General features: G+C 67.8%; 54 protein-coding genes (2 of these 54 running past the window's edge). 26 read left to right on the top strand and 28 right to left on the bottom strand.

What is annotated here, in order from left to right; translation table 11 throughout:
* The 4 genes from IPV08_RS11220 to IPV08_RS11205 all read right to left on the bottom strand — a co-directional run.
* Positions 1-573: the start of a PepSY domain-containing protein gene (locus tag IPV08_RS11220; protein ID WP_207411946.1), read on the bottom strand. The gene continues 816 nt to the left of window position 1, outside the view; only the first 573 of its 1389 coding nucleotides appear in the window; the start codon lies at positions 571-573; its stop codon lies beyond the left edge, outside the window.
* A 42-nt stretch (positions 574-615) separates the two neighbouring features.
* Entirely contained in the window at positions 616-978 is a 363-nt protein-coding gene (locus IPV08_RS11215) for a hypothetical protein (protein WP_207411945.1), read from the bottom strand.
* A 152-nt stretch (positions 979-1130) separates the two neighbouring features.
* A complete protein-coding gene (locus IPV08_RS11210) occupies positions 1131-2120 on the bottom strand; it encodes a S41 family peptidase (RefSeq protein ID WP_207411944.1) in 990 nt (329 codons plus the stop codon).
* A gap of 168 nt (positions 2121-2288) precedes the next feature.
* Positions 2289-2957: a GntR family transcriptional regulator gene (locus IPV08_RS11205; RefSeq protein ID WP_207411974.1), complete on the bottom strand. Its 669-nt coding sequence runs from the start codon at positions 2955-2957 to the stop codon at positions 2289-2291.
* A 299-nt stretch (positions 2958-3256) separates the two neighbouring features.
* Between IPV08_RS11205 and mdcA the strand changes: the two genes are divergently transcribed.
* The 9 genes from mdcA to IPV08_RS11160 all read left to right on the top strand — a co-directional run bounded on the left by mdcA (position 3257) and on the right by IPV08_RS11160 (position 10747).
* Positions 3257-4903, top strand: coding sequence for a malonate decarboxylase subunit alpha (gene mdcA / locus IPV08_RS11200; protein ID WP_207411943.1), 1647 nt, complete (start codon positions 3257-3259; stop codon positions 4901-4903).
* 12 nt (positions 4904-4915) lie between these two features.
* Positions 4916-5227: a malonate decarboxylase acyl carrier protein gene (mdcC, locus tag IPV08_RS11195; RefSeq protein WP_207411942.1), complete on the top strand. Its 312-nt coding sequence runs from the start codon at positions 4916-4918 to the stop codon at positions 5225-5227.
* On the top strand, positions 5227-6159 hold the full coding sequence (locus IPV08_RS11190) for a biotin-independent malonate decarboxylase subunit beta (protein ID WP_207411941.1): 933 nt from the start codon (positions 5227-5229) through the stop codon (positions 6157-6159). Before mdcC ends, IPV08_RS11190 begins: the two co-directional genes overlap by 1 nt.
* Positions 6146-6877, top strand: a complete 732-nt coding sequence (mdcE, locus tag IPV08_RS11185; protein WP_207411940.1) for a biotin-independent malonate decarboxylase subunit gamma — start codon at positions 6146-6148, stop codon at positions 6875-6877. The genes IPV08_RS11190 and mdcE overlap by 14 nt, the downstream gene beginning before the upstream one ends.
* Positions 6870-7541: a malonate decarboxylase holo-[acyl-carrier-protein] synthase gene (gene mdcG, locus IPV08_RS11180; protein WP_348646108.1), complete on the top strand. Its 672-nt coding sequence runs from the start codon at positions 6870-6872 to the stop codon at positions 7539-7541. The genes mdcE and mdcG overlap by 8 nt, the downstream gene beginning before the upstream one ends.
* Entirely contained in the window at positions 7538-8401 is an 864-nt protein-coding gene (gene mdcB, locus IPV08_RS11175; protein WP_207411938.1) for a triphosphoribosyl-dephospho-CoA synthase MdcB, read from the top strand. Before mdcG ends, mdcB begins: the two co-directional genes overlap by 4 nt.
* Entirely contained in the window at positions 8398-9345 is a 948-nt protein-coding gene (locus tag IPV08_RS11170) for a malonate decarboxylase subunit epsilon (RefSeq protein WP_207411937.1), read from the top strand. The genes mdcB and IPV08_RS11170 overlap by 4 nt, the downstream gene beginning before the upstream one ends.
* Positions 9346-9924: 579 nt before the next feature.
* Positions 9925-10374 (top strand): GNAT family N-acetyltransferase, encoded by a 450-nt coding sequence (locus IPV08_RS11165; protein ID WP_207411936.1) that lies wholly within the window; start codon positions 9925-9927, stop codon positions 10372-10374.
* A 79-nt stretch (positions 10375-10453) separates the two neighbouring features.
* Positions 10454-10747 carry a hypothetical protein gene (locus tag IPV08_RS11160; RefSeq protein WP_056427179.1) on the top strand — a complete coding sequence of 98 codons (294 nt, stop codon included), beginning with the start codon at positions 10454-10456 and terminating at the stop codon, positions 10745-10747.
* 21 nt (positions 10748-10768) lie between these two features.
* Here IPV08_RS11160 and IPV08_RS11155 read toward each other — a convergent pair whose 3' ends face one another.
* Together IPV08_RS11155 and IPV08_RS11150 are read right to left on the bottom strand one after the other, a co-directional pair.
* A complete protein-coding gene (locus tag IPV08_RS11155; RefSeq protein WP_207411935.1) occupies positions 10769-11965 on the bottom strand; it encodes a phosphatase domain-containing protein in 1197 nt (398 codons plus the stop codon).
* An 87-nt stretch (positions 11966-12052) separates the two neighbouring features.
* A complete protein-coding gene (locus IPV08_RS11150; protein WP_207411934.1) occupies positions 12053-13042 on the bottom strand; it encodes an Ldh family oxidoreductase in 990 nt (329 codons plus the stop codon).
* A gap of 259 nt (positions 13043-13301) precedes the next feature.
* On the opposite strand from IPV08_RS11150, the gene IPV08_RS11145 reads away from it, so the two are divergent.
* Together IPV08_RS11145 and IPV08_RS11140 are read left to right on the top strand one after the other, a co-directional pair.
* Positions 13302-13601 (top strand): hypothetical protein, encoded by a 300-nt coding sequence (locus tag IPV08_RS11145; protein ID WP_207411933.1) that lies wholly within the window; start codon positions 13302-13304, stop codon positions 13599-13601.
* Between the two features lie 325 nt (positions 13602-13926).
* Positions 13927-15015: a DUF2778 domain-containing protein gene (locus IPV08_RS11140; RefSeq protein WP_207411932.1), complete on the top strand. Its 1089-nt coding sequence runs from the start codon at positions 13927-13929 to the stop codon at positions 15013-15015.
* A gap of 17 nt (positions 15016-15032) precedes the next feature.
* On the opposite strand, the gene IPV08_RS11135 is transcribed toward IPV08_RS11140, so the two are convergent.
* Positions 15033-15359 (bottom strand): four-helix bundle copper-binding protein, encoded by a 327-nt coding sequence (locus tag IPV08_RS11135; RefSeq protein WP_207411931.1) that lies wholly within the window; start codon positions 15357-15359, stop codon positions 15033-15035.
* Positions 15360-15798: 439 nt separating this feature from the next.
* Here IPV08_RS11135 and IPV08_RS11130 point away from each other — a divergent pair, with 439 nt between their 5' ends.
* Entirely contained in the window at positions 15799-16971 is a 1173-nt protein-coding gene (locus IPV08_RS11130; RefSeq protein WP_207411930.1) for a zinc-dependent alcohol dehydrogenase, read from the top strand.
* Positions 16972-17035: 64 nt separating this feature from the next.
* On the opposite strand, the gene IPV08_RS11125 is transcribed toward IPV08_RS11130, so the two are convergent.
* Entirely contained in the window at positions 17036-18316 is a 1281-nt protein-coding gene (locus tag IPV08_RS11125) for a D-serine ammonia-lyase (RefSeq protein ID WP_207411929.1), read from the bottom strand.
* Positions 18317-18437: 121 nt separating this feature from the next.
* A complete protein-coding gene (locus tag IPV08_RS11120; RefSeq protein ID WP_056146793.1) occupies positions 18438-18902 on the bottom strand; it encodes an Lrp/AsnC ligand binding domain-containing protein in 465 nt (154 codons plus the stop codon).
* Positions 18903-19062: 160 nt separating this feature from the next.
* Here IPV08_RS11120 and IPV08_RS11115 point away from each other — a divergent pair, with 160 nt between their 5' ends.
* Complete coding sequence (locus IPV08_RS11115) at positions 19063-20073, top strand: 1-aminocyclopropane-1-carboxylate deaminase (RefSeq protein WP_207411928.1); 1011 nt, start codon at positions 19063-19065, stop codon at positions 20071-20073.
* A gap of 10 nt (positions 20074-20083) precedes the next feature.
* Here the strand turns inward: IPV08_RS11115 and IPV08_RS11110 are convergent, their stop codons facing one another.
* Positions 20084-20992, bottom strand: a complete 909-nt coding sequence (locus IPV08_RS11110) for a LysR family transcriptional regulator (protein WP_207411927.1) — start codon at positions 20990-20992, stop codon at positions 20084-20086.
* A gap of 143 nt (positions 20993-21135) precedes the next feature.
* Between IPV08_RS11110 and IPV08_RS11105 the strand changes: the two genes are divergently transcribed.
* The 5 genes from IPV08_RS11105 (at position 21136) to IPV08_RS11085 (ending at position 27924) form a co-directional block, all read left to right on the top strand.
* Positions 21136-22671: an ABC transporter substrate-binding protein gene (locus IPV08_RS11105; protein WP_207411926.1), complete on the top strand. Its 1536-nt coding sequence runs from the start codon at positions 21136-21138 to the stop codon at positions 22669-22671.
* Positions 22672-22968: 297 nt separating this feature from the next.
* Entirely contained in the window at positions 22969-23883 is a 915-nt protein-coding gene (locus IPV08_RS11100) for an ABC transporter permease (protein WP_207411925.1), read from the top strand.
* Positions 23880-24845, top strand: a complete 966-nt coding sequence (locus tag IPV08_RS11095; protein ID WP_207411924.1) for an ABC transporter permease — start codon at positions 23880-23882, stop codon at positions 24843-24845. Before IPV08_RS11100 ends, IPV08_RS11095 begins: the two co-directional genes overlap by 4 nt.
* Positions 24846-24889: 44 nt before the next feature.
* A complete protein-coding gene (locus IPV08_RS11090) occupies positions 24890-26311 on the top strand; it encodes a M20 family metallopeptidase (protein ID WP_207411923.1) in 1422 nt (473 codons plus the stop codon).
* 2 nt (positions 26312-26313) lie between these two features.
* Entirely contained in the window at positions 26314-27924 is a 1611-nt protein-coding gene (locus tag IPV08_RS11085) for an ABC transporter ATP-binding protein (RefSeq protein WP_207411922.1), read from the top strand.
* A 13-nt stretch (positions 27925-27937) separates the two neighbouring features.
* Here the strand turns inward: IPV08_RS11085 and IPV08_RS11080 are convergent, their stop codons facing one another.
* Positions 27938-28312, bottom strand: coding sequence for a hypothetical protein (locus IPV08_RS11080; protein ID WP_207411921.1), 375 nt, complete (start codon positions 28310-28312; stop codon positions 27938-27940).
* A gap of 58 nt (positions 28313-28370) precedes the next feature.
* The gene (locus tag IPV08_RS11075) at positions 28371-28550 is read right to left on the bottom strand and encodes a hypothetical protein (RefSeq protein ID WP_056427336.1); all 180 of its coding nucleotides are present in this window, start codon (positions 28548-28550) and stop codon (positions 28371-28373) included.
* Between the two features lie 274 nt (positions 28551-28824).
* Between IPV08_RS11075 and IPV08_RS11070 the strand changes: the two genes are divergently transcribed.
* Positions 28825-29130 (top strand): hypothetical protein, encoded by a 306-nt coding sequence (locus tag IPV08_RS11070; RefSeq protein ID WP_207411920.1) that lies wholly within the window; start codon positions 28825-28827, stop codon positions 29128-29130.
* 34 nt (positions 29131-29164) lie between these two features.
* On the opposite strand, the gene IPV08_RS11065 is transcribed toward IPV08_RS11070, so the two are convergent.
* The 8 genes from IPV08_RS11065 to IPV08_RS11030 all read right to left on the bottom strand — a co-directional run bounded on the left by IPV08_RS11065 (position 29165) and on the right by IPV08_RS11030 (position 38167).
* Entirely contained in the window at positions 29165-29806 is a 642-nt protein-coding gene (locus tag IPV08_RS11065) for a biliverdin-producing heme oxygenase (protein WP_207411919.1), read from the bottom strand.
* Positions 29803-32001, bottom strand: a complete 2199-nt coding sequence (locus IPV08_RS11060) for a histidine kinase dimerization/phosphoacceptor domain -containing protein (protein ID WP_207411918.1) — start codon at positions 31999-32001, stop codon at positions 29803-29805. Before IPV08_RS11060 ends, IPV08_RS11065 begins: the two co-directional genes overlap by 4 nt.
* A gap of 402 nt (positions 32002-32403) precedes the next feature.
* The gene (locus IPV08_RS11055) at positions 32404-33330 is read right to left on the bottom strand and encodes a histone deacetylase family protein (RefSeq protein ID WP_207411917.1); all 927 of its coding nucleotides are present in this window, start codon (positions 33328-33330) and stop codon (positions 32404-32406) included.
* 67 nt (positions 33331-33397) lie between these two features.
* Positions 33398-34198 (bottom strand): histidinol-phosphatase, encoded by an 801-nt coding sequence (hisN, locus tag IPV08_RS11050; RefSeq protein WP_207411916.1) that lies wholly within the window; start codon positions 34196-34198, stop codon positions 33398-33400.
* Positions 34198-35136 (bottom strand): choline kinase family protein, encoded by a 939-nt coding sequence (locus IPV08_RS11045; RefSeq protein WP_207411915.1) that lies wholly within the window; start codon positions 35134-35136, stop codon positions 34198-34200. The genes hisN and IPV08_RS11045 overlap by 1 nt, the downstream gene beginning before the upstream one ends.
* A 34-nt stretch (positions 35137-35170) precedes the next feature.
* The gene (locus tag IPV08_RS11040; protein WP_207411914.1) at positions 35171-36121 is read right to left on the bottom strand and encodes a phosphotransferase; all 951 of its coding nucleotides are present in this window, start codon (positions 36119-36121) and stop codon (positions 35171-35173) included.
* Entirely contained in the window at positions 36118-37440 is a 1323-nt protein-coding gene (locus IPV08_RS11035) for a Zn-dependent hydrolase (protein ID WP_207411913.1), read from the bottom strand. The genes IPV08_RS11040 and IPV08_RS11035 overlap by 4 nt, the downstream gene beginning before the upstream one ends.
* On the bottom strand, positions 37415-38167 hold the full coding sequence (locus tag IPV08_RS11030) for a DeoR/GlpR family DNA-binding transcription regulator (RefSeq protein ID WP_207411912.1): 753 nt from the start codon (positions 38165-38167) through the stop codon (positions 37415-37417). The genes IPV08_RS11035 and IPV08_RS11030 overlap by 26 nt, the downstream gene beginning before the upstream one ends.
* A gap of 711 nt (positions 38168-38878) precedes the next feature.
* Between IPV08_RS11030 and IPV08_RS11025 the strand changes: the two genes are divergently transcribed.
* Together IPV08_RS11025 and IPV08_RS11020 are read left to right on the top strand one after the other, a co-directional pair.
* Positions 38879-40354: a carbohydrate porin gene (locus IPV08_RS11025; RefSeq protein WP_207411911.1), complete on the top strand. Its 1476-nt coding sequence runs from the start codon at positions 38879-38881 to the stop codon at positions 40352-40354.
* Between the two features lie 176 nt (positions 40355-40530).
* Positions 40531-41304: an MOSC domain-containing protein gene (locus tag IPV08_RS11020; protein WP_207411910.1), complete on the top strand. Its 774-nt coding sequence runs from the start codon at positions 40531-40533 to the stop codon at positions 41302-41304.
* 426 nt (positions 41305-41730) lie between these two features.
* Here IPV08_RS11020 and IPV08_RS11015 read toward each other — a convergent pair whose 3' ends face one another.
* The 8 genes from IPV08_RS11015 to IPV08_RS10980 form a co-directional block, all read right to left on the bottom strand.
* The gene (locus IPV08_RS11015) at positions 41731-43287 is read right to left on the bottom strand and encodes an amidase (RefSeq protein ID WP_207411909.1); all 1557 of its coding nucleotides are present in this window, start codon (positions 43285-43287) and stop codon (positions 41731-41733) included.
* Positions 43288-43343: 56 nt separating this feature from the next.
* Positions 43344-44108: an ABC transporter ATP-binding protein gene (locus IPV08_RS11010; RefSeq protein ID WP_207411908.1), complete on the bottom strand. Its 765-nt coding sequence runs from the start codon at positions 44106-44108 to the stop codon at positions 43344-43346.
* A gap of 8 nt (positions 44109-44116) precedes the next feature.
* Entirely contained in the window at positions 44117-44884 is a 768-nt protein-coding gene (locus IPV08_RS11005) for an ATP-binding cassette domain-containing protein (RefSeq protein ID WP_207411907.1), read from the bottom strand.
* The gene (locus tag IPV08_RS11000; RefSeq protein ID WP_207411906.1) at positions 44881-45969 is read right to left on the bottom strand and encodes a branched-chain amino acid ABC transporter permease; all 1089 of its coding nucleotides are present in this window, start codon (positions 45967-45969) and stop codon (positions 44881-44883) included. Before IPV08_RS11000 ends, IPV08_RS11005 begins: the two co-directional genes overlap by 4 nt.
* Positions 45966-46832 (bottom strand): branched-chain amino acid ABC transporter permease, encoded by an 867-nt coding sequence (locus IPV08_RS10995; RefSeq protein ID WP_207411905.1) that lies wholly within the window; start codon positions 46830-46832, stop codon positions 45966-45968. Before IPV08_RS10995 ends, IPV08_RS11000 begins: the two co-directional genes overlap by 4 nt.
* Positions 46833-46843: 11 nt before the next feature.
* Positions 46844-48109 carry an ABC transporter substrate-binding protein gene (locus IPV08_RS10990; RefSeq protein ID WP_246747902.1) on the bottom strand — a complete coding sequence of 422 codons (1266 nt, stop codon included), beginning with the start codon at positions 48107-48109 and terminating at the stop codon, positions 46844-46846.
* 228 nt (positions 48110-48337) lie between these two features.
* A complete protein-coding gene (locus tag IPV08_RS10985; protein ID WP_207411903.1) occupies positions 48338-50023 on the bottom strand; it encodes a methyl-accepting chemotaxis protein in 1686 nt (561 codons plus the stop codon).
* Between the two features lie 259 nt (positions 50024-50282).
* The gene (locus IPV08_RS10980; RefSeq protein ID WP_348271038.1) at positions 50283-50531 is read right to left on the bottom strand and encodes a DUF2934 domain-containing protein; all 249 of its coding nucleotides are present in this window, start codon (positions 50529-50531) and stop codon (positions 50283-50285) included.
* Positions 50532-50985: 454 nt separating this feature from the next.
* Between IPV08_RS10980 and IPV08_RS10975 the strand changes: the two genes are divergently transcribed.
* The 5 genes from IPV08_RS10975 to IPV08_RS10955 all read left to right on the top strand — a co-directional run.
* A complete protein-coding gene (locus IPV08_RS10975; RefSeq protein ID WP_082470202.1) occupies positions 50986-51585 on the top strand; it encodes a TVP38/TMEM64 family protein in 600 nt (199 codons plus the stop codon).
* A gap of 66 nt (positions 51586-51651) precedes the next feature.
* The gene (locus IPV08_RS10970) at positions 51652-53283 is read left to right on the top strand and encodes a phospholipase D-like domain-containing protein (RefSeq protein WP_246747901.1); all 1632 of its coding nucleotides are present in this window, start codon (positions 51652-51654) and stop codon (positions 53281-53283) included.
* A 177-nt stretch (positions 53284-53460) separates the two neighbouring features.
* Positions 53461-54585: a metallophosphoesterase gene (locus IPV08_RS10965; RefSeq protein WP_207411902.1), complete on the top strand. Its 1125-nt coding sequence runs from the start codon at positions 53461-53463 to the stop codon at positions 54583-54585.
* Positions 54586-55105: 520 nt separating this feature from the next.
* Positions 55106-55573 carry a hypothetical protein gene (locus IPV08_RS10960; protein ID WP_207411901.1) on the top strand — a complete coding sequence of 156 codons (468 nt, stop codon included), beginning with the start codon at positions 55106-55108 and terminating at the stop codon, positions 55571-55573.
* A 3-nt stretch (positions 55574-55576) separates the two neighbouring features.
* A protein-coding gene (locus tag IPV08_RS10955; RefSeq protein ID WP_207411900.1) for an HlyD family secretion protein crosses the window boundary here: on the top strand, positions 55577-56241 show its 5' portion. 571 nt of this gene lie beyond the right edge of the window; only the first 665 of its 1236 coding nucleotides appear in the window; it begins with the start codon at positions 55577-55579; the stop codon falls past the right edge of the window.

The following is a 56241-nucleotide window of genomic DNA, read 5'->3' as shown; positions in this document are numbered from 1 at the left end:
CACGACACCACCCCCCTGCCCGCGCGGCCACCACAGATAGGTGCCGGTGACGACGAGGATGATCGCGAAGCCTGCCACTACCTCCACGATCCCGTTGGCGACCGTGCCGAAATAGCTGAGGCTGTGCAGGCGCCTCACCACCATCATCGGGTCGTTCTCGGTGTTCACGACGTCGAGGACGTCGGCGTTGTAGGGGTCGAGGTAGACCTGAATCCGGCTGCCGCCCTCCCTCATGGTCACGAGGGTGGAGGCGGTCGCGGAGGCCGGGCCGGTGAAGGAGACTGGCACACCGCCCGGAACCGCTTCGGAGGCGGTGTAGACGAGGCGGCTCGCGCTCACGGGCGCCCGGTTCTGCGCCGTCACCTCGGTCCGGTGGGCGAAGAGCGTGGCGTTGATCTCGTCCTTGAACAGGTAGATCGCGCCGGTCGTCGAGAGCAGGACGAGGAAGGGCAGGCACAGCAGGCCGGCGTAGAAGTGCCAGCGCCAGACGGCGCGATAGATGCTGTCGCGGGATACGCGCATGGCGTCGGCCCCGCGAAATGCGTGGGCGCCGCCCTGGGACGATGGGGTCATCGGGAACAATCCGGGTCTGAGCGATCGAAACGGTCTGATCTCTCAGGCGGAAGGCGGACCTCGCGATCCGATGGATTGGTCGGGCGGTGCCCGCGCGGCGGGGACCACCACGTCCGGACGTGGCGGAAGCGGGGCGGGGCGAGCCTGCCAGACCACCGTCGCGAAGGCCGTGTCCTGTCCCGGAGCCTGCGGTCCCGCATGGGCCGCCGTGCAGCACGCATGCGCGCAGGCCGGGCTCGCATCGGCGGGATCGTCCGGAGCGTCATGCCCGCAAAGGGCGCCTTCCCATCCCGCAGGGGCCGGTGGCGCCATCGTGCCGAGGAAGGCCTGGAGGCACAGGCCGTAGAGCGCGATCATGGCGATGATCGCGCGCAGGCCGGCCGTCCCTGGCGAGAGCTTCCGCATGATGAGGCCTTACGGCACGGGTTCGCGCGCCGTCAACGTGGCGAGCGGATCGGTGGTGTCTCGGTGTGCGGTATGGCTGTGGGCGACGGAGCGGGTGATGTCTTTCCTTTCCGCTTTCCCGAAAGGACGAGCTGAAAGTGCACGTGCCGGCCCTACAACTTGCTGTCGCGCGTCGCCAAAGCCAGCGCCGCTTCTTGCATGACCTTGGAGGTGGCCGCCACATTCGGGCTCACGCCGACACCGCCCCAGTTGCCGCCCGTTATCGGATTCGCTGCCCTGCCGGTCGGCACGACGACGAAGAAATCCGAGCCGAGCTCGTTGAGGCCACCCGGATTGGCGCCCCCGCGCGTTTTCTCACCGACGATGGTCGCGCGTTTCAGGGCCTGTAGATCGTAGGCGAACTCCTCGCCTGCCGAATATGTCTTGGGACCGACCAACACGTAGACCGGCTTGCCGAGGTAGCTCACGTGGGTGGGCGAACTCCAGAACGACTCCGTTCGGAAACTCGTCGTCCCGCGATTGCGCCAGATCAGATCATTGATGTGAACGCGCTGGCTTGGATCGAGAAAGAAGCTGACGAGGTAGGCGACGGAAGCCGGATGGCCGCCGCCATTGTCGCGCATGTCGACGATGAGCGCAGCGGTGTCCGATAGGTCCTGCATCGCCTTGTCGGCGGCCGGCTTGAAATCCCCGGGTGGAACGAAGCTGGCGAGGTGGATGTATCCGACGTTGCCTTCCAACCGCTTCACCTGAAAGCCGGCCCCTCGCATGTCCAAAGGCTTGGGCCGGTTCGCGAAGGGATCGCCATGGATCACCCTCACGTGGTTGTCGCTGGTCAGCGACCGCAGGCGTTCGGTGAGTTGCGTGGCGAACTCGCCGGGATCGCTCGCCTTCGCATAGGCATGGGCATCCAGATCACGTTGGATTGCATCCGCGGCCTGCTTTCCCAGATCGGGGAATACGTATCCCTCCCTCAGCTCGGTGGCGATGCCGCTCACGACCTTCCTGACCGTATCCGGGGCGAGGGGTACAGGCTTCAAGCTTTTCGACGAAACATCAGCCTTGGAAACGGAAGGGGTCGCCGCGATCACAAGTATAGTTGTGCAAAATACTGCTGCGACAACGGATCGACGACGGCGCATGGCTAAACCTCCAACTACTCCCGGCAACCATATTGTCCGCCATGGGCAAGGGCCAGCGGGGTCGCCCAACTTTTCGCAAGGCTCGAACGCCGCCGCTGGCCCGGAGCAAATTCCAAACCAAAGTACGACTGGCGGAACCCATCCTGTCCGCCGTCGCGATTGATCGCTTCACGCGCCGGCATGCTCGGCGATGTAATGGCCGATGGCGCTGGCGGCGTTGAGCATGTGGGCGCGCATCCGCCTCGCAGCGGCGTCGCCGTCGCCCTCGGCGATGGCCGCCAGGATCTCGCCGTGCTCGGCGCGGGAGGTCCGGATCCGCTCGCCATGGCGCAGCTGCGTGCGGCGAAACCCCGAGAGCCGCGTGCGCAAGGCGAGCGCCTGTTCCAGCAGGAAGCCGTTATGGGTGGCGCCGTAGAGGGCCTCGTGGAAGCCGCGGTTCAGCGTGTCGTAGGCGTCCACATCGCCCGCCTCCACCATCGCTTCCGATTGGGCATGCAGGTCCATGAGGTGGCTGCGCTCGAGCGGTGTCATCCGGTAGGTGGCGAGGCGCACGCACATCGCCTCGAACTCGGCGGTGGCCTCGAACATGTCCATGATCCGCTCCGGCGTCATCCGGGTGACGACGACGCCCCGGCGCGGGCGCAACTCCACGAGCCCGTTGAAGGCGAGCTGGCGCAACGCCTCCCGCACCGGCGTCCGGGAGGCGCCGAAGCGGTCGGCGAGGTCCTGTTCGTCGAGGGCCGTGCCCGCGCTCAGGGTGCCGGCGGCGATCTCGTCGGTCAGGGCGTTGCGGATCAGGTCGGAGAGAAGCCCCCGCTCCTCGGCGATGCCGTCCATGATCGTCGTCCCCTCCCCGCTTGTATTGCCGGACCGCCTTACGATGTCCCTCATCCCAGATGGGGCGGATCGTCAAGCGGGAGAGGGAGGATCCTAGCACGCCCGGAATGCCGAGGCCTCGTCTTATTGCCATCTCGTATTCTTTACCTCGCCGATAACCCATATCGGTATACCCAGAATTGACTTGGTCGCCAGACGGGGTACGCATGGCGCGATACGAGACGGTCCGCGACCTGTCGCTGGCCGCGCGTTCCCACGGTCGCCGCCGATGCGGGGCCGGATGACGAGAGGCGGATCGGATGGCCGATTGGCGGGTGCAGCGGAATGCCAGGGACGCGCGGATCGAGCGCGGCCGCGCCCATGCCGAGGGCAAAGTCGTGTCCGCTTCGGCGGTGGTCGACCTGCTGGAAGCGGTGCTGTTGCCGGGCGACCGGGTCTGCCTCGAAGGCGATAACCAGAAACAGGCGGATTGCCTCGCGAGGGGCTTGAGCGCCTGCGACCCGGCGCGGGTCCACGACCTGCACATGGTTCAGTCCGGGATCGTGCTGCCCGAGCATCTCGATATTTTCGAGCAGGGCATCGCCCGGCGCCTGGACTATTCCTATTCCGGGCCGCAGGGCGCTCGCATCGCCCGGATGCTCTATGGCGGGCAGATCGCGCTCGGCGCGGTGCACACCTATCTCGAACTCTTCGCGCGCTACTTCATCGATCTCACACCCAACGTCGCCCTCATCGCGGGCGTCTCGGCGGATCGTGACGGCAACCTCTATACCGGCCCCAACACCGAGGACACGCCGACGGTGGTGGAGGCGACCGCCTTCAAGAACGGCGTCGTGATCGCGCAGGTGAACGCAATCGTCGACCGGGTCCCCCGTGTCGACATCCCCGGCGACCGGGTGGATTTCGTAGTCGAGGCCGACAGGCCGTTCTACGTGGAGCCGCTCTTCACCCGCGATCCGGCGGCGGTCACCGAGACGCAGATCCTGATGGCCATGATGGCGATCAAGGGGATCTACGCCGAATACGGCATCCGCCGCCTCAACCACGGCATCGGCTTCGGCACCGCCGCCATCGAATTGCTGCTGCCGACCTTCGCCGAGCGGCTCGGTCTCAAGGGCAAGATCGCCACCCACTGGGCACTCAACCCGCATCCGAGCCTGATCCCGGCCATCGAATCGGGCTGGGTCGAGCAGATTCACTGTTTCGGCTCGGAAGTCGGGATGGACCGCTACATCCGCGAGCGGCCGGACGTGTTCTTCACCGGCTCCGACGGAAGCCTGCGCTCCAACCGCGCCTTCTGCCAGACGGCGGGGCTCTATGCCTGCGATCTCTTCATCGGTTCGACCCTGCAGATCGATCTCCAGGGTAATTCCTCCACCGTCACCACCAACCGGGTGGCGGGGTTCGGCGGCGCGCCGAACATGGGCTCCGATCCCCATGGCAGGCGCCACCCCTCGGACCCCTGGATGAAGGCCGGCGAGGAGGCCGGCGGCACCGGCGATCCGGCGCTACGCCGGGGCCGCAAGCTCGTGGTGCAGCTGGTCGAGACCTTCGGCGACAAGCTGGTCCCCGCCTTCGTGGAGCGGCTCGACGCCCTCGAACTGGCGCGCAAGCTCGATCTCGAACTCGCCCCCGTCATGGTCTACGCCGACGACGTGACCCACATCGTCACGGAAGAGGGTATCGCCAACCTGCTCCTATGCCGGACGCTCGACGAGCGCGAGCAGGCGATCCGCGGGGTCGCCGGCTACACCGATGTCGGGCGCGGGCGCGACCAAGCCATGGTCGAGGCGCTGCGGGCGCGCGGCATCATTCGCCGGCCGGAGGATCTCGGCATCGATCCCCTGGATGCCGACCGCTCGCTCCTGGCGGCGCGGTCGATCAAGGATCTCGTGCACTGGTCGGGCGGCCTCTACGAGCCGCCGGCCAAGTTCCGGAACTGGTGAGGGAGCGCCCCCATGGAAAAGCTGACCTTCCGGCATCGGACGGCAAAGCCCCTGCCCGGCACCAAGGCCCAGGCGATCACCGGCGTGGTCGCCTCCGGCAATCTCGAAGTGCTGATGGAGCGGAGCCTCGCACCCGACGAATGCACCGTCGACATCGATACCGCGATCAACGGATACGGATCGGTCTGGGAGGCGGTGGTCTCCGATTTCGTGGCGCGCCGGCAGCCCGGCGGCCTGCGAATCACCATCAACGATGGCGGGGCACGGCCCGACACCGTGACCCTGCGCCTGCTCCAGGGTGCCCGGCTGATGGAGGCCGTGTGATGGCGATGAGCCCCGTCTCCCTCTCCGCCGATCCCCTCGACCAGAGCTGGTACGAGGCCAGCGCCCGCGCCCGCCTCGACGCCCTCGTCGATCCCGGTTCGTTCGAGGAATTCCTCGGCCCCGAACAGCGGGTGATGAGTCCGCACCTGCCCGCTTTCGACCTGCCGCGCGCCTTCGACGACGGCATCGTGGTGGGACGCGGGCGCCTCGACGGTTCGCTCGTCCTCCTGGCCGCGCAGGAGGGCCGGTTCATGGGCGGGGCCTTCGGCGAGGTCCATGGCGCGAAGCTCGTCGGCCTGATGCGGGCCGCGCTCGCGGTGAAGCCGGCGGCGGTGCTGATCCTGTTCGATACCGGCGGCGTCCGGCTACAGGAGGCCAATGCCGGCGAGACCGCCATCGCCGAGATCATGCGCGCCCTCGCCGATCTGCGCCGGGCCGGCGTGCCGGTGATCGGGCTGATCGGCGGGCGCGCCGGCTGCTACGGCGGCGGCGGCCTCATCGCCGGCACCTGCTCGCGCCTCGTGGTCTCGGAGGGCGGACGCATCAGCGTCTCCGGCCCGGAGGTGATCGAGACCAACAGGGGAGCCGAGGAGTTCGATTCCCGCGACCGGGCGCTGGTCTGGCGCACCATGGGCGGAAAGCACCGCCGCCTCATCGGCGGAGCGGACGCTTTCGCGGACGATACGATTCGCGCGTTTCGCGATGCGGCCCGCGAACAGATCGGCAAGGCGCCGGCCTTCGATCTCGCCACCCTGGAGGCCGAACAGGCCCGCCTCGAAGCCCGCCTCGACCGGTTCGGCGATGCCCGCGACGCCACCGAGATCTGGAGCCGCCTCGGGGTGAACGATCCCGCCGCCGTGCCGGGCCTGGACACGGACCGGTTCGACGCCCTTCTCGCCCGACTGCCGGAGGCGCCCCATGACGCTCGCTGAAATCCTGGCCTCGCTGTTTCCCGAGGGGCACTGCGTCGAGGTCGAGGACGGCCTCATCGGCGGCGAAGGGCCTTTCGGGGCGGGCCGTCTCGCGGTGGTCGGGATCGACGGCAACACCCCGCTCGGGATCGAGGGTGCCTGCATCCTCGCCGGGCGCGTCCTCGACGTGGTGCGCCGGGGCGGCGGGACGCCGATCCTCGTCGCCGTGGATTCCGACAGCCAGCGCATGAGTCGCCGTGACGAGCTGCTCGGCCTCAACGAATATCTCGCCCATCTCGCCAAGGCGCTGCTCCTCGCCGATGCCAGCGGCCACCCCACGATCGGCCTCGTCTACGGGCACACGGCGGCCGGTGCCTTCATCGCCACCGCCCTGGCGACACGGGTGCTCGCCGCCCTGCCCGGCGCCCATCCGAGCGTGATGGATCTGCCCTCCGTGGCGCGGGTCACGAAGCTCCCCCTCGAACGGCTGGAAGAGATGGCGACATCCACCTCCGTCTTCGCGCCCGGCCTCGACAACATGGTGAAGGCCGGGGCGGTCCATGCCGTGCTCGACCCCACGGCACCGCTCGGTCCCCAGATCGAAGCCCTCATCGCCGGGAGTTCCACAACGGATGGCCGCGACGTCCTCGGCCAGGAGCGCGGCGGGCGGCTCATGGCGCAGGACATCGCCAGGCGGGTTGTGCGGGCGGCGACGGGCGACGTGGCACGCCGTGACTGAGGACGAGGCGTCGGGTCTGGCCCGCCACGACCTCCTGCGCGTCGACCCGGCATCCTGGGAGCGCCTCGTCGCCGGCCGCCAGGATCTCGATGGCGTTCCCCATCTCGCCGAATGGGCCCGTCGCGGCTGGCCGGTCATCACCCGACGCCGCGATCCTGGCGAGCCTGCGGACCACATCCCCGCCGGCCTGCCGCTGCCGCCTTCCGCCGGCAAGCGCCGGATCGGCCTCGCCTTGCCGATTGCCGCCGCGAGCCGGCTTGCACCGGTCACCCTGGAGAGCGCGCGGGAGACCGCACCGCCGGCCTGGAGATCAGTCATCGACGATCTGGCCAACCTCGCCCGTGGATACGGCCTCGTGCCGACCGTGTTCGGAAGCCTGTCGTGGCAGGTGCTGACCGGTCTTCCCTATCTCGGGTCGGGCTCCGATCTCGACCTACTCTGGCCGGTCTCTGGCCGGGTCGATCCTCGCTTTCTGCAGGGCCTCGCACGGATCGAGGCGGGCGCGCCGATGCGTCTCGATGGCGAGATCGTCCTGCCCGACCGGGCCGGCATCAACTGGCGCGAACTGCTCGATGCTCCCATCGGCGGAACCGTCCTGTGCAAGGGGCGGGAGAGCCTGGCCCTGCGCCCCGCCGCGTCGTTCCTCCGGGAGGCGGCGTCATGATCGCCCGCGCCCGCTCTCCGGTCAGGGGCGCCCGGATTCCGCTCAGCCCCGGCGACATCGCGGAATGCGCGGTCGAGTCCCTGCGCCTCGAAGTCGAGACCTATCCGAAGCCCGGCCTCGTCAGCCATGTGGATCGCGGCAGCCATGCCGACATGGATGCCGGCACCTTTCGCGCCAGTGCCACGGCCCTCCTGCCCTACTTCGCCGAGTTGGCGGATGCCGGAGCCGTAGGGGCCGGCATGCCCACCCTGCGCCGGATCGGCATCGAGGCCGAAACCGCCATGCGGGAGGCGACGGGCGGGGTGAATACCCATCGCGGCGCCATCTTCGGCCTCGGCCTGCTTACCGCTGCCGCGGGCGCCCTCGCCCACACGGCCTGCCGCTTGCCGCCGGGAGCGCTCGGGCGCCACGTGAGCGAGCATTTCGGCGAGGCGATCCTGGCCGGACCCGTCCTGCTCCATGCGCCGGGAGCGGCGGCGCGGCGGCGCTACGGAATCGGCGGCGCGCCCGCCGAAGCTGCGGCCGGATTTCCGACCCTCTACACGGTTGGGCTGCCCGCCCTGCGCCGGGCGCGGCATCTCCGCCCGGGCGACGAGGAGGCGGCTCGCGTCGAGACCTGCTTCGCCCTGATCGCCCATCTCGAGGATACCAACCTGCTCCATCGCGGCGGCGAGGCGGGCTATGCCTTCGCCCGCGCCACGGCCACCGCCTTCCTCGCCGGGGGAGGCGTCGCGCGGGACGATTGGCGGGCACAAGCGGAGGCCGTCCACCGGGCCTTCGTCGCCCGAAACCTAAGCCCCGGCGGCAGCGCCGACCTCCTCGCCATGACCCTGTTCGTCGATGGACTGGAGGCGGCATGAGTCTCGCGGTCCTGCTCTCGGGCCAGGGTGGGCAGAATCCCGCCATGTTCGATCTCGTGGACGATCATCCCGCCGCTCAGGACATCTTCGCGGCGGCGACGCCCCTCCTCGGCGCCGACCCGCGCGACTTCGCCCGGACGGGCGGCCCGGCCCTGCACGGGAACCGCACCGGTCAGATCCTGTGCTGCGTCGCCGGCCTCACCGCATGGAGCGTCCTACGGGAGAGGTATCCCGGTCGTGTGGTCCTCGCCGGCTACAGCATCGGTGATCTCGCCGCTTGGGGCTGCGCGGGGCGGTTCTCCCCCGCCTCGATCCTGCATCTGGCCGCCGCGCGAGCCGAGGCGATGGATGAGGCCAGCGGGCCGGGCTACGGGCTCGCGGGCCTTCGCGGCCTGTCGCGCGCGCGGGTCACGGCCCTGGTCGAGGAGCACGGCTGCCATCTCGCCATCCTCAACGCCGCCGACAGCGTGGTCGCCGGCGGGGCGGTGGCCGATCTCGAATCGCTCTGTGCTCGGGCGCTCGCCTCGGGGGCGGCGCGGGCCGTGGTTCTGCCGGTCCATACACCCTCGCACACGCCGCTCCTGGCGGCGGCCAGCGCGCGGTTTCGCGCGGAGCTGGCGCGGGCCGAGATCCTGCCGCCGTCTCGCCTCGGCCCGTCGCCGCCGCCTCGCCTCCTCAGCGGTCTCGATGGTGCCCCGGTCTTCGACGCCGCCAAAGGGCTCGACAAACTGGCCGAAGCGATCTCGCAGACCATCGATTGGGCGGCCTGTCTCGATGGCATCCGCGAGGCCGGGGCGCGGGCCGTGCTCGAACTCGGCCCCGGCCATGCCCTGGCGACCATGGCGCGGGACGCCGTGCCGGACGCGGCCGTCCATGCCGTCGCCAATTTCCGCTCCCTGTCCGGGCTCATGGACTGGCTCGCGGCGAATGCCGGCACGGGCTGACCCGCCCGGCTCTCTTCTGCATCGTTGCGCCATCATCCGTATGAACCCCAAGCCCTGCCGCTGCGTTGACGGTGGTCGGGGAGGCTTGACCATGTCGAGATGGATCTACGGGGCCGGTATCCTGGGTGCCGCGCTCGCATCGGCGGGCCCCTGTGCCGCTCAGAACATGGCGCTCACACCGCCCGCGCCGCCGGCGAATGCCAGCTCAAGTGAGCCCGTCCGACGTCCCGAGCCTCCTGCGCGACCGCAACTCCATGCTTTCAGCGGCGAGCTTCCGAACCAGAGGACCGGTCCGATGCGCAGCCGTGTGGTCCGCGACATCTGCATCGGCTGCGGCCGCTGAATCGGCGGGTCGGGCGAGGGCCGGACATCATCCAGAAACAGAGCGGCGCGAAACGGATCCGCTGCGCTCCGACTGCCCCCAAGCGAGGCGTGGCGGATGGACGGAGCGGTGCGCCGATGGTGCGCCGCTCCGTCCGTCTTCATGACCGCGCGGACGGGTCGCGCGACGAGACGGGATGTCCCGAGTTTTCCGCCGGTGGTCTATGGATGTCCGAGTGACATCCACCGGAGATGCGTTTGGCTAGCCGCTATGGGCTCGAGATCCGGGCTGCGACCGCTGCCGACGCGGCTGGCCTTGCCGCCCTGTTCCAGGCATCGGGACAGTCCATTGCCGCGAGCGATCTGGCCGAGCGGCTGGATTCCCTGCGCCTCGGGAGCGGGACCGCCCTCATCGCCGTCGAATGGGGGCCGCCGAGCGGTCTCGTCGTCCTGCACTGGTATCGCTCGCTGACGGCGGCTCAGCCCGTCGCCCAGATCACTGACCTCCTGGTCGGACCGGACGAGCGCCGCCGCGGGATCGGCCGTCTCCTGCTGAAGGCCGCGTCGCAGGCCGCCCGGATGGCGGGATGCGCGACCCTCGAACTCACCGCCTCGCCCGATGAGGAAAGCCTGCGGGCATTCTGCGCCAGGACGGGGTTCGAGCCGGCCGGGTCGCTTTTCACCCGACCGCTGCGCAAGAAGAGCTGATGCCGGTTACTCCGGGAACCGTGGAATTCACCGCGTCGTTGCTTCCAGTGATCACTTTGACCCGATCAAGGAGACCGGCATGACTCGGACTCTCATTCGCGCGGCGCTCGCCTCGGCATTGATCCTCGGCCTCACCGATGCCGCCCTGGCGCGCGGCGGCACCGGCGGTGGTGGCGATGGGCTCTCGCCTTATTCGGCATTGAGCGGCAACGACCGCTCGGCTGGCGTGAACAACGGCAATTACCGCGATCCCCGGCTCGATCCCTATCTGCAGACCTACGGCCGGCGCTACGTCGCCCCCCGTCCCTATGGCGGCGCGGGCGAATACGGCTATCGCCCGTCGCGCCGGGGCTATGACGGATACGGGTACTGACGGGGCGACGCAGCCCCGCTCTCAGGCCGGAGCCTTATGGGCGGTGGCTTTGTCGTCGCCCGGCTCGATGACGATCGGCTCCACGGTCTCCGGCATGACCTGTGACCGGCATTCCGCCAGGATCGCGTCCGCTCCTTCCTTGCCGATCAGGCCGAGCGAAAGGGCATGCTCGGCCATGATCGTGGTGTCCCCGGCCAGCACCAGGCTGCTGCCGGCCTCGAGGATCGCCTGCGACAGGCGCTCGATCTGCTCGGCCCGGGACGGATCGCGCGAGACGTTGCGGATGTAGACGGCGAGCACGCGACCGGGATTCTCCGAGACGATCTTGGCATAGACTTCCGGGTCGTGCTGGCCACTATCGCCGATGAGGACGAAGGGCAGGTCGCCGTAGAGCGCCAGCATGTGGCGGATCAGGTCGCGCTTGTGGTCCTCGGCGCGGCGCGGCAGCGGATGGCGCCAGGACAGGCCCCATTCCCGCAGGAACAGCACCGGCCCCGCCGGAATCCCGTGTTGGCGGAAGAACTCGCTCAGCATGTCGTAGATGCCCCAGGGGGCGCGAGAGACGTAGAGCATCGGGTTCGACTGGTCGCCGGTGGCGCCCGCATGCAGCGCCCGGCTCAGGGACGCCGCACCCGGGAAGGCGACGCGGTCCTCCGCATCGGCCACGAACAGCCGCCACAGCATCTTCAGCTTGTTGGCCACGCCCGTATGCATGATCGTGTCGTCGATATCGCTGATGACGACGAAGCGGCACTTCTCCGGCGGAATGAACACCCGCCCCTGCGCCCGCACCGGCGGATCGGCTGCGAGTTCGAGATCCACGACGTGCCAATAGTCCTCGACGGTGGGCACGTTCGGGGGTTTGAGGCTTACCCGGAAATAGCCGTCGCGGTCGGTCACGGCGGTCGTCTCGGCTCCGCCGAAACGCGCGACGACGGACGCATCGGCGACCTTGCGCCTGCGGATGCGCCGGGCGATGTCACGCAGGTCGGCGGCGATATCGTCGGCCTTGAGGTCCGGGTCGCGGCGCGCCTGCCGGAAGACCCGGCCGATCAGGAAGATCTCTCGGGTCGAGCCGTAGCCCCGATAGGCCTCGATCACTGTCCCGCCCGTCCCCTGCGCCCGGCGTACCGGGCGGGCGACGAGGGCCAGCAGGCGACCGCCCGCCTTGCGCCAGCGCGGCGTCGCCCGTTCGGGGGTCGGAGGAGGTGAGGTCATGAGTCGGCCTGACGCGATACGATCGTGATCGCGGTCAAGCCGTCGTCAGGGCCGAAGGTTGCGCGGGACGGGCCGGATCGAGGGGCGTCACAGCCGCTCGATCTCCGCCAGCAACGTGTCGGAGAGGGTGATCCCCTCCTCGGCGGCGCGGGCGCGGGCGGCGAAGCGGCGGGTTCCGGGCAGCCGTGCGCCGTCCTGTTCCGCCACCGAGCGGGCCATCACGGCGAAGCGTTCCAGCGCGTTGCCGGCAAAGGCCGTGGCATCGATGGCGAGGATGAGCTGGCCGGTGGCGGGAGGCTCGCCCTCGGCATCGAGGAAGGACGTGGCTTCCCTGGCGAACCGCGCTCCGGTGAGGCCGGCGGCGAGCAGTTCCACCATCAGGGCGAGGGCCGTGCCCTTGGCGTCGCCCAACGGCACCATGGTGCCGGCGAGCGCCGCGACGGGGTCCGTGGTCGGGTTGCCCGCGGCATCGAGGGCCCAGCCCTCGGGGATCGTCTCGCCGCGCTGCTTGGCGGTGATGATGTTGCCCCGCGCCACCTTCGACAGGGAGAGATCGACGATGATCGGCTCTGCCCCCGGCAACGGGCAGGCGAAGGCGATCGGGTTGGTGCCGAAGACCGGCCGGGTTCCGCCCCAGGGCGCCATGGAGGCGGGGGCGTTGGCGAACAGGATGGCGACGAGGCCCTGCTCGGCCAGGGCCTCCACCGGCCGGCCCGCGGCCCCGCAATGATGCGAGCGTCGGATGGCGGCGGCGGCGATCCCCTGTTCGCGGGCAATCTCGGGCAGGAGCGCGATGGCTGTATCGAGGGCCGGATAGGCGAAGCCGTGGGCGGCATCGATGGCGAGCAGTCCCGGCTTCGGCCGCGCGGTGGTGACGACGGCATCGCCGACGACTTTGCCCGCCCGCACCTGTTCGCCATAGGCGAGGAGCCGCATGAGACCGTGGGTTTTCAGCCCGTCGGCCTCCGCGCCCACCAGGGCCCTGGCGACGCTCTCCGCCTGGATGGGCGCGGTTCCGCAGCGGACCAGGGTGTCCGTGGCGAGGCGATGGGCGGCGTCGAGGCGAAGGATCGGCATGGCGTGGCCTTAAGCCAGCTCTCCGTCACCTGTCGAGAGCGAAGTCCCCTCGCCGCGGGGCATGGCCAAGCCGTAATGGTTTGGATGGCGCAAGGACCATCGGACAAAGACGAGCGATCGCACGTACAAGCTGAGCCGTGGCTCTCGGCTCGCGGGAATCTTGTATTTATCCTCGATCAACGGCGAATGATTATTTTGTGAACCATGCTTGGCGTGGGACGTTGTTGAGCCAAGTCCGTACGACATGAGGAAATATACTATGCAGATCAAGACATTCGCAGTCGCGGCCGCCCTTACTGTTTCTCTGAGCGGCGCAGCCTTCGCCCAGACTGCTGCTGGTGGTGCCAGCGCCGAGGGCAACATGAACAACCCCGGCAGCGTGAAGAGCAACAGCGAGAAGGGCATGGAGCGCATGGGTGGTGGCGCCAGCACCACCGGTTCCACGGCCGCACCCGGCATGACGCGCGACGTGCCCTCCAATGCGACGCCGGGTGCGCCGGCCGGCTCGAATGGCGGTAACGCCGCCACCGGCAGCGGAGCTGCTCCCAGCGGCAAGTAAAGCCCGGGGGTAAGGTTTCGCGGCGTGGGCCTCCGAAACTGGATAGTCTGATTAGTGGAAGTCGCCCCGTCCGCCGAAAGGCAGGCGGGGCGATCTCATGTGGGGTGACCGGGAATGACCCGGGCGGCCAGTACATCCCTTCAAAAAATATGCGCGCGATTTATCGGTGATTAACCAACTTCGCGCTGAATGGGAGGCATCGAGGTTGATGGTTCCCTAAAACGACATGGCCGGTCGACGTGACCTTTGCGGGGCTCTTGCATGAGCTTGGTGAGGTCCTTCGAGGGGCGTGCGGGCAGGGTACGCGTATCCGAGTACAGCCCGCATGATCGACGACGCGTCCACCTATCGCCGCCGTCCCCGCCGTTCCCGGCCGCGCAGCCGTGTCCTTTTGAAGACGGCCGTCGTCGCGCTGTTCGTCGCGACGTTTCCCCGGCTGACCGGGTTGGACGCGCCTGTTCCCGCTGCGACGGCACCGCTCGCGAGCCGCCAGATTGTCCCCGGGGCACAGCCCGCCGCTGTCGCCCGCAGTTTCGCGTGGATGCTCGACCCCTCCCCCGCCCTGGGTGTCCGGACGCCGGACTGGCGCGCCTCGGAGCCGATGCAGGTGGCCGGGTTCGAGACGCCGAAGGCCTCCGCCGTCGAGATCGCGCCCGGGATCGCGCTTGCCGCCGCGGCGCCGGCCTCCGCGGCACGGCCGCTCCAGCAGACCGCTCGCCTCGTCCAGCCGATGCCCGCGCCGGTTCCGCGCCCCATCGACCTGAAGCCCCTTTCCCGCGAGCCGCGCCTCGCCACGCGCCGTCCGTCCTCGCGGAGTGTCGTCGCGGCCCGGCAGGATGTGGAAGCCGAGCGGTCGTTCTTCGAAACGGTGTTCGGCCGGCGTGATCCCGAGCGCAGCCCCGCTCCCGCCCTCGCCTATGCCTCCGCCGATACGGGTGCCATCGATCTGAGCCAGCGCCGGGCCCTGGACCGCGTGCCCGCGACGGCGGGCGGCGGGACCGCGATCTACGACATCAGCACCAGCACGGTGACCCTGCCGAGCGGGGAGCAGCTGGAAGCCCATTCGGGCCTCGGCCAGCACATGGACAACCCGCGTCTCGTCCATGTCCGCATGCGTGGGGCGACGCCGCCCGGCACCTACGATCTGACCGAGCGCGAGGCCCTGTTCCACGGGGTGCGCGCCATCCGCCTCAACCCCGTGGGCGGCAGCGCCGCCATCCACGGCCGCGACGGCATCCTCGCCCATACCTACATGCTCGGCCCGAGCGGCGCGTCCAATGGCTGCGTGGTGTTCAAGGATTACAACCGCTTCCTTCAGGCCTATCTCCGGGGCGACATCCGTCGCCTCGTGGTGGTGGCCGGCTATAAGGGCGATGCACCGGCCTCGCTCACGGCGAAGCTGTTCGGCCGCTGAAGCCTTCGCGGCTCCGGTCAGGCCGCCATCGCCCGGCAGGATTCGGCGCAGCGGCGGCATTCGGCGACACAGGTGTCCATGTCGCCGACCGCCTCGCAACTCGCCGCGCAGGCCTCGCAGATCTCGGCGCAGGCCCGACACGTCTGACGGTGCTCCGCGACCCCGAGGAGCATCATGTGCGCGGACGTCCGGCATAGTTCCGCGCAGGCCAGCATGAGGCGGACATGCTCCGGCTCGACATGCTTGCCGCCGGCCGGAAGGCAATGCTCCGACACCATGCCGAGGCAAGTCCGGTAGCAGGTCAGGCATTCGTCGATACAGGCCTTCATGTCGTGGGACGTCATCGAGAGCGTCCTCCGTTGAGGTCATGCAAGACAGTGCATCCGGCCGAGGTACCGTCGGGCGATCGTGCCACCGCTGTTCCTGGCCCAACCCGGATGATCGGAATGCCGATCCGACGTTGTCGATCCGGCGCGGCCTGGACATCAACGACGACAACGCATTCTCCGGCGCATGGGTTCTGGCTTTGAAGGCCGGATTTAGGGATAACTTATGTTCGTCGCTCGCGTTCGCCGATGTTAATAGCCTGATTTAACCGGCGGCGTTCGCTGAAGTGTAAGCTCAAGCTTGATTGTGCTTGAGATGACGCGCTCGGAACTCTGGAACTCACAGACTCGGGGAGTGTTTCCGATCGGAGCCCTCGCTTCGGGGTTCGACCCCGCTGCCCTGCTGCGCCACGCGCGTCCGGGGCTCGTCCTGACATTCCGGTTTCGAAAGAGCGCAATGAAAGCACTGTGTTGGCACGGCAAGGGTGACATCCGCTGCGATACGGTGCCCGATCCCCGGATCGAGGATTCGCGCGACGTCATCATCAAGGTGACGTCCTGCGCCATCTGCGGCTCGGACCTCCACCTGATGGACGGCCAGATGCCGACCATGGAAAGCGGCGACGTCCTCGGCCATGAATTCATGGGCGAGGTGGTCGAGGTCGGCCAGGGCTTCACCAAGTTCAAGAAGGGCGACCGCATCGTCGTGCCCTTCAACATCAATTGCGGCGAGTGCCGCCAGTGCAAGCTCGGCAACTGGTCGGTCTGTCAGCGCTCGAACCGCAACGCCGAGATGGCGGCCGCGCAGTTCGGCTACACCACCGCCGGCCTGTTCGGCTATTCGCACCTCACCGGAGGCTATGCCGGCGGCCAGGCGGAATATGTGCGCGTGCCCATGGCCGATGTGGGGCCGATGCTGGCACCGGAAGGCGTCGACGACGAGTCGCTGCTGTTCCTCACCGATATCCTGCCCACCGGATGGCAGGGTGCCGAGCATTGCGAGATCAAGGGCGGTGAGATCATCGCGATCTGGGGCGCCGGCCCGGTGGGGTTGTTCGCGATCCAATCCGCCAAGATCATGGGCGCGGAGCGCATCATCGCCATCGAGACGGTGCCGGAGCGGATCGAACTCGCCCGGAAATACGGCGCCACCGACATCATCGATTTCATGAAAGAGGATGTGTTCGAGCGGATCAAGGAGATCAGCAAGGGTGAGGGCGCCGACGGCGTGATCGACTGCGTCGGCATGGAGGCCACCGCCGGCCACGGCGTCGCGGGGATTATCAGCACCCTGCAGGAGAAACTGACCTCGACCGAGCGCCCCTACGTCCTCATGGAGGCGATCAAGGCCGTGCGCCCCTGCGGGATCGTCTCGATCCCCGGTGTCTATGGTGGCCCGCTTCCCATCAATATGGGCTCGATCGTGCAGAAGGGCCTGACCCTGAAGAGCGGCCAGACCCATGTGAAACGCTACCTGGAGACGCTGACGAAGCTGATCCAGGAGGGGAAGATCGACATGACTTCGATGATCACCCACCGTTCCACCAATCTCGCGGACGGCCCCGACCTCTACAAGACGTTCCGGGACAAGAAGGACGGGTGCGTGAAGGTGGTCTTCCACCCGAACTGACGGCATCGGCAGGGATATGGCCCGGAACGAGGCCATATCCCATCCTAGGCACGGGGCTTCATCGTTATCCCCGTGCCAGAGCGTCCTGAAACTCCGCCTCCGGCAAAAGCGCCCCGCCCGTGGTCCAGACCACATGCGTCGCCTGCGCAGGTGCGGCGGCATCGAGATAGGGCCGGATTGCGGCGAATCCGGCCGCCGCCGAGGGTTCGAGCCGCAGGCCCGGATCGGACCAGAGGCGTTTCACCCAGGCGAACAGCTCGGCATCGGCGACCGTGACCACCGCCTCGATGAGCGGGCCCACAGTGCCCGCCACCAGCATCGAGGCGCCCGCCACCGCCAGCCCATCGGCGGCGGTGCGATTGTCGAGGCCGATCTCGTAGACGTTCACTGGGCGCGACAGGCCGGCGGCGAGTTGCACCAGCATGCAGGGCGAGGCCACCGGCTCCACGAAAATGCAGCGGATGGCGTCGCCAAACAGCAGCTTCAGGCCGAGCGTGACGCCGCCGGGCGCGCCGCCGACGCCGCAGGGGAGATAGACGCAGAGCGGGTGGGCCGGATCAACCCTTATCCCGGCCTCGTCCAGCTGGCGGCGCAGGTCGAAGGCCGCTGCCGCATAGCCGAGGAACAGGTCGACGGAGCTCTCGTCATCGACGAAATGGGCGTCGGCCCGCCCCTCGAAGGCCGAACGTGCCGCCGCGACCGCGCTGCCGTAATCGCCCCGATGCTCGACCACCTGGGCGCCGATATCCCGCAGGCGCTGCTTCTTCCACGCCTTGGCGTCGTGGGACATGTGGACTTCGACCGCGAAGCCCAGCGCCCGCGCCATGACGCCGACGCTGAAGCCGAGATTGCCGGTGCTACCGACCGCGACCGTATGCGCGCCGAACGCGTCGCGGGCTTGCGGCTCCGCAAGCCGGGCATAGGAATCCCCCGGCCGTAGCAGGCCCCTCTCGAGCCCGAGCCGCTCGGCATAGACCAGCACCTCGTAGACGCCGCCTCGCGCCTTGATGCAGCCTGTGACGGGAAGGTCGTGATCGGCCTTCACCCAGACCGCGCCGCCCGTCGGACCCGTGATGGCCTGCGCGACAGGGTCGGAGAGGGGCAACAGGGGCGAGTCGATGCGCCCGGTGTCGAGATCGTCGAAGAGATGGCGCAAAAGCGGATCGAAGCGGCGCCAGCGTGCCTCCGCCGCCTCCACATCGGCCAGGGAGAAAGCCAGGCTCGGCAGGAATTCGGCGGCCGACTGGAGGCCGGGATTGAGCCAGGTGGTGGGCCGCGCCTCTCGCACACTCGCCGGGATGGCATCGAGGGCGCGGGCGGGCGACGTGTCGGCATTCATGCTCATGCGTTCCCTTTTCCTATGATCCCGATGGCCCCAGCGCCGTCGCGGCGCTCGATGGACTGGCGGGACCGCCTCGCGCAAGCCTCGCAATCAGAGAACCGCTCACCGTCAAAGGTGCGCATCGTCAGAGATCCATCGGCGCATTGTCCACCACCTCCTTCATGACGAAGAAGGTCCGCGTCTGCCGCACCCCCGGCAGCGCGATCAGGGTCTCGCTGTGCAGGCGGTTGAAATCCGCCATGTCGGAGACGCGGATCTTGAGGAAATAGTCGAAATCCCCGGCCACGAGATGGCAATCGAGCATGGTCGGCATCGCCTGGGCGGCTGCCTCGAACGCGGCGAAGCTCTCCGGCGTCGAGCGGTCGAGCACGACGCCGACGATGACGAGGGACCCCCGCCCGACCTTCTCCGGCGCGATCCGCGCATGGACGCCGCGGATGTAGCCCTCGTCGAACAGGCGCTGCGTGCGGCGGTGACAGGTGGCGGCGCTGGTATTCACCCGCTTGGCGATCTCGGCATTGTTCATGCGCCCATCGGCCTGGAGCAGGCGCAGGATCTTCAGATCGATCCGGTCGAGCGATGGCGACATGGAAGAACCTTCCGAATTTTCGGTAGAAACGATGGTTCGTACTAAGCTTGGCCGGGGAAAACCTGGAATTTCGTGGCACATCTCATCGTCATTCGAGAGCACCTTTCACGGGAGTTTTGCTAGCGTTTGGTTCTCACTGATGCGAGGACGTTGCCAAGCCATGCTGTCGAAATTCGAGCGCTATCCCCTCACCTTCGGCCCGAGCCCGATCGAGAAGCTGTCGCGTCTCACCGACCATCTCGGCGGCGATGTCGAGATCTACGCCAAGCGCGAGGATTGCAATTCCGGCCTGGCTTACGGCGGCAACAAGCTGCGCAAGCTCGAATACATCGTGCCCGACGCCATCGCGAGCGGAGCCGATACGCTGGTCTCCAACGGCGGCGTGCAATCCAACCACACCCGCATGGCGGCGGCGGTGGCCGCCAAGATTGGCATGAAGTGTCGGCTGATCCAGGAAGCCTGGGTGCCGCACGAGGATGCGGTCTATGACCGGGTCGGCAACATCCTGCTGTCGCGCATCATGGGCGCGGAGACGCAGCTCGTGGATGACGGGTTCGACATCGGCATCCGCGAGAGCTGGAAGGCGGCCCTGGAGGATGTGAAGGCCAAGGGCGGCAAGCCCTACGCCATCCCCGCCGGCGCCTCCGTGCACAAGTTCGGCGGCCTCGGCTATGTCGGCTTCGCCGAGGAGGTCCGCGCCCAGGAGGCCGAGATGGGCCTGCGCTTCGACTACATCGTGGTCTGCACCGTCACCGGCTCGACCCATGCCGGCATGGTGGTGGGCTTCGCCGCCGATGGACGTGCCCGCAACGTCATCGGCATCGACGCCTCCTGCACCCCGGCCCAGACCAAGGCGCAGGTGCTCGACATCGCGCAGAAGACGGCCGCCCTCATCGGCGCCCCCGAGATCACGGCCGACGACGTGGTCCTCAACGAGGATTACGCCTATCCGGTCTACGGCGTGCCCTCGAAGGAGACGGTCGAGGCGATCCGCCTCTCGGCGCGGCTCGAAGCCATGATCACCGACCCGGTCTACGAGGGGAAGTCGATGCAGGGGATGATCGATCTGACTCGGAAGGGGTTCTTCCCCAAGGGCTCGAAGGTGCTCTACGCCCATCTCGGCGGCGCGCCGGCCCTGAACGGCTACAGCTACACGTTCCGGAACGGCTGATCGGGACGGTTCATGCGCCGCCGGCCTCCGTCGGCGGCAGGGCGGCCACGAGTTGGCGCAGGAACGCCTGCGCCGCATGCGGCAGCTTGCGGTCCCGCATCAGCTGGACCTGAATGCCGCGCCGCAGGCTCGCCTGCGATTGAATCGGGATGCAGACCAGCTCCCCGAGCCGCACCGGCGTCTGCACCGAAAGCGGCGACATCAGCGCGATTCCCCTCGTCCTTCGGACGAAGGGAAGCAGCGCCGTGAGGATGTTGGAGGTCAGCGTCGGCTCGATGACGATGCCTTCCGCCCGGCAGGCCGCGTCGAAGACGAGGCGCGCCGTGGTGTCGAGGGGCGGCATCGCGATCGGATAGGCCTGGAGTTCGCCGATCCGGATCGATGCCCGGCCGGCGAGCGGATGGTCGGGGGCAGCCAGCGCGACCATCTCCACCACGGCCTCGTAGAACACCGTGACGAGGTTCGTCGGCGCCAGAGCGAAGGTGATGCCAATATCGGCGTCGCCCGCCGCCACGACCTGCGTGACCTGTGCCGGGGGGAGAACCTGGATTTCGAAGCGGATGCCGGGATAGCGGGCGTGAAACTCGGCGATGGCGTTCGGCAGCAGGTCGAGGGCGAATCCCTCCGCGGTGGCGACGCGGATGAAGCCCCGCGCCAGCCCGCGCAATTCCTGGATCTCGGCGGCGACCTGCTCGGCCCGCGCCAGGGTCTGCCGCGCATGCTGGGCCAGCAACTCGCCGGACGGGCTCAGGACCATGCCGCGCGGCCGGCGCTCGAACAGGACGCAATCGAGCTCCGCTTCGAGATTGGCGATCTGGCGGCTGATCGCGGATGCGGCGACGTTGAGTTGCGCCGACGCCGCCGCGATGGACCCGGTCCTGGCGACGGCGAGGAAGTAGCGCAGGCCCGACATCTGCATAGGCGTGTTCCATTGCCGAAACGGCACGGCAACCATCGATAAATTCTACTTGTTGCGATGTGGAATGCACAACACCATGGCACGAGGAAAAAAGCGGCAGTGCAGATCGGCTACGGGCCGCCGAGCAGCCGGTAGCGAAAGGAATGCGGATCATGGCCAGACATGTTCCCGCGGCAGGCGCCGCGCTCGCTCTCCTGCTGGGGACGTTCAGCGTTCCGGCGCTGGCCGGCAAGGCCAACGATACCCTGGTCTATGCCTCGGATACCGAGCCGGAAAACGTGAGCCCGTATCACAACAGCGCCCGCGAGGGCGTCGTGCTCGCCCGCAACGTCTGGGACACCCTGCTCTACCGCGACCCGAAGACCGGCGCGTATCAGCCGATGCTGGCCACCGCCTGGAAATGGGTCGACCCGACGACCCTCGAACTGACCCTGCGCGAGGGCGTGACCTTCCATAACGGCGATGTCTTCGGCCCCGAGGACGTGGCCTTCACCTTCAACTACGTGCTGACGCCCGAGGCGCGCACGGTGACGAAGCAGAATGTGGACTGGATGAAGTCGACGGAGGTGGTGGACGCCAAGACCGTCCGCATCCACCTCAAGACCGCCTTCCCGGCCGCTCTCGAATACCTCGCCGGACCGACCCCGATCTTCCCGGCCGCTTACTTCAAAAAGGTCGGCCTCGACGGTTTCGCCAAGGCCCCCATCGGCACCGGCCCCTATCGCATCATCAGCGTCGAGAACGGACGCGGGGTGAAGATGGAGCGGAACGACAAATATTGGCCCGGCAGCCCGATCGGCACGCCAAAGATCGGCAAGCTCGAATTCCGCGTCATTCCCGATGCCGACAGCCGCATGGCCGAACTCGTCACCGGCGGCATCGACTGGATCTGGCGCGTGCCGAGCGACCAGGCGGACCAGCTCAAGGCCGCGCCCAACGTCACCGTGCTCAGCGCCGAGACCATGCGAGTCGGCTTCCTGCAATTCGACACGCTCGGCCGCGCGAAGGAAAACTCGCCCCTGAAGGACCCCCGCGTCCGCCAGGCGATCTCCTACGCCATCGACCGCAAGGCGATGGTCGACAACCTTGTCCGCGGCGGCAGCCGTGTCATGAACGCGGCCTGTTTCATCGACCAGTTCGGCTGTACGGACGAGGGCGTGCCGCGCTACGCCTACGATCCGGCCAAGGCCAAGGCGCTCCTGAAGGAGGCCGGCTATCCCGACGGATTCGAGATCGATCTCGGCGCCTATCGTGAGCGCGACTACGCCGAGGCCGTCATCGGGTATCTGCGCGCCGTCGGCATCACCGCCCGGCTCAACTACCTGCGCTACGCGGCGCTGCGCGATATGATCCGGAGCGGCAAGGTCTCCATCGCCTTCCAGACCTGGGGCTCGTTCTCGGTCCTCGACGTCTCGGCCTTCACCGGCGTCTACCTCAAGGGCGGCGACGAGGACCTGACCAAGGATCCCGAGACCATCGCGGCGCTCCAGGCCGGCGACGGCGCCACCGATCCGGCCGCGCGCAAGGTGAAATACGCCGAGGCGCTCAAGCGCATCGCGGCCCAGGCCTACATCCTGCCGCTGTTCTCCTACTCGACCAACTACGCCTTCACCTCGGACCTGACCTTCACGGCGCAGCCCGACGAGCTGCCGCGCTTCTACGCGGCGAGTTGGAAGTAAGGGTCGCATCCGAGGCGCGAAGCGCGGCTCATGGAAGGCGTACCCGTTCACTCATCGCGGATGCAGCCCGCGCCGTCCCCTCTCCCCTTTGCGGGAGAGGGTGGCCCGCGAAGCGGGTCGGGAGAGGGGAGCGACGCTTCCGGATAGCGCGCTCCCCTCTCCCGACCCTCGCTGACGCGAGGGCCACCCTCCCCCGCAGAGGGGGGAGGGAGAAGCCCGCGGATCGCTCTCGGCAGAGCCGAACAATCGTCCGGACGACGAACGTCACGACCCGTAACGGACCAAAGGAACCGGCCCATGCTCAGGTTCATGCTGCAACGCATGCTCGTCGCCATCGCGGTCGCCGTGACGGTGTCGGTGGCGAGCTTCATGCTGCTGCACCTCTCCGGCGACCTCGCCGCCGCCATTGCCGGCCCCGAGGCCACCTCCGCCCAGGTCGAGGCGATCCGCGTCCAGTACGGGCTGAACCAGCCGATGCTGGCGCAATTCACCGCCTGGGCGTGGAAGGCGCTGCATTTCGATTTCGGCAATTCCTTCTACTTCCGGGAAAGCGTGGTCGACCTCCTCGCCTCCCGCATGCCGATCACCCTGTTCCTCGGCGTGGTGGCGCTGGCCGTCGCCCTGTTCGTGGCGATCCCGCTCGGCGTGCTGGCGGCGGTGAAGCGCGACACCTGGATCGACCGGCTCGCTTTGTCGGTCTCGGTGCTGGGTCAGGCGATGCCGAGCTTCTGGTTCGGCCTGACGCTGATCATGATCTTCTCGGTGAACCTGCGCTGGCTGCCGGTCTCGGGCAACACGACCTGGAAGCACTTCGTGCTGCCGGCCATCGCGCTCGGCTATTACGCCATGCCCGCCGTGATGCGGCTCACCCGCAACGGCATGTTGGAGGTGCTGGCCTCGGACTATGTCCGCACCGCCCGGGCCAAGGGCCTGCCCCCGCGAAAAATCCTGATCCGGCATGCGCTCCGCAACGCCGTGATCCCGGTGATCGCGCTGGCCGCCGTGCAGTTCGGCTTCATGCTCGGCGGCTCCATCGTCATCGAGGCGGTGTTCTCGCTCCAGGGGCTCGGGCAGCTCGCCTGGGAATCCATCGCCCGTAACGACTTCCCCGTGGTGCAGGCGATCGTGCTGGTCCTGGCGATGATCTACATCGCCCTGACGCTTGCCGCCGACCTGCTCAACGCTTTCCTCGATCCCCGGCTGCGCCAATGACCCTTCAGCCGTCTTCCTCCCCGGTGGCTCCCACCCTTCCCTCGACCGATCTGCTGGTTCAGGCCGGTCCTGTGCCCGACGCGAACGCGCCGCTGCCGGCGTCGCGCTCGCCCACGGCGCTGGCCCTCCGGCGCGGCCTCCATCACGGCGGCTTCATGATCGGGGCCGTCATTCTCGGCGGGATCGTCCTCGCGGCCCTGGCCGCGCCCCTGATCGCCCCGCACGACCCCTATGCCCAGGACGTCTCGCGCCGCCTGATCCCGCCGATCTGGAACGCGAAGGGGACCTGGGACCACGTGCTCGGCACCGACAAGCTCGGGCGCGACTATCTCAGCCGCCTGATCTACGGCAGCCAGATCTCCCTTCTCATCGGGATCGCGGCGGCCTGCATCTCCGGCCTGATCGGCACCGTGCTCGGCATCTGCGCCGGCTATTTCGGCGGCAAGGTCGACGCGGTGGTGAGCTACATCGTCACCACGCGCCTCGCCATGCCGGTGGTGCTGGTGGCTTTGGCCATGGCCTCTCTGGTGGGCGGCTCGCTGAAGGTGGTGGTCCTGGTGCTGGGCCTGCTGCTGTGGGACCGTTTCGCCGTGGTGACGCGTGCCGCCACCCGCCAGATCCGCGACCAGGATTTCGTCGCGGCGGCCCGCGCCTCGGGCTTCTCGAACGCCCGGATCCTGTTCCAGGAAATCCTGCCCAACATCTTCAACGCGCTCATCGTCGTCGCGACCCTGGAGATGGCGCACGCGATCCTGCTGGAAGCGGCCCTGTCGTTCCTCGGCCTCGGCGTCCAGCCGCCCCTGCCCTCCTGGGGGCTGATGATCGCCGAGGGCAAGCCGTACATGTTCTTCCAGCCCTGGGTCATCACCATCCCGGGCGTCGCCCTCCTCGTCCTCGTTCTCGCCATCAACCTCCTCGGCGACGGATTGCGCGACGTCACGGCTCCCGAGGGGCGGCGCTGAGCGCTTCCCTCGGCTCCCATTCTCACCCGACACAGAGTGGATCCATGTCCCGACACGATGCGATCGCGCATGCCGCGCGCCACTACGACGGAGGCGGTTTCCGCGCCGTCCTGCAGGATGCCGTCGCCCGCCCGACCGAGAGCCAGACCACCGGACAATTGCCGGCGCTCCATGCCTACCTGTCCGACTTCCTCATGCCCGCCATCGCGCCGCTGGGTTTCACCGGCCGCATCCTCGACAATCCCGATGGCGAGCACGGCCCCTTCCTCATCGCCGAGCGGCACGAGGGCGACGACCTGCCCACCGTGCTGATCTACGGCCATGGCGACACCGTGCGCGGCTATCCCGAACAATGGCGCGCCGGCCTCGACCCATGGGCGATCGTCGTCGAGGGCGACCGCTGGTACGGCCGCGGCACCGCCGACAACAAGGGCCAGCACATCATCAATCTCGGTGCGCTCGAGGCGGTGATGGCGGCCAGGGGCGGACGCCTCGGCTTCAACACCAAGCTCCTCATCGAAATGGGCGAGGAATCCGGCTCGCCGGGCCTGCGCGACCTGTGCCGGACCGAGGCGCGCGCCCTCGCCGCCGACGTGCTCATTGCCTCCGACGGGCCACGGGTGAGCGCGGAGCGCCCCACCCTCTTCCTCGGCTCGCGCGGCGGTTACACGTTCGAGCTCATCGTGGACCTGCGCGAGGGCAGCCACCATTCGGGCAATTGGGGCGGCCTGCTGCGCAATCCCGGCACGGTGCTGGCCAACGCCATCGCGACCCTGGTCGACGGGCGCGGCAAGATCCTCCTCGATGCCCTGCGGCCACCCGCGATCCCCGAGGGCGTGCGGGCGGCGCTCGCCGACATCGCGGTGGGCACCGACCCCACCGCGCCGAGGATCGACGAGGATTGGGGCGAGCCCGGCCTCAATGCGGCCGAGCGCGTCTTCGGCTGGAACACCCTCGAAGTCCTGGCCTTCAAGACCGGCGACCCGGACGGCCCGCTCAATGCGGTGCCGCCCCATGCCAAGGCGACGCTGCAGCTGCGCTTCGTCGTCGGCACCGACTGGGAGGGCCTGATCCCGGCCGTGCGCGCCCATCTCGACGCCAACGGTTTCCCCATGGTCGAAGTGCGGGCGGCCCGTTCCGAAGTGTTCCGCGCCACCCGCCTTCCCGTGGAAGATCCCTGGGTCGGCTGGGCGCTGGCCTCCATCGAGGCCAGCACGGGCAAGCGCCCGGCATTGCTGCCCAATCTCGGTGGCTCGCTGCCCAACGACGCCTTTTCCGAGATCCTCGGCCTGCCGACCCTGTGGGTGCCGCATTCCTACCCGGCCTGCCTTCAGCACGGTCCGGACGAGCACCTGCTCGGGCCGATGAGCCGCGAGGCGCTGATGCTGATGGCGGGCCTGTTCTGGGATCTCGGGGAGACCGGACCCGGCATCCGGGCGAAGCGCGCCGCGAAACGGGAGACCTGACCATGAGCGAGCCTGTCGTCAGCATTCGCAACCTCACCCTGGCCCTGCCGAAGGGGGCGGACCGGCCGCATGCGGTGGAGGATCTCTCCCTCGACCTGATGCCGGGCAAGATCCTCTGCGTCGTCGGCGAATCGGGCTCGGGAAAATCCATGAGCGCCTATGCGCTCACCGGTCTGCTGCCGCGTGCCCTCACGCCCGTCGGCGGCAGCATCGTGTTCGAGGGGCGGGACCTGCTCACCCTCGGCGAGCGCGACTGGCGTGCTTTGCGCGGGCGCCGCATCGCCATGGTGTTCCAGGAGCCGATGACGGCGCTCAACCCGGTCATGCGGATCGGCGACCAGATCGCCGAGATGTTCGAGGCGCACGGCCTTCTCACCAAGGCCGAGCGGCGGGCCAAGGCCATCGCGCTCGCCACCGAGGTCGGCCTGCCCGACCCGGCGCAGATCGTGCGTGCCTATCCGCATCAGCTGTCGGGCGGACAGCGCCAGCGCGCGATGATCGCCATGGCTCTGGCATTGGAGCCGTCGATCCTCGTCGCCGACGAGCCGACCACGGCGCTGGATGTCACCACCCAGGCGCAGATCCTGAAGCTCGTCCGCGACCTGCAGCGGCGGCGGGGCATGAGCGTCCTGTTCATCACCCACGATTTCGGCGTGGTCGCGGACATCGCCGACCATGTGGCGGTGCTCCAGCGCGGCAAGCTGGTGGAATCGGGCTCCGCCGACGAGGTCCTGCGGAACCCCCAGCATCCCTACACCAAGGCCCTGCTGGCGGCGGTGCCCAGCATCGTGCCGCCGGAGCGCGAATCACGGGAAGGCGCGCCCATCGCCCTGTCTGCCATCGGCCTCACCAAGACCTACACGTCGCGTCGTGGTCTGTTCGGGCCGCCGCGCATCGTCCACGCGGTCAAGGAGGTGGCGTTCGACGTCCGCCGCGGCGAGACCCTGGGCCTCGTCGGTGAATCGGGCTCGGGCAAATCCACCACGGCGCGCCTCGCCATCCGGCTCATCGACCCCGACCAGGGCACCGTCCGCCTCGGCACGCTCGATTACACGGCGCTGGGGCCGCGTGCGCTTCGCGCCGAGCGCAAGCGTATCCAGATGATCTTCCAGGACCCCTTCGCCTCCCTCAACCCGCGCCGGACGGTGGAGCAGATCATCACCGCCGGGCCGATCGCCCATGGTGTTCCGGCCCGCGAGGCCAGGGCGCGGGCGCGAGACCTGCTGGATCTCGTCGGCCTGTCGCCCAGCGCCGCCGAGCGATATCCGAACGCCTTCTCCGGCGGACAGCGCCAGCGCATCGGCATCGCCCGGGCGCTCGCCATGGAGCCCGACGTGCTGGTCGCCGACGAGGCCGTCTCGGCCCTCGACGTGTCGGTCCAGGCACAGGTGCTCGACCTTCTCGAGGATCTGAAGCAGCGCCTGAACCTCGCGATGCTGTTCATCACCCACGACCTGCGCGTCGCGGCCAAGATCTGTGACCGGATCGCGGTGATGCATCGGGGGGAGATCGTGGAACAGCGGCCGACCGCCGACCTGTTCCGCCGGCCGGACCATCCCTACACGCGCGACCTGCTCTCGGCCGTGCCGGGATTGCAGATGGAGCGGGCCTGAGGCGCGAGAGGGGTTACTTGCGCCAGGCGTCGATCAAGGAGGTTACCGGCTCGACCACGTAGGACAGAAGCGAGGTGGCCCAGCCCCTCGCCCTCGCGCCGATCGATGGCTTGCCCTGCCGACGGGCCTCGGCCTCGGCCGCCTGGGCCACCAGCATCGCCGAGACGTAACTGTTCTCCAGGCTCTTGCACTCGGCCAATGCGGCCTTCTGCGCGGCATGGGTCGGTAGGCCGGCGGGTTGCCCGGAAAAGGCCTGCCGCACGCATTTGTGCCAGCGCCGTTCGAGGAGATCGAGATCGGCTCCGGCGGTCGGCACGTCCTGCGCCGTCACTTCCTGAACCATGGCACCCGACGATGCCGCGATGCCCGCCATGATCGCAGCGGTCATCAGGGCATGAGGTCTCGTTCGGCGTCCTGATCGAGGATACGTCGTCGGCCCGGCTGGGCTAGCGGGCAAGCGCCCGTGTCTCGTCGAGGATGGCTTCCACCGCGGCGATCGCATTTTCCAGCTCCGCAATGCGGCGCAACGTGCTGTCGGCCGGCATCGTTTCGTGCTCCGCCGCTTCCATGATGAGGGCGCGCTGGCGGGCTTTGAGACGGTCCAGGAGAGATTCGAGCTTAGGCATGAGCCGCACTTAACCGGGCCTCACGCAATGGACAACATTTGTTTCCGGTAAAAACACCGATGTGTTGGACCAAGCCACCAGCGAGGAACACGATTGTACGGGAGTGTGGCGAAGATGAAATGCCGACTACGTATTTTCACTTGCCTGATTCGAGCCTGTACCTGACGCGAGCATGCACCCGACGCTGCGAATCGCGGCGGCTCCGAGGCGCTGCTGAACCTTTCCCCCGGTGGAGGGTTCACACAGCCTGAAGACCAACCCCGGAACCGTGATCATGTCGAAGACGATGTCCGCCGAGTTCAAGAGCCGCCGCGATGCCGAGACCGCGGTCGAGCATCTCGTCCAGGAACACGGGATCGACCGGAGCGCCGTCACCATCGCGCCCGCGGGGGACGAGAACAGCGCGGGGACCGAGGCGGCGCGGGCCGATATCGAGGATGGCCGCCTGAAGGAAGGCACCGAGGGCGAGCCTGCACTTGAGGGGGCGATCCGCGTCACCGTCGAACTCGATGACGGGCTGACCGAGAAGGTGATGACCTCCTTCGAGACCTATGGCGGACGCGCCGCCGATGCCGGCTGAGCCGGTCGGCTGATTCGGCAGGTCGACCCGGCATTCAGCGCCGGGCGGCCTCGCCCGAAGCGGGTCGGGGTGGGTTGCCGGCGGTGAGCCATAGCCTCAGCGCGTCGAAGGTCCATCTCGCTCCTTCGATCACGCTCTCGGATCGGCCCTCTTCGCCCGACCGGTCCAGGAAGGTCCGGAACGAGGTCCACATCGCCGCCGTGTCCCGCTTCCCGTAGCCTTCGTAATAGGCGCAACCGCCCGAGGCGATCGCATCTCCGAGGCTACGGCGGATGTGATGGGCGATGACCTGTCCACCGAGCGTAGAGCCTTCGGTGACGTACAGGGCGCCGAGGATCGCGGGGCGGTCGTCGAAACCCGTTCCGGCGGCGAAACGGGGCAAGGCCTCAATGGCGTCGCGATTCATGCCGAAATGGACGAGGTCCCGTTCGATCAGGTGCAATTTGCGGCGCGGCCATGCGACGTCGCGCCCGAAGGCTTGGCCGACGATGGGCTCGAACACACGATGGAAGCCCCACCAGCGGGCGAGCAGGGTCAGGTATCCGTCCCGCGTCGCCATCCGCTGGCGCCAATCGAGGCAGCGCTCCAGTTCCTCGTGCAGATCCTGCGTGCCTTCGCGCAGCCGTTCGGCCAGAGGCGCTTCCGGGCCGCCAGTCGCGAGCGCGGTGCGGGTCATGGCAGGGATGCCGGATCGGGCGCACCGATGGAGGCCGTCAGGATCACCCTCAATCCCGGCCGGTTGTTGGTGTTCTCGATCGTCCCGCCGAGGCGGTCGACCATGGCGTTGAGCATCCGCGTCCCGAATCCGCTCCGTGTACCCGACATGCCCTGCCCCTGATCGGCGACGATCAGGCGGAAGCGGTTGCGATGCTGTTCGAGGCTGATGGCGATGGGACCGACCGCGCCGGAATAGGCGTATTTGTTGGCGTTGATGACGAGCTCGGTCAGGATCAGTCCGATATTCACCGCAGCGTCGGTGGGGATGATGATCGGGGCGAAATCGGTGCTGAACTGCTCGGCCCATTCAGGGCCCATCGACGATTTCATTTCGGAGACGAGATCGTCGAGGTAGCGGGCCAGATCGATCATCTCGACGTTGTCGTCGCTGTAGAGCCGTCGGTGCACCAGGGCCACGGCAGCGAGCCGGCGCTGCGCCTCGCTCAATGCCTCGCTGAGCCCCGCATTGCCTTCCGCCCGCGCCTGCAGGGCGAGGAAAGCCGAGACCAGTTGCAGGCTGTTCTGGACGCGGTGATTCACTTCCTTGATCAGGTAATCTTTCTGGACCAGCAGGCTTTCCCTGTCCGCGACGGTGGCGGCGAGCTCGCGGTTGAGTTCGCGGATGCGCCGGGTCTGACGAGCCTCGTAGAGCTCGCGCACGATGCGCTGCGCCGCCTCGATCTCGGGGAGCGACCAGGGCTTGGCATGGCCATGGACCTCCTCGGTCCAGGCTTCGAAGGAGGCGCGGGGGCTCAAAGTATCGCCGACGACGTTGGCGGCCTTGTGAGGGTTGCCGGCCCAGTTGACGAGTTCGACCCGCTCGGCCCGGAACCACATCAGGATGATCGGCTCCTCCCCCGACAGGACGACGGCGAGGAGCCCGCTCGCCAGCGCACGATAGGCGGCGGCGCGGGGGAAGCGCTTGCTGAGGCTGTGGGTGTGAAGCGCCTGTACCCCGCCCACCGTCCGGACCCAGGCCGCGATCTCGCGCAGGTCGGTTTCCTCGGCGCAGCGTCCGGTATGGTGGAGGTCCCTGCCCTGGAGGAGCGCGAAGCCGTCGGCGCCGAGCATGCGGCGCAGCTCCTCGCTCGTCTCGATCAGGATTTCGGCGAGGGGTGCTTCGCCCAGGACCTTTCCGGAGACCACATCCTCGGCACTGCGCAGCCGCAGCCGCTCGCGGTAATTTTCGGCTTCCTCCCGCGAGCTGACCTGACGGGCGAGACTTCCCGCCAGGGCCTGACAGGCCATGCGCTGTCCGAAGGCGAGGGTGCGCGGCGTACGGTTGTGGCAGGCCACGAGCCCCCACAGAATGCCGTCCTTGACGATGGAGATCGAGGCGGAGGCCGCCACATCCATGTTGCGCAGATATTGAAGGTGGATCGGCGAGACGCTGCGCAGTTCGATATCGCTCAGATCGAGCTGCGACAGGTGCCGGGGCCGAAGCGGCTGCGGCGTATAGGTGACGTCCGGGATTACGCGGACGCGGTTGCGGATGTAGAGGGCGCGCGCCTGTTTCGGGATGTCCGAGGCCGGGAAATGGTGGTGCAGGAAGCTGCCGAGCTCGGGAACGCGGCTTTCCGCGATGACGACGCCGGCATCGTCGTCGAGGAAGCGATAGATCATCACCCGGTCGAAACCGGTGAGCTCGCGGAACGACGTCGCCGCCCGGTCGCACAAGGCCTTGAGGTCGGTGGCCCGCTCCAGGGCGCTTCCGGCGCGGTCGAGCCAGCCGAGAAGGCTGGCCGCATTGGTCCACAGGGAGGCCTGCGGTTCGAGCTGGATCAGCCATTGGCCGTCCTGAAAGCGCGCGGTGGCATCCATTGCCGCGCGGAGCCCCATGACGTGACCGATCACGACGGTCTCGTCGCGGGGCGCGTCGAGCAGCAGGGAGGCCGGCGAGGCGCCGAGGAGCTCGGACAACGTCCGCCCGGTCCATTCCGCGGCGAGCAGGCCTTCGATGTCGCCCGCGCCGCCGACCACCCTCTGGTCTTCCGCATTCGCGATTAGCAGGAGGCCGTGCGGCTGGATCGCTCCTGGAATATGGATCGGCTCACGGTCGCAGACGGTCAGGTCCGGACCGAGATCCGAGGGGTCGGCATCCTGGCGAGGATCCAGGGCAGGGTCGGCCGTCCGGGTGGCACTCAGTTGCGTCATGCGTTCATTCGGTAACGTGATGTGAGCCTCGACAACGGCGATGCCGCTGGGCGATTCCCGCGAGTCGGTCGGCATCACGGAAGGACGTCCTTCCGCATCACCCGGCCCGCACCTCCTGAAAGAAATCACTTCCCCCGTCCATGGGAGAAGAAGGCGGCTCGCACTTACCCGCAATCCCTCGGGAGGGTTGCATGGAAAAAACCGATCCCCCCAGGAGGCGGGCTGAAGAGTTACTTAGGCACTATCGACGGCTTTGCCATATCGGCCGGGGCATAGTTTTTCGATGAACTGTGTATGTATTCATACACAGGAGGTCGTCTTATCGCATGGTACATTGATCGAGGATGAACAACTGTCCGGAATGACTTGTCTAGTCTTTGCTGCCACCCTGCCCGATGCCGATCACGCCCCCATCAGGACCGATACGTGGGCGGCCACCGAGTCACCGAGGCCCTTCAGGTCGTAGCCGCCTTCCAGCAGCGACACGATCCTGCCGTCGCAGGTGCGGTCGGCGATTTCCATGACTTGGCTGGTCGCCCAGGCGAAATCCTCGGCCTCCAGCATGAGGTTGGCCAGCGGGTCGCGCCAATGGGCGTCGAACCCGGCGGAGATGACGATCAGGTCGGGCTTGAACGCCTCGAGACGGGTGAGGATACGGCTTCGCATCGCCTCCTTGAAGGCGTCGCCGTCGGCGAAGGGCTTGAGCGGCGCGTTGACGATGGTGCCGTGCTCGCCCTCCTCGGACACCGCTCCGCTGCCGGGATAGAGCGGCATCTGGTGGGTCGAGCAGAACAGCACGGATGGGTCGGACCAGACGATGTCCTGCGTGCCGTTGCCGTGATGCACGTCCCAATCGACGATGGCCACGCGCTCCGCTCCGTGGACCTTCCTGGCGTGAAGAGCGGCGATCGCCGCGTTGTTGAAGACGCAGAAGCCCATCGCCTTGGTGCGTTCGGCATGATGCCCCGGCGGCCGCATGGCCGAGAAGGCGTTGCGGGCGGCACCCGTCATCACGAGGTCGACACCCTGCACCGCCGCACCGACACCGCGCAGGACGCAATCCATCGTTCCCGGCGAGAGCACCGTATCGGAATCGAGATGGGCAAGCCCCTCGCTCGGCACCGAGCGGAGGATGGCGCGGACCCATTCCTCGGGATGGGCGAGGAACACCGATTCGAGGGCGGCGGCTTCCGGCGAGCGACGGTCGAGGCCGGAGAAGTCCGCCGTCCCGAGGGCCTCCTGAACCGCCTTCATGCGCTCCGGCCGCTCGGGATGTCCGTGCGGCGTGCGATGCTCGAACGCGGCCGCATGATGGAACAGAACGGTCATCGATATCTCCCCTCGTGAATCTGGCATCGGGTATACCAGCTTGAACGAGGGATGACAGGAGCGGGGATCAGGCTCGCAAGTGCCGGAGGGCCTCGGCGTGGAGGCCGGCATTGGCCGCGGCCACGACCCGTCCGTCGAAAGCCGGGGTCAGGGGGCGACCATCCCAGTCGGTCATCACCCCGCCCGCCCCTTCCACCACCGGCACGAGGGCCATGACGTCGTAGACCTGGAGCCCCGCTTCCACCACGAGGTCGCAATGACCGCTGGCGAGAAGGCCGTAGGCATAGCAATCGCCGCCGAAGCGGCGCAGGCCCACCGCTCCGCTCAGCCGTGCGAAGGCCTCCGCATCCGTGCCCTCGAAGATGTCCGGGGAGGTCGCGAACAGGCGGGCTTCGTGAAGGTGCCTGCCGCTCGTCCGGGCGGGCCGGCCGTCGAACCACGACGCGTCGCCGGTTCCGCACCAGCGCTCGCCGAGTGCCGGCATGTCGATGACGCCGACGATCGGCCGTCCGCCGGAGACCAGGGCGATGAGCGTGCCGAAGAGCGGCATACCGGTGATGAAGCTCTTGGTGCCGTCGATCGGGTCGATCACCCAGGTGAGCGGCCGCTCGAAATCACCGCCCTCCTCCTCTCCGAGGATGCCGTGGTCGGGATAGACGCTGCGGATCTCGGCGCGCAGCAGGGATTCGATGGCGCGGTCGGCGGCGGTGACCGGGCTCGCATCGGCCTTGGCTTCCACCGGTAGTTCGGTGCGGAAATAGTGCCGCGCGAGCGGAGCGGCGAAATCCGCGAGGCGATGGGCGAAGGCGAGAAAATCCGCTTTCGTCGCCTCGTCCCCGGACCGGATCGGCGATGCACCCACACCCATCACAGGCGCCTCAGCCAGAGTGGCCAGTCGGGATGGTGGAACAGGGTTCGGGCCCGCATGTGCTTCCAGGTTCCGTATTTATAATAGTCGAAATCGAGGGTCGAGACGGCCTCCTGGATCATCGCCCAGGTCGCCCATTTGAGATCGCCAAGCGCCTTCAGGACCGCGATGCGCGCATCGATCTCGGGGGTCCAGCGGCCGAAATAGGCCTCGATCATCTCGCGCTCGATCGTGTCCGGGAACGCCATCTCGTCGAACCACAAAGCGAGTTCGTAGGCGCGCTCGTTGTTGGAGGCATATTCGAAGTCGACGAGCAGCACCCTGTCGGCCTCGTCGATCATGAAATTGCCGGCGAGCGTATCGTTCATGCATGGCACGAGATCGAGGCCGGAGGCCGTCATCGCGGCTTTCGCCTCGGCCATGCAGCGCATCAGATGGGCCTGGTCGGCGGGAAGCCGGCCGCCTACCTCCGCGACCTGTTCGACATGCTCCTCGATCATCTCGAAAATTGTCTTCGTCAGCCCGAGCGGCGCGGAATCGTTGAAGGCCTTGAGGGCGCGCACGGCGTTGTGGCGGACAGTGGGGCGCAGGAAGTCGAGATTCGAGGAGGCGCGGTAACCCTCGACGAAGGCGAAGATCTCGACTCCGGCATCGGGCAGGTAGTCGACGACCTGGACGCCGTAGCCGCAGGCCTCCGCGCGCCGGCTGGCATCGTTGGCGCAGTCGCGGGTGATGAACATCTCGGTGCCACGGCCGGGCATCTTCACGAAATAATCCTGCGTGTCCCCGATGGCGACGCGCCAGTTGGTGTTGCTGATCCCGCCTGCGACCGGCCGGTAGCGCATCGGCCGGCCCCGCCAGGCAGCGATGCCGGCCAGCACGCCCTCCAGGGCGCGCTCGCCCTCGCTGATGCCGTCGCCCAAGCCTTTCCAGCTCATCGCCGTTCGCTGCCTCCCGTTTCGAATGCCCGTGTCATAGCCGGCGCAGCCAGCTTTCGAAATCGCGTGAACCGATGGTCGTGCGCGCATGCAGGAGCCGCCAGGTTCCGTATTTGTAGAACTCGATCCCGCTCCGCGCCGAGGTGACCGCACGGGTGACGCCCCAGAGGCCGCCCATCACGTCATCGACCGCGCCGTAGAGGCGGCAGCGGTTGTAGAGGCGCTCGTCGAACCGGCCGGCATAATGCTCCACCGCCTCGTGCCGCTCCGGCTCGAAGGCGCAAGCCTCGTTGAGGAGGGCGCCGAGATCGAACCAGGGGTCGTTGTCGCCGGCGAGGTCGAAATCGACGAGACGGATCTCGCCCTCCCCGATCATGATGTTCGAGGCGATGCCGTCATTGTGGCAGAAGGCGAGGTCGATGCCCGAGGCATGGATCGCCTCGCGCACGAGCGCCATCGCCGCCACGAGCCGGTCGGTCCCGTCGGGAAGCGGAGCGTCGGCGGCACGGGCCTCGGCGGCAAGGCGTTCGATCCGCGCGAAGGGGCAGAATCGATGGCCGAGTAGGCCGTCGCCATGGAGCCGTGCCTTGGCGTCCAGCACCTTGGCCAGGATCGTCCTGTCCTGGAGGTCGCCGACCCGGCCATAGCGCCAGGGCTCGGGCAGGTAGGCGAGGCCGAGCGCCCCGTCCGCCTCGTGGACCACCTCCGGGGCGATGCCGAGGCGTGCGGCCTTGCGGGCCGCCTGCGCCGCCACGGGCGTCAGATCGTCCGCCATATCGGCATGGCGCAGCTTGAGGAAGACCGGCTCGCCCTCACGGAACGCGACCTGGACGCAGTCCGAGGCCACGGCCCGGTGGGTCGGGGATGCCACCGGCGCTGCGGCCAGCCCATAGCGAGGCTGGCGCGCGATCCAGTCTGGCCGCGTGGCGATGATGGCTTCGACGCGATGGTCGAAAGGAGTGCCGGCCTCACCGTATTGTATCATCGCTCCGCTCCGAACGCCTCGTTCGGCCGTTTGACGAGCAAGGCGCGTTCCGGCGAGCCGCCGCTACGGCACAAGCGCCATGCGGCGCGTAAGGCCACCGCGAGCCCGGCTTCGAGATCCGCCGGCCGAGACAGTTCGGCCTCGTTATGCGCGATGCCGTCGACACTGGGGACGAAGACGATGCCGGTCGGGCATTGGCCGAGCAGGCTGATCGCGTCGTGGCCGGCCACCGTATCCATGCGCAGCGACCGCAAGGCCGTCTCCTCGGCGCAGGAGGAGACGAGATCGCACACCGCCTCGGGCAGATTGCGGATCGGCCGCAGCGTCCGGCCGGGAATTGCCGCCACGACGCCGGCGCGGCACGCCGCCTCGGTGATCGCCGCCTCCGCCATCAGGCTCGCATCGGTGAGCAGGCGATCGTCGGCCGAGCGCAGTTCGACGCTGAGCTCCACCCGGGCGGGCACCACGTTGGGGGAGTTCGGCTCCACCAGGATGCGTCCCACCGAGGTATGGAAGCGGCCGGGCCAGCGCTCGGCGATCTCCCTTACTTCGGCGATCAGATAGGCGGCGGCGAGCAGCGCATCGCGCCGGCGCGGCATCGGGGTCGGGCCGGTATGGGCCTGCTCGCCGGTGAAGACCACGTCGATCTTCGCCGCCCCCCAGTTGCGGGTGACGACGCCGATGGTCGCCTTCGCATTCTCCAGGACGAGGCCCTGCTCCACGTGGAGTTCGAGGTAGCAGGACGGGAGCGGCGGCGGCCGGTCCGTGCCGAGGAACCCGATCCCGCCCAGGGCCTCCCGCAGGGTGATCCCGGCATCGTCGCGGCTGGACAAAGCCTCCTCGATCCGTCGCGCGCCCGCATAGGCGCCGCTGCCGAGGAGGCTCGGACGGAAGCGCGCGCCCTCCTCGCCGGTCCAGTTCACCGCGCAGAAATCCGCCGTGAAGGTCTCGCCGGCGCGCCGCGCCCGCATCAGGGCGGCGCCGATGCCGGCGGACGCTGCCACGCCGTAGGTCCCGTCGAAGCGGCCGGCCTTCGGCTGGCTGTCGAGATGAGAGCCCATCATCACCAGCGGGGCACCGGGACCGTCGGTGAGAGGGAAGATGGCGAATTGGTTGCCCACCGCGTCGAGGAGGATCTCGGCGCCGGCCTCGCGGGCGGAATTGGCGAAAACGCGACGGGCCTGTCCGTCCTCGGCCGAAGCACAGAGCCGAGTGATGCCGCCGCCTGGTGTCGCGCCGCAGGCGGAAATCTCTTCGAAGAGCGCGTGGAACGCGCCGGCCGCCGCAGCTGCGTCAGGAACTGATGAGATCGATGTCATGCTGGGTGAAATGATCCAGGAACGGCTGCGGCGGCGGCCGGTCGGTGACGAGGGTGAGCCGTTCCGAGAGCCCGAAGGTGCAGAGGTTCGCCTGACGGCCGAATTTGCGGGAATCGGCGAGAAGCACGCTCTGGCGTGCCTGGCCGCGAAGCACCTTCCGCAGGGCGGATTCGTGCTCCTCGTAATCCATCCAGCCATGGGTGAGGTCGCAGGCCGCGATGCCCATGAAGGCGATGTCGAAATAGAACCGCTGCGCGTAGGCCACCGTCTCGTAGCCCACGAGGGCGTTGTCCCGCGCCCGCAGCATTCCCGGTGTCAGGTTCACCCGGGCGGGACCGTTGCCGAGATGGAGCGCCACGTCGATGGAATTCGTCGTCACCGTGAGGTTGCGGCCGCTGAGGCGGCGGGCGAAAGCGAGGGTCGTGGTGCCGGTGTCGATGAAGACCGACATCCCGTCGCGGATCAGCCCCTCGGCATTGGCCGCCACCCTCGCCTTCTCGCGCGGGTTGGTCTTGCCCCGCTCGTGCAGAGGCCGGTCCTGGTCCAGGCGCGGCGGCACCGCGCCGCCATGGATCCGGCGCAGGACGCCGCGCTCCTCCAGGACCTTCAGGTCGCGCCGGATGGTCTCCTCGGAAACCCTGAGATAGGCGGCGACGTCGGAGACGCCGACCCGACCCGTTCCGTTCAGACGGGACAGGATCTCCTGATAGCGGTGGTCGGTCAGCATCGGCCTCGGCATCTCCCCATTTCGCTGAAGCGTAGCGATTTTGATGGGGCGAGGCCGCAGGAAAACGCGTGTCCCGCACGGTATTTCCCACAGAGATTGCAGGCGCACCGGCCGTGCCGGCCAGGGCCGCCATCGATGCCGGCTCTGGAAAACCACCTCGAATGGCGAGCCGCGGAGAGGCAGGGTCGGGCAGATCCCACATGCCGGCATGTCCTGTCCGATTGATCATGACGTCTGGATCACGCTGCCTGAACCGGGATGACGAGGAATGTTGCTGTCGCTTGCAGCGAAACGGGCGCTGGAACGAGGTTGGCGAAAAAGTCCTCGGCATGGTGATTCTGTCAATCTGAAACTGACCGATTTGTGGGATTTATGGGGGATTGCCTGAATTTTCTGCCTTTTGCCGTCTACAGGATCACGACTGCCCGTTTCCGTGCCCTCCTCGTCCATCGAGATGCTGGGGAGTTCGCCTTGAAGGACCTGTCAGGACGGCCTCTCCTGGTTGAATATCAGTCTTTCGACTGCTGTGGTTCAATCCCACGGTGTATTTCGAAGAATTTGGACGGGGAGTGGAACTTTTATCGGTTTCGCTCTCCGCTGTGGCATTGGCCTTGCTGAACTCTCCCAATCTCACAATTCCCCGCTCTTGGGCTCCTTCGACGAGCACGTGATCGAGCGGTGCGGGGAACAGCAGAATGGGGACGCTCGACGATGCCGACAGACGCGACAGAGACACTCGGACGCGCGCCCTTCGCGCCTCCGGCTCGCCGACCCGGGCTTCCGGTGCTCCTCGGCGGCGCGTTCCTCGCGGCGGGCATGCTTTCCGCCGAGGCGCAGACGGCGTCCCCGGTGGGAGAGTTCAACGTCCAGACGCAGCCGCGCACCACCCGCGAAGTGGCGGAGAAACCCGCCGATCCGGTGCGCGTCGGGCCGCTCGCGCCCTGGGCTACCGATATGGCGGCGCGCGGGCTCACCTTCGACGTCAACATCTACGATTTCTATCAGGCCAATCCGAGCGCCGGCCTGCGAACCGGCGAGCAATCGAACTCGGCCTATTTCGTGCTCAGCATGACGGCCGACATGCAGAAGCTCGCCGGCATCGCCGGAGGCTCGATCAACTTCACCCAGACGTTCTTCGGCCTCGTGCGCAACCTGAACATGGCCGGTGACATCGGCGACACCACGGTGGGCTACCAGCCGCCCTACACGCCCAACAGCACCCGCCTCTCGCTGCTGACCTACCAACAGAAGCTCCTCGACGACCGCCTCGTGGTCGAGGTCGGCCGCACGCATCCCGACCGTTATTACGGCCTGCCGCCGTGCAACTCGATCAATTCCTGTTTTCAGGACATGTTCTACTTCAATGCCGGCTTCACCTCGCCGCTCTTCGCCGTCTGGGGCGCCAACATCGCCTACAAGATCTCGCCGACCACCTACATCCAGGCCGGCGCCTTCAGCGTGAATCCCGGCACCAACGGCCTCTCGGGCTACGATTTCGGCTACGAGCGCCTGGCCGGCGCCGTCGTGATGACCGAGATCGGCCGAAAGACCGACTATACGATGGAGGCCTATCCCGGCCGCGTCTCGCTCACCGGCTTCTACAACACAGCCGACCACGACGATAACTTCAAGACCATCGCCGGCACCTCGAAGGGCCTGAACCCCGGCACGCCGTCGCTGCAGAAATCCGGCACGTCGGGCGTCGTCCTCACGGGCACGCAGACCCTGTGGCGGGCCGATGGCGGGGCCGATGCGAGCAACCCGCATCCCACCGCGATCTCGGCCTATACCGGCACCGGCTACGCCTTCGACCCGACGATCCCGATCCGCTTCAACTCCTTCGCCGGGCTGCTCCTGCAGGCTCCCGACCAGAGCCGGCCGAACGACACCTACGGCATCAAGGCCAATTGGCAGCGGCTGAACGAGAACTATGCCGCCTTCCTGTCGGATGCGAACTTCATCTCCGGCGGCACCGGCGAACCTTATTCGCGCGACAAGTTCGTGTTCGAGGTCAACGCCCATTTCGACCTGGGTAAGGGCGTCATCCTCGAGCCGGTGGTGCAGTACGTCGTCAATCCGAACTCGTACTGGAACCCCTACACCGCCCGCCGCGCCAAGGACGGCTTCTACGGCGGCTTCACCCTCGTCGTTCCCCTCGGCACCCTGCTCGGCCTCGCGCCGGGCTAGGCTCTCGGGGGCCTGCGGCTTCGCCATCGTCAGAGAGCCGGCTCCGTTCGCGCGGAGCCGGCTTTTTCGTTTCCGGCGCATCGTCGATGCCGGACCCGAATCCCCTGCGCAAAACAGCGTATGGCGCATCGCCCCCGCCCCCGGCATCGAGGGTGCACATCTTCGAGGAACCCGCCATGCCCACCGTCGACGCCCTCTACCGCTATCCGATCAAGGGTCTGTCGGCCGAGGCCCTGACAAGTCTGAGCGTCACCCCGCAAGACGGCCTCGCCCATGACCGGGAATACGCCCTGGCGCTGGGGACCACCCGGTTCGACCCGGAGAAGCCGGAGCCCCTGGACAAGGGCTTCTTCCTGATGCTGCGCAACAACACGGCGCTGGCTTCCCTCGCCACGCGGCTCGACCCCGAAAGCCACCGCCTGACGATCCGGCGCGGCGGTGAGGAGGTGTTCGCCGCCGACCTGTCCACCGAGACCGGACGCGCCGGGACGGAGGATTTCTTCGCCGATTACCTCGGCGAGGAGACGCGCGGGCGACCCCGCCTCGTGCGGAGTGAGAACCACAAGTTCACCGATGCCAGCGTGCTCTCACCGGTGATGATGCGGGCGATCTCGGTGGTGAACCTCGCCTCGGTGCGAGCGCTCTCGGAGGCGACGGGGCGGGAGCTCGATCCCCTGCGCTTCCGCGCCAACATCCATCTCGACGGGCTGGAGCCGTGGCAGGAGCTCGACTGGGTGGGGCGCGAACTGAGCATCGGCCCGGTGCGCCTGCGCGGCCTCGCCCGCACGCCGCGCTGCGGCGCCGTCAACGTCAACCCGAAGACCGCCGAGCGCGATGCGAACCTGCCGAAAGCCATCATGAAGCATTTCGGGCATGTGGACCTCGGGATCTATCTCGAGGTCGTCGAGGGCGGGACGATCGCCACGGCGGATAGTGTCACCCTCGGCTGAGGGAGGTCCAATCTCTCTTGTGGGCTTCTCGATTCAGAAATCTGGTCGAGAGCCGTTGCCTCTGTTCAAGAGGGTTCGTCATGAGGCGTCACGGGCTCCCTCTCCTTCCAGGCAGGGCGATCGCATATGCCGATTTACTCGTCGAGAAATTGAAACGCAGCACCCCGTTATCCCGGGGCCGCGCAGCGGAGCCCGGGATCCAGAAACACAGGTGGTGCAGGACTTTGCACCGTCGGCGGCTCTGGATTGCACGCCTCTGGCGCGGCCCTCCGGGTCCGGGCTCGCCTCTGGCGACCCGGAATGACGGCGTGGTACCATATGCGATGGCCCTGCCTTCCAGGAGAGGGGACTCGTGTTGCCCGCGAGAGGTGCGACTATCGTAGCCCACAAGGGGGAGGAGGGCCTCGGGTCAGGCGCGCGCCGTCCTCAGCTCGGCCTCACCAGGCTCGGCGCCTTGCGGTAGCCGGTGGCCGCCTCGTAGGCATAGGCGAAGCCGAGGAGGTCGGCCTCGCTCCACATCCGGCCCACGAAGATCAGGTTGAACGGCGAGCCGCTGGCATAGGCCCCGGCCGGCAGCGTGACGCCGGGCAGGCCGGCGATGTTGATCTCGCAGACCGTGGTCTCGTTGATGGCGAGGCCGCCATGCAGGGGCGGCAGTTCATCGCGCATCTGCGGGAAGACGAGCCCGTCGAGCCCGTGGTCGTCCATCACTTGGTTGAAGATGCCGAGATAAGCCTCTCTGAGAGCGAGGAAGTCCGACAGGTCTGGCGGCCGCGTCGGGTCGGCCAGGATCGCCTCGAAGACCGGATATTGGTGCAGGTAGCGCAGCACGCCCTTGGGGCCGAACGCATCCTCGTCCGCCGTCGCCTCGGCGAAGGAAGCGACGCTTCGCAGCGCCGCGCTCGACCCGAGGCGCTGCAGGTAGAGATGCAGGTCGTAGGGCACGGATTCCATGCCGCGGGCATCGAAATAGTTCAGGCCTTCGGTGGGCTCGGCGAGGGCGGCGAAGCCCGTGCCGGCGAACGGATCGGCGACCAGGGTCGCGCCGCAGGCGGTGATCTCGCCCTGCGCCCGCGCGTAGAGATCCGTCGCCTCGGCCGAGAGCGGCAGGTCGCGCCAGCCCGGCCCGAATAGGCCGAGGCGCTTGCCTTGCAGCCCGTTCCTGTCGAGCTTCGAGGTGTAGCCGCCCTTGGGCCGCTTGCCGATGCCCGCCACGGTCTTGGGGTCGGCGGCGGTGTAGCCGGCCAGCACGTCGAGGGTCAGGGCGGCGTCGCGCACGCAGCGGGCGATGGGGCCGACCACGTCGCGGGTGCTGCCGGCCAGCGGCACCACGCCGGCATTGGGGACGAGGGCGAAGGTCGGCTTGATGCCGACCAGCCCCTGCGCCGAGGCCGGGTTCTGGATCGAGCCGCCGGTCTCCTCGGCGAGGCCGAGCACCGCTAGGCTGGCGCCCACCGCCGTGGCCGTGCCGGCGCTGCTGCCGCCCGGCAGGCAATCGGGCGCCGCCGAATTCAGGGTCGGTCCGGCCCAGCTGTCGTTGGCGTGGCTACCGGTGGCGCTGAGGACGGGGACGTTGGTCTTGCCGAGCATGACGCAGCCGGCCGCCCGCATCCGCGCCACGACGGGCGAGTCGGTCTCGGGGATCAGGTCGACGCCGCCGGCTTGCGCGCTGAGGAAGCGCCAGCCCGCCGTGGTCGGCAGCCCGGCCATGTCCATCGGGTCCTTGATCACCACCGGCACGCCCGCCAGCGGTCCCAGCGCCTCGCCCGCGGCGCGGCGCGCATCGATGGCGCGGGCGTCGTCCAGCGCCTGCGGGTTCATGACGATGATGGCGTTGTAATGCGGGTTGTAGGCGGCGATCCGGTCGAGGAAGGCCAGCGTCAGCGCCTCCGAGGTGACGCCGCTGGCGAAGGCGTCGGCCACGTCGGCCAGGGTCATCTCGACGATGTCGAGGTCGGGGATTTGCGTCGGTTCGGCAGCCATCGCTGGATGTCTCCTTGGTTGGAATGGAAAGGCTGTACGGGGTGAGGCGAGCGGCCTCATTCCATGCCGACGAATTCCTCGATCATCGCCCGGTCACGGGCGATCTCGGGCGGGATCTCACGGGTGACGACGCCCTTCTGCAGGATCAGCACCCGCTCGGAGAGGCCGGCGATGAAGGTGAGGTTCTGCTCGACGAGGAGGATCGTCAGGCCGCGCGCCCGGCCGATCGCCTGCAGCGTCTCGATGATCTCCTCGATGATCGAGGGCTGGATCCCCTCCGTCGGCTCGTCGAGGAGGAGGATACGGGGATTGCCGCAGAGGCAGCGGGCCAGCGCCAGCAATTGCTGCTCGCCCCCCGACAGCGCCCCGCCGGGCCGGTCGAGATAGACCTTCAGCCGGGGGAAGACGGTGAGGCTATCCGCGATGGTCTCGTCCTCGTCCCTGTCGGAGAGAAGGCAGCCCATGCGCAGGTTCTCGCGCACGCTCAAGGTGGCGAAGATTTCCCGGCCCTGAGGCACGAACCCCATGCCGAGCCGCGCCCGCGCCGTGGGCGAGCGCCGGGCGATGTCCTCGCCCCCGAGGCGGATGCGGCCGGCGGTGACGGGCAGGTAGCCCATCAGGGTGCGCAGCAGGGTCGTCTTGCCCATGCCGTTATGGCCGAGGATGCCGACGAACTCGCCCTCCCCCACGGCGAGCGAGACGCCGCCGAGGATCGGGATGCGGCCATAGCCGGAATGCAGGCCCTCGACGGCGAGGAGCGCGGGCCGTGCCGCCGCGGCGTCCGGGCCGGAGGAGAGCGGGAGCGGTTCTTGCGCGTTCATCGTGCGGCTCATGCGGCCTGCTTGCCGAGATAGACGTCGCGGACGCGCTGGTCGGCCAGCACCCGCTCCACGCTGTCCTCCATCAGGATGCGGCCCTGGTTGAAGACGGTGACGGTCCTGGCGATCATCCGGATGAAGGGCATGTCGTGCTCCACCACGATGAGGGCGTGGGTGCGGTTGATCTCGCGGATGAGCTCGGCGGTACGGTGGACCTCGTCATGGGTCATGCCGGCGGCGGGCTCGTCGAGGAGGATCAGCTCCGGTTCCTGGGCGAGCACGGTGGCGATCTCGACCCATTGGCGCTGGCCGTGGGCGAGCTGGCCGACATTGCGTTCGGCGATGGCCGTGAGCTGGAGCCGCGTCAGCGTCTCGTCGACGATGGAACGCGTCCGGGCGATCGACTTGCGCCGCCCGGCCGCCACGAACACGTTCTCGCGCACCGACAGGCCGTTGAAGACGTTGGGCACCTGGGTCTTGATGCCGACCCCGAGCCTGGCGATCCGGTGTGGCTCGGCCCCGGTGATGTCCGTGTCGCGGAACCGGATGCGGCCCTCGCTCGGCGTCAACTGGCCGGTGAGCATCTTGAAGAAGGTGCTCTTGCCCGCGCCGTTGGGGCCGATGAGGCAGCGCAGTTCCACCTCGCCGAGGGTGAAGTCGACATCGCCCACCGCCGTCACGCCGCCGAAGCGCATGGTGACGCCCTTGGCCTCGACGAGGGGACGAAGCGGCGGGCGGAATGAGGAAGCCGGCGCCGTCGCTGTCGTGGTGATGCTCATGGCCGGACCTCCCCTGCCAGCGCCTCGCGGGCGGGATCGGCGGGTTTGCCCGCCTTCGCCTCGACGATTTTGGTCTTGAAGACCTTGGCGAGGAGTTCGGGGATCCGCATCAGCAGGTTCCTCACCACCGGCAGCAGGCCCTGCGGGATCAGCAGGACGAACGCCACGAGGACGATGCCGAGGCCGAGATTGGAATCGACCACGTTCTGCGAGCCGGCCTCGATGATGAGCCACTGGATCAGCACCGCGCCGAGCATCGGGCCGACGAGGGTGCCGAGGCCGCCCACCAGCACGAAGATGATCACCTGCGCCGACATCGACAGGCCGAACACGGTGGGGCTGATGAAGCCGCCCCAATTGGCGTAGAGGCAGCCCGCGAGCCCGGCGACCGCGCCCGAGATCATGAAGGCGAGGAGCTTGTACAGGCGCGGATCGTAGCCGATGAGCTGCGCCCGGGTCTCGTTCTCGCGGATCGCTACCACGACGCGGCCGAAGCGGCTGGCCAGCACCCAGCGCAACAATGCGTAGACCAGGATCAGCGCGCCCATGGCGGCGTACCAGATGCCGTCATTGTCGAGCGGGTTGCCCGCGTCGCCGAGCTTGTTGAGGGCGGGGATCGCCGGGATGCCGTTGAACCCGCCGAGTTCCGCCTCGCCGATCCGGTACTGGCTGCCGGAGGTGGTGTTCACGAGCTGGAACAGGATCACCGAGACGGTGAGGGTGATGACGCCGATATAGGCGTCCGAGATCCGGCCGTAGAACATGAAGTAGCCGAGCAGCCCCGCGAACAGGGTCGGCACCAGGATGGCGATGAGGATCGGCAGCGTGCTGTCGCCCATGTTGATCATGGAGACGGCGTAGGCGTAGCCGCCGAGCCCGAGGAAGGCGGCCTGCCCGAACGACATCACCCCGCCATAGCCCCAGATGAAGCCCTGGCTCAGGGCGAACATGGCGAGTGCTGCAAAGCCCGTGGCCTGGACGAGGCCGAACGTGTCGAGGATGTGCGGCGCCCCGAACAGGAGGCCGAGCATGACGCAGAGGGTCGCGAGGAAGCCCCCTGCGGAGCGACGGTCGACGGGATTCATAGGCTGCGCCTCAGGTAGCGGCCGGTGATGCCCTGCGGCAGCACGCGGATCAGCAGGATCGCGGCGACGAGGAGGGCGACGTCGCCGATGACGGGCGTGGTCCTGAACGAGACCAGTTCGTTGATGAACCCGAACACCGAGGAGGCGAGGCCCGTGCCCGTGACGATGGCAGGGCCGCCGCCCAGCACGGTGATGAAGGCGCGGGAAATGTAGGCCGCCCCCATGGAGGGGGAGACGCCGGAGATCGGCGCGAGGATGCCGCCGGCCAGCCCCGCGAGGGCCGCGCCGAGGCCGAAGGTCGCCATGTAGATGCGGTCGGGCGAAACGCCCATGGCAGCGGCCATGCGTGGGTTCTGCATGGTGGCCCGCAGGATCAGCCCGAACTTCGTCATGCGCAGGAGGAGGAACATGCCCGTCAGCACGGCGAGCGCGGTGGCGATGATGACGAGGCTGTAGAGGCTGGCGCCGTAGCGGCCGATCTCGAAGCTCCCGACCGGCGTCGAGACGCCCCGCACGACGTTGCCGTAGAGCGTGGTGATCAGGCCGATCAACCCGAGGCTGATGCCCCAGGTCGCCAGCATCGTGTCCATCATCCGCCCGTAGAGGAAGCGGATGACGGTGCGTTCGAGGATCAGCCCCACCGCCCCCACCACCAGGGGCGGCAGGATCAGCATGGCGATCCAGATGTTCACCCCGGCGCCGTTCGCCATCACGGCGGTATAGGCGCCGAGCATCATGAACTCGCCGTGGGCGAGGTTGATGATGCGCATCATGCCGTAGATCACCCCGAGACCGAGGGTGATCAGGACCAGGGTGGCGATGCCGGTGGCGACGTTGAAGGTCAGGAGCCCCGCGAGATCCATGAAGAGGCGCCTCAGCCCTTCAGGTCGGGCGTGAACTGCTTGTTCATGCGCGGATTCTTGACGAGGTCGCAGGCGCCGCCGGTATCGGCCGGGAACGAATCCGGGAAGGCCGCCAGCTGCTCCCACTTCCGGTCCTTGGGCCGGGCGAGGTAGGTGTTGCGGATGGTGTGGTGGGTGCCGGGATCCATCGTCACCTTGCCCGTGGGCGAGTCGATGGTGATGCCGCTCTCCAGCGCCGCCACGACGGCGTCGCGCTCGATCGAGCCGGCCTTCTTCACCCCTTCCGCCCAGAACATGATGCCTTCGTAGGTGGCGGTGTCGAGCTCGCTGAGATCGGTGACGTCGGCGCCGAACTTCCCCTGCATGCCGGCGACGAAAGCCTTGCTCGCGGGCGTGTCGAGGTCGTTGTACCAGCCGTAGCAGGTGAGGATGCCGTTGGTGGTGGAGGTGTCCATGGTGGTCAGCTCGTCGCCGAGGCCGAACACGCTGGCGCCCATGGGGATCTTGCCCTTCATGCCGGCGGCGTCCCACTGCCGGTAGAAGCCCGAATGGTTGGCGCCGACGAGGGCGGAGAGGACGATCTCCGGCTGCGCCTGCTGGATGCGGCTGATGGCGGAGGAGAAGTTCGTGACGTCGAGGGGGAAGAAGTCGGTGCCGGCCACGGAGCCGCCGCCATCCTTCATGAACTTCGTCATCCAGCTCGCGGTGATGTGGCCGTAATTGTAGTCCGCGGCGACGATGTAGGCCTTCTTGCCCCAGTTCTTGAGGGCGTAATCGACGATGTGGTTGACGGTCTGGGCCGGGGTCGAGTCGGTGCAGAAGACGTTGCGGTCGCAGACACCGCCCTCGTACTGGGTGTTGTAGAAGTAGAGGGTCTTGGAACGGCCGAAGATCGGCCGGATCGCCTCGCGCGACGCCGAGGTGATGCCGCCCTGGATGACGTCGACCTTGTCCTTCAGGGCGAGGGTCTGGGCGTATTGCGTATAGAGTTGCATGTTGGACTGGGTGTCGTAGGCGATCAGCTTGATCGGACGGCCCAGCAGGCCGCCGGCCTTGTTGAGGAGCTCCACCGTGTATTCGGTGGTCTCGATCATCCGCTTGCCTTCGAGGCCGAGCGCCCCGGTCCCGTCGAGGAGGCTGCCGAGCTTGATCGGCTCCGCCGCCAAGCCGTTCCGGGCAAAGAACGGCATCGCCACCGCGCCGCCCGCCCCCGCCAAACCGAGCTTGAGCGCATCGCGACGGTTCATCTGGCGACGGTTCATCGTGCCCTTGGTCATCAACATCACTCCGCTTCGTGCCGGCTGCACGGACGATCGCCGCCGGCCGCGCGGGAGTGACGTAACAAGATCGATGCCAACAAAACTCACATTACGGGCAAGGTCGGGCGAGTGCGCCGGATGCCTCCTCCATAGGCAGGCCGGGGGCCGTTTCGCCTCGCCTCAAGGCACGAAAGCCACAGATCACGCACGTCCCGCATCGGCGCGGAGAGCGTCCCGCGTGGTCGGTCAGGCGGCTCGCACGGTGGCGAGGAAGCGGGCGACCTGGAGACTGAGATGCTCGGATTGCTGCGACAGGTCGGAGGCCGAGGCCAGGACCTGGCTCGCGGCGGCGCCGGTCTCCTCGGCCGCGTTCGCCACGCTGGAGATGTTGGTGGTGACCTCACCCGTCCCGACGGCCGCCTGAGCGACGTTGCGGACGATCTCCTGTGTCGCGGCGCCCTGTTCCTCGACGGCAGCGGCGATGGAGGTGGCGACGGTACTGATCTCGCCGATCCGCGCGGCGATGGTTCCGATCGCCGCGACCGCCTCTCCCGTGGAGGTCTGGATCCGGCCGATCTGGTCGCCGATCTCCTGGGTGGCCCGCGTCGTCTGGCTGGCGAGCTGCTTCACCTCGGCGGCGACCACCGCGAAGCCCCGGCCCGATTCACCGGCCCGCGCCGCCTCGATGGTGGCATTCAGCGCCAGGAGGTTGGTCTGTCCGGCGATCTCCGAGATGATCGAGACGACGTCACCGATCTTACCCGCCGCCAGGCTGAGCTCCTGGACGAGGGAGGCGGTCCGGGCCGCCTCGTTCACCGCGAGGGTGGCGAGCCGGGCCGATCCATCGACCTGACGGCCGATTTCCTGCACCGAGGAGCCGAGCTGCTCCGTCGCGGCCGCCACCGTGTTGACGTTGTAGGCCGCTTGCTCGGCCGCTGCCGCGACCGCCAGGGATTGCGAGGCGGTCTGCGTGGCCGTCGTCGTCATCGATTGCGCCGTGCCCTGGAGCTGGTTCGCCGCTGCCGCCACGGTGCCGATGATGCCGCCCACGGCCTGTTCGAAATCCCCCGCCATCCGATGCATGGCGGCGTGGCGCTGGGCTTCGGCGCCCGCCCGTGCCAGCACGGTCTCCTCTTCCATCGCCCTCATCTCAATGAGGCGTGTCTTGAATACCTGGACCGCGTCCGCGATCGTGCCGATCTCGGTCCCCTCACCCTGGCGCGGGATCGCCACAGACAGGTCGCCCGAGGCCAGCGCCCGCATGGGCTGGACCACCGAGGCGATGCCTCCGGTGACACCGCGGACGATCCAGAACGCGAGCAGGGCCGAGAGCACGAGGCCGCCGATGCCGGCGCCGAGGACGATGGTCTCTGTGCGGGCGAAGGCTTCCCGTCCTTCGATCCGGGATGCTTCCGCGGCCTCGTTGTTGACGGTCACGAGCTGGTCGGCCAGCGAGGTGCTCAGGCGCTGAAGCTCGGTCGATCTACCCTGCATCCGCTCGAGCGCATCCTCGTTCATCCCGCTGCGCGAGAGGTCGAGGATCGGCTTGTTCTCCTTGAGGTAGTCGAGCCAGGTCGCGTTGAGGCGGTCGTAGATCGCTCGCTCGCGCGCGGAGGTCGCGAGGGGAGCGTAATCGGCCAGCACGCGCGTGACCCTGCCCTGCCGCTCGACGATCTCGGAATCGTAGCGCTTTTTCGAATCGGGGTCGATCGCGGCCAGATGGCGGTAGATGCTGATCGCGTAGCGCGCGACCCAGCCGGAGATCTCACCGGCCTTGCCGACGCTCGGCAGGGCATCCGACTGGACCGCCACCAGTTGTGCGTTGATCGTCCGTGTTGCGGTCAGCGCGACCGCCCCCATCCCGAGCAGAAACAGCGTCGTGACAGCGAAGGCGCCGATGAGGCGCGCGCGCAGGGAAAGACGGCTCAGCATGACGGCGTTCCGCGACAGAGGGGGGATGTGTGGAAAATATCCACCCCCAAGATCCACCGAAGGTCTGAATATTTTCTAAAGCTAAATACCGACGCGATGAGACTTTTGTTTCCACATAGATAAGGTTTTTGTTCCTACATCTGCAATTTAACCGGTCTTTCTCGTGTAGTCGGCTAGAAGATGCATGCACTTATTCGGTCGGTTTGTCGGTGAGGTGGCGGAACAACGATACCGACGAGCGAGATGACTCGACGCCCGGTCACGATTGCATGGGCGGGGAGGTCTCGTCGGTCCCGGTTGCTTCCGCCTTCGCCGCGCGTTCCCGCTCCGCCCTCAGCTCTTTCTCGGCCATCAGCCAGAATTCGATTTCGAATCCCATCGGCTGGTGATTACGCTCCCAGAGTTCGTAGGCGCGCCGGCGAATCTGATCGAATGTCGGGCTGGCGCTGCGTTCCGTCGATGTCTGCTTCATGGGAACTTCGCCTCGTCCAGATTCTGCTTCGTCCAAATCCCGCTCCATCCGAACCCCGTCCCGGCATCGGCCGCCGGCCTCGCGTCGCGACGGTCTCGCATCATGCCGCAGAGCCCATGGCATGTTCCCCGCCCGGGAACATTCACACAGGGCAGGGGCCGAGCGGTTCTGCGCCGCGTCATGCGATGCTAACGATCCTCCGCGAACCAGGGCGCTTCAGCGCCGTTGTCGCATATGCCTTTGTCGCACATGCAAAAGGCGGGACAGGCCCCCGGCCAGGACGCCGAACCCGCTCCGGCATCTGGCCACGGTTTCGTGCTGCAGTGCAAGATGCGGGGATGGGTCGACCCATGACCGGGGCGAGGTGGACCAGGGCGAGGTGGGCCAGGGTAAGGAGTGAGGGGAAGGCGTGACGGGCGGGGAGATCCGATATTGGAGCGTGACTGTCCTCGCGATCCTCGCACTGGCGGGCGCCTGGCTGCTGCTGCCGATGGACGAATGGCTGCGTGGCTTCGCCGAATGGACCGCGGGCCTCGGCCTGCTCGGCCCCCTTGCCTTCGGTGGGCTCTTCTTTCTCGCGACCCTGCTGGTGATTCCCTGTACGCCGCTGACCATCGCCGGGGCCGTCGCCTTCGGATGGTGGGCCATGCCCATCGCATTGGTCTCGGCCACGGCGGGCTCCGTCCTCGCCTTCATCGCCAGCCGCTACCTGTTCCGCGAGCGGCTGCGCCGCCTCATCGCGCGCCGCCCGACCATGGTGGCCACCATGGAGGCGGTGGGGGATGGCGGGTGGCGCCTTCTCACCCTGATGCGGCTGAGCCCCTTCGTCCCCTTCAATGCCCAGAACTACGCGCTCGGTCTCACCGAGGTCGGCATGGGCGCCTATCTCGTCTCGACCATCCTCGGGATGCTGCCGGGCACCGTCGTCTGCGTTTATCTCGGAATCATCGGGCGCGCGGCCGGCAGCGATACGACCGAGCATTGGCTCTTTCTCGGTCTCGGCTTCGCCGCCACGGTGGCGGCCGTCGCCCTCACCCGGCGCCGTGTGCGGCACAAGATGCAGGCCAGGCAGGCGGCGACGGCGGCATGAGGTCACCGGCATGAGGGCAACGGCATGAGAGCAGTGGCGTCGAACCAGTGAAGCGAGACAGTTGATATGAGCGGCCCGTCCCAGCCGGCGGCATCGGATCACGGCCATGCCGTGCCCGCCATGCCGGCCTCCCTGACATCCTGGCTGGTTCCCGGCGCGACCTGCTGGCGCCAGGAGCGGGCGGCCCGCGTGGCGATCCTGCACGACGGCGCCGCCTATTTCGCCGCGTCGCGCGAGGCGATCCTCAAGGCCCGATCCTCCGTGATGCTGATCGGCTGGAGCTTCGATCCGCGCGTGCGGCTGACGCCCCAGGGGGAGGCGGACCGCGAGACCATGGCCGACCTGCTGCGGCGCCTGAAGGCGACGCGGCCCGAGGTCGAGATCCGTCTCCTGATCTGGGACATGCCATGGCCGATCTCCGCCGGCACCGATCTCAAGCCCGACGACATCCGCGCCCTGCTCGGGCCGGGGATCGAGTACGTCGTCGATTCCCGCCTCCCCTTCGGGGCCTGCCAGCACCAGAAGGTGCTAGTGGTGGACGACCGCATCGCCTTCAGCGGCGGCAGCGATTTCGAGGTGAACCGCTGGGACACGCCCGCCCATCGGGACCGTGACCCGCTCCGGCGTCTGCCGACCGGCGAGGATTACCCGCCGCGCCACGACGTCATGATGCTCGTCGACGGTGCGGCCGCGTCGGCGTTGTCCGATCTGGCGCGTCAACGCTGGCAGGAGGCGACGAGCGGGCGCCCGGCCTCAGCCGTGTCCGGACCGGTCGGCACGGACGCACGCGGTCCTTCCCTCCCCCATTCTACCCTGTCCGATCCTTCCTTGCCCGATCCTTGGCCCGATTCGGTGACGCCGCTCTTCGAGGACGTGACGGTAGGGCTCGCCCGCACGATACCGGCACGGGAATCGGGGGATGCGATCCGCGAGAACGAGGCGCTCTATCTGCTGGCGATCCGCCGCGCGTCCCGTCACATCTATCTCGAGAACCAGTATTTCACCTCTCCGCTCATCGCCGAGGCCCTGGCCGCGCGCCTCGCCGAGCCGGAAGGTCCCGACATCGTCGTGGTGCTCGCCGAACGCAGCCCGAACGGCTTCGACCGGATCACCATGGACGGGGCGAGGCGCGGCCTCATCGCCCGGCTTCGCGCGGCGGACCGGTATGGCCGCCTGCGCATCCTCGCGCCGCATACGCTTCAGGGCCGTCCGATCCTCGTCCATTCCAAGGTCGCGATCTTCGACGACCGGATGCTCCGGGTCGGGTCGACCAACCTGAACAACCGGTCCATGGGCTACGACACCGAATGCGATCTCGCCCTCGAAGTGCTCGATGGCGACGCGGGCGATGTGCGGCGCATCGCCATCGCGCGGGTGAGGAACGGCCTGATCGCCCATCATGCCGGCTGCCCGCGCGACGCTTTCGAGGAGGCGGTGCGGGAGAAGGGCCTGCTCGCGGCGATCGACGATCCCGCCCTCGTCCCGGCCCGCCGGCTGTGCTCCCTCGTGGCCTCCCGGCGCGGGCCCATTGTGCGCTTCGTCGAGGCCTTCCATCTCGGAGATCCCGTCGGTCTCGCCGATGCCTGGCGACCCTGGCGCCGTCACTGGGCCCTCGCCCGGCGCCGCGAGGGAGCCAAAGCGGTCGCGGGTCAGCAGCCGGTACGCGCCGGGGCGGCGCAGGCCGCCGAGGCGTCATAGGGATTGCGATCCGACGGACGGAACGCTTCCCGCATAGTCGGTGTGCTCGGCGGCACCTGATGGTGCCTGCGAGGCGGATCGATGCGTCCCTCGTCGCGCGGTCGGTGATATGGCCTCGTTCCGTTCGGGCGCAGCATCGGCTCCGTGCCGATCGTCCACCGTCGCCGATACGAGAGCATGTTTCACCTGATCTTCGGTCTGCCCTGCCTGTACGTCGTCACCAGGGTCCTATGGCCGCTTCCATGGCCGTTCGCCGTGAAGGCCGGCATTGCCGTCCTCCTGCTCGTCGCGTCGCAATACCATCTGTGGAGCCGCCTCTCGTCCGGCTCGGTCTTCGCGCCCGAGTTTCCGCGGGTGCTGATCCTGCTGTTCAACTGGGCCTTCGGGGCGATCTTCCTCCTGGCGGCGATGCAGCTGGCGCTCGACGTCGTGGCGTTGGCCTCCAGGCTCGTGCCCGGTGGCGGCTGGGCGATCCCGGCCGGCTGGCGCTATGCCGAGGCGGCGCTGGCCATGCTCCTGTCGGCGGTGGCGGTGCAGCAGGCGGTGCGGGTGCCGCCGCTCAAGGACGTCACCGTCGAGATCGAGAACCTTCCGGCCGGCTTCGACGGCTTCACCCTGCTCCAGCTGACGGACCTGCATCTCAGCCGCCTGTTCCCGGCGGCATGGGCGCGGGAGGTGGTGACGCGATCCAACGCGCTCGGCGTCGATCTCGTGGTGGTGACCGGCGACCTGATCGACGGGGCCCTCGCATCGCGCCGCGCCGACGTCGAACCGCTGCGTGGTCTCCAGGCCCCGGACGGGGTCTGGGTGATCCCCGGCAACCATGAATACTTCTTCGACTATGCGGGGTGGATGCACCGCTATGCCGAACTGGGCATGGGCGTGCTCGAGAACCGGCATACGGTCTTTAAGCGCGGTGACGATGCCTTGGTTCTCGCGGGCGTGACCGACCTGTCGGCCTCGCATTCGGGACGACCGGTGCACGACCTCGACGCCGCTTTGGCCGGTGCGCCGCCCAATGCCCCCATCGTCCTGCTCGACCATCAGCCGAGGGGGGCGGCGCGGTCGGCCGCGAAAGGTGTGGCCCTGCAACTCTCCGGGCACACGCATGGCGGGATGATCTGGGGCCTCGACCGGCTGGTCGCCCGCGCCAATGCCGGCTTCGTCTCCGGCGCATACGCGGTCGGCGCCATGACGCTCTACGTCAACAACGGCACGGGGCTGTGGCCCGGCTTCGCCTTGAGGCTCGGGACATCCTCCGAGCTGACGCGCATCACGCTCCGGGGCAAGCCCCGATCCTAGAGCTGCGCCCGACCACAATGGGTCCGGCTCAGCTGAGGTGATGAAGATCCGACGTTCGGTACCCGCCGTCGGGGGAGTTTCCGACTCAACCCGGCCGCTTGGTTCGCCATGGGTACTCCTTACGAGCAGTCATCTGCTGGCCGGCCGGCAACGTCGGCTCGTGGCGGCAACCAGACTTTGGTCCTTCGTCCCGAAGCGGACGTTCCGCTGTCGATCCAACCTTGCCGTGGAGGGTGGTTTTCAGCTGTCCTCATGAGCGAACGGTCATCGCTCCTTGTCCCGGCTGAATGGCGTCTCGAGTGCAGCCGTGCAGCAGGTGGATGCTTATCGGCAGCTGAGGAACGAAAATCCGCTGCCTGCAGAACATCAGTATCCAGCGGCAAAAATCAATTATAGACGATACAAACGTAATATGTTTGTGTATCCTGACCCCTCCAGAGAGCGGTTCAGGCGTTTGGTGCGCCGTTGAACTATGCGAGGCCGTGATTCGATTGCGTCACCATTTCTATTGGGGGCCAACATGTCCGACGCGATCCACCCGGCTGCACCGCATCATTTGCCAATATTCATGCCGGCGGCAGACGGGACTGACGTGTTCATGTCGGTCATGGCCGTGGTCCTCGTCCTCGTGGTGATGGCAGCGGGGCTTCTGTTCCTGCGCCTGCACACCTTGCCCGAACGGATGGCCCACAAGAGCCACAAGCTGCAGTTCGAGATCGTCGCCGTGCTGGGGCTGCTCGCCCTCTTCACGCATATCCATCTGTTTTGGGTGATGGGCCTCCTGCTTGCCCTGATCGACATCCCAAACTTCGGAGGGACGCTCGGTCGCATGGCGGGGGCGCTCGAACGGATCGCGGGCCTCCCTCCAGGAACGGGAGCTGCCGGGGTGTCGGAGGACAGCGGGCCGGCCAGCGTCCCCCGGGAAGATGTCTCGCCCGTCTTACGGCCCATCCCGAGGATCGTCCCGGTCAGCACGACGAGGACCTGATCCATGCTCGAGATCTTACTGTGCTCGGTGCTGACAATCCTGCCGGACTATCTTTTCCGACGCTTCGGCCAGGGCAAGCGGTTCGGCAAGGAGATCACGCTCTACTCGGTGTGGTTCGAGCTGAGGTGGGGCATCGTCTCGTGTCTGATGCTTTCCGTGGGTCTCATCACGGTGATCTTCTATTATCACCCATCTACGAAGACCGCGACCCTGTACTACCGGACCGTTCCCATTGTCTCGGAGACCAGCGGACGTGTCGCCGAGATCTACGTCAACAGCATCAGCGGCGAGGTCAAGAAGGGCGAACCCATCTTCCGCCTGGACAGCGCGACCCAGGAGGCGGCGGCCGAGGCGGCTCGGCGTAAGATCGCCGAGGTCGAGGCGGCGATGGTGGCGGCGCGATCAGAGGTTGCGGCGTCCGAAGGCAAGGCTCAGGAGGCGAGGAGCGGCCTACAGCAGGCCATCGACGAACTGGAGACGAAGCAGGAGCTGAATCGGCGGGGCGCTGGGATCGTCGCGTTTCGCGAGATCGAGCGGCTTCAGAATGTCGTGAACGGCCGGCGCGGCGCGGTCGCGGCTGCGACGGCGGCCAAGCAGACGGCCGAAGCGCAGGTCAGCAGTCTTCTCCCCGCCCAGAAAGCCAGTGCAGAAGCTGCTCTTGCCCAAGC

The organism is Methylobacterium sp. SD274 (assembly GCF_017355285.1).
Lineage (GTDB): Bacteria > Pseudomonadota > Alphaproteobacteria > Rhizobiales > Beijerinckiaceae > Methylobacterium.
This window is presented reverse-complemented; position numbering and strand designations above follow the sequence as displayed.

Coding starts and splice junctions, on each gene's coding strand:
- IPV08_RS11215 (WP_207411945.1), bottom strand. CDS start 978: ATGCGGAAGCTCTCGCCAGGGACGGCCGGCCTGCGCGCGATCATCGCC.
- IPV08_RS11210 (WP_207411944.1), bottom strand. CDS start 2,120: ATGCGCCGTCGTCGATCCGTTGTCGCAGCAGTATTTTGCACAACTATA.
- IPV08_RS11205 (WP_207411974.1), bottom strand. CDS start 2,957: ATGGACGGCATCGCCGAGGAGCGGGGGCTTCTCTCCGACCTGATCCGC.
- mdcA (WP_207411943.1), top strand. CDS start 3,257: ATGGCCGATTGGCGGGTGCAGCGGAATGCCAGGGACGCGCGGATCGAG.
- mdcC (WP_207411942.1), top strand. CDS start 4,916: ATGGAAAAGCTGACCTTCCGGCATCGGACGGCAAAGCCCCTGCCCGGC.
- IPV08_RS11190 (WP_207411941.1), top strand. CDS start 5,227: ATGGCGATGAGCCCCGTCTCCCTCTCCGCCGATCCCCTCGACCAGAGC.
- mdcE (WP_207411940.1), top strand. CDS start 6,146: ATGACGCTCGCTGAAATCCTGGCCTCGCTGTTTCCCGAGGGGCACTGC.
- mdcB (WP_207411938.1), top strand. CDS start 7,538: ATGATCGCCCGCGCCCGCTCTCCGGTCAGGGGCGCCCGGATTCCGCTC.
- IPV08_RS11170 (WP_207411937.1), top strand. CDS start 8,398: ATGAGTCTCGCGGTCCTGCTCTCGGGCCAGGGTGGGCAGAATCCCGCC.
- IPV08_RS11160 (WP_056427179.1), top strand. CDS start 10,454: ATGACTCGGACTCTCATTCGCGCGGCGCTCGCCTCGGCATTGATCCTC.
- IPV08_RS11155 (WP_207411935.1), bottom strand. CDS start 11,965: ATGACCTCACCTCCTCCGACCCCCGAACGGGCGACGCCGCGCTGGCGC.
- IPV08_RS11150 (WP_207411934.1), bottom strand. CDS start 13,042: ATGCCGATCCTTCGCCTCGACGCCGCCCATCGCCTCGCCACGGACACC.
- IPV08_RS11145 (WP_207411933.1), top strand. CDS start 13,302: ATGCAGATCAAGACATTCGCAGTCGCGGCCGCCCTTACTGTTTCTCTG.
- IPV08_RS11140 (WP_207411932.1), top strand. CDS start 13,927: ATGATCGACGACGCGTCCACCTATCGCCGCCGTCCCCGCCGTTCCCGG.
- IPV08_RS11135 (WP_207411931.1), bottom strand. CDS start 15,359: ATGACGTCCCACGACATGAAGGCCTGTATCGACGAATGCCTGACCTGC.
- IPV08_RS11130 (WP_207411930.1), top strand. CDS start 15,799: ATGAAAGCACTGTGTTGGCACGGCAAGGGTGACATCCGCTGCGATACG.
- IPV08_RS11125 (WP_207411929.1), bottom strand. CDS start 18,316: ATGAGCATGAATGCCGACACGTCGCCCGCCCGCGCCCTCGATGCCATC.
- IPV08_RS11120 (WP_056146793.1), bottom strand. CDS start 18,902: ATGTCGCCATCGCTCGACCGGATCGATCTGAAGATCCTGCGCCTGCTC.
- IPV08_RS11115 (WP_207411928.1), top strand. CDS start 19,063: ATGCTGTCGAAATTCGAGCGCTATCCCCTCACCTTCGGCCCGAGCCCG.
- IPV08_RS11110 (WP_207411927.1), bottom strand. CDS start 20,992: ATGCAGATGTCGGGCCTGCGCTACTTCCTCGCCGTCGCCAGGACCGGG.
- IPV08_RS11105 (WP_207411926.1), top strand. CDS start 21,136: ATGCGGATCATGGCCAGACATGTTCCCGCGGCAGGCGCCGCGCTCGCT.
- IPV08_RS11100 (WP_207411925.1), top strand. CDS start 22,969: ATGCTCAGGTTCATGCTGCAACGCATGCTCGTCGCCATCGCGGTCGCC.
- IPV08_RS11095 (WP_207411924.1), top strand. CDS start 23,880: ATGACCCTTCAGCCGTCTTCCTCCCCGGTGGCTCCCACCCTTCCCTCG.
- IPV08_RS11090 (WP_207411923.1), top strand. CDS start 24,890: ATGTCCCGACACGATGCGATCGCGCATGCCGCGCGCCACTACGACGGA.
- IPV08_RS11085 (WP_207411922.1), top strand. CDS start 26,314: ATGAGCGAGCCTGTCGTCAGCATTCGCAACCTCACCCTGGCCCTGCCG.
- IPV08_RS11080 (WP_207411921.1), bottom strand. CDS start 28,312: ATGACCGCTGCGATCATGGCGGGCATCGCGGCATCGTCGGGTGCCATG.
- IPV08_RS11075 (WP_056427336.1), bottom strand. CDS start 28,550: ATGCCTAAGCTCGAATCTCTCCTGGACCGTCTCAAAGCCCGCCAGCGC.
- IPV08_RS11070 (WP_207411920.1), top strand. CDS start 28,825: ATGTCGAAGACGATGTCCGCCGAGTTCAAGAGCCGCCGCGATGCCGAG.
- IPV08_RS11065 (WP_207411919.1), bottom strand. CDS start 29,806: ATGACCCGCACCGCGCTCGCGACTGGCGGCCCGGAAGCGCCTCTGGCC.
- IPV08_RS11060 (WP_207411918.1), bottom strand. CDS start 32,001: ATGACGCAACTGAGTGCCACCCGGACGGCCGACCCTGCCCTGGATCCT.
- IPV08_RS11055 (WP_207411917.1), bottom strand. CDS start 33,330: ATGACCGTTCTGTTCCATCATGCGGCCGCGTTCGAGCATCGCACGCCG.
- hisN (WP_207411916.1), bottom strand. CDS start 34,198: ATGGGTGTGGGTGCATCGCCGATCCGGTCCGGGGACGAGGCGACGAAA.
- IPV08_RS11045 (WP_207411915.1), bottom strand. CDS start 35,136: ATGAGCTGGAAAGGCTTGGGCGACGGCATCAGCGAGGGCGAGCGCGCC.
- IPV08_RS11040 (WP_207411914.1), bottom strand. CDS start 36,121: ATGATACAATACGGTGAGGCCGGCACTCCTTTCGACCATCGCGTCGAA.
- IPV08_RS11035 (WP_207411913.1), bottom strand. CDS start 37,440: ATGACATCGATCTCATCAGTTCCTGACGCAGCTGCGGCGGCCGGCGCG.
- IPV08_RS11030 (WP_207411912.1), bottom strand. CDS start 38,167: ATGCTGACCGACCACCGCTATCAGGAGATCCTGTCCCGTCTGAACGGA.
- IPV08_RS11025 (WP_207411911.1), top strand. CDS start 38,879: ATGCCGACAGACGCGACAGAGACACTCGGACGCGCGCCCTTCGCGCCT.
- IPV08_RS11020 (WP_207411910.1), top strand. CDS start 40,531: ATGCCCACCGTCGACGCCCTCTACCGCTATCCGATCAAGGGTCTGTCG.
- IPV08_RS11015 (WP_207411909.1), bottom strand. CDS start 43,287: ATGGCTGCCGAACCGACGCAAATCCCCGACCTCGACATCGTCGAGATG.
- IPV08_RS11010 (WP_207411908.1), bottom strand. CDS start 44,108: ATGAACGCGCAAGAACCGCTCCCGCTCTCCTCCGGCCCGGACGCCGCG.
- IPV08_RS11005 (WP_207411907.1), bottom strand. CDS start 44,884: ATGAGCATCACCACGACAGCGACGGCGCCGGCTTCCTCATTCCGCCCG.
- IPV08_RS11000 (WP_207411906.1), bottom strand. CDS start 45,969: ATGAATCCCGTCGACCGTCGCTCCGCAGGGGGCTTCCTCGCGACCCTC.
- IPV08_RS10995 (WP_207411905.1), bottom strand. CDS start 46,832: ATGGATCTCGCGGGGCTCCTGACCTTCAACGTCGCCACCGGCATCGCC.
- IPV08_RS10990 (WP_246747902.1), bottom strand. CDS start 48,109: ATGACCAAGGGCACGATGAACCGTCGCCAGATGAACCGTCGCGATGCG.
- IPV08_RS10985 (WP_207411903.1), bottom strand. CDS start 50,023: ATGCTGAGCCGTCTTTCCCTGCGCGCGCGCCTCATCGGCGCCTTCGCT.
- IPV08_RS10975 (WP_082470202.1), top strand. CDS start 50,986: ATGGACGAATGGCTGCGTGGCTTCGCCGAATGGACCGCGGGCCTCGGC.
- IPV08_RS10970 (WP_246747901.1), top strand. CDS start 51,652: ATGAGCGGCCCGTCCCAGCCGGCGGCATCGGATCACGGCCATGCCGTG.
- IPV08_RS10965 (WP_207411902.1), top strand. CDS start 53,461: ATGTTTCACCTGATCTTCGGTCTGCCCTGCCTGTACGTCGTCACCAGG.
- IPV08_RS10960 (WP_207411901.1), top strand. CDS start 55,106: ATGTCCGACGCGATCCACCCGGCTGCACCGCATCATTTGCCAATATTC.